Source organism: Hoeflea prorocentri (genome assembly GCF_027944115.1).
GTDB lineage: Bacteria > Pseudomonadota > Alphaproteobacteria > Rhizobiales > Rhizobiaceae > Hoeflea_A > Hoeflea_A prorocentri.
On record NZ_JAPJZI010000001.1, the window covers coordinates 2002850 to 2059001 of the forward strand.

Genomic DNA, 56152 nt, shown 5'->3' on the forward strand with positions numbered 1-56152 from the left:
CGGTGTTGCTGATAACCACATTCTGTGCGGTGCTGGAGATCCCGTTTTCTATGACCGTGATCTTTCCCTGGTTCTTAACAGTCTGATTGTCTCCGCTGGCATCGACGCCGTCGCCACTGCTGCCGGACGTATCGATCGCGCCGCCGTCTTCGACGGTCAGGGTGTCTTCCGGATTCGCGATTGTCTGCGTCGTAAAGACGGTGGTTCCAGACGGTATCACCACGTCCTGGGCCTTTGCGATCGGTAGGCCGGCAATGCCGGTTTGCATCAAAAACGCGGCGACAACGGAACGTACCGTTCTTCCTTTACGCAACAACACGTCTGCTCCTTTGACCGTGGATCTTTCAGCGCGGTCCGGACGCTGGTTCGACAATAGTTATAGCGAAGCGGATCTACTTGAAAATCACAATGCGCTGGAACACGTAACCGCCTGCCCTTCCCCGGCCTGCTGGCCCATCGAAGCGACACGAGATAATGTGCCTTTACCCCAGCTTAAACGGCCTGACATATGGTAAGAGGATTGACATCCAAAACGGGTCCGGAGGGCGCGTGTGAGAAGGTTCTTCCGCTTCATCATAACACTGCTGGGCATTCTCGTTCTTGCCCTGTTGGCCTATGGCGTGACGGGATATGTCTACAGCCGCCATGTGGCCGAATACGAGGATACGCTCCAGGCCTGGCCGGAGCGGGCCGATTTTGAGGCGCCCGTACCGATCAAGACTGACGATCCGCGCAGGGTCCGGATTCTGGCAATTGAAGGCGGCGCACTCTTCGGTTTGGCCGATCTTGAAGTGCTCAAGGCGATCGAGGAAAAATCAGGAAAGCCGATCTACGAGTTGTTCGATTTCGTCGCCGGCTCTTCGACAGGCGCCATGATCTCCACGCTTCTTCTCTATCCCGAGGCCAAAAGCGGTCGGCCGATGAGCGCGGCGGAGGCGATCGATGCCTATAACCGTTTATCCGGACGGATTCTCGATGGTCCGCTATACCACAAGATCCTGACCGGTTTCGGCGTCTTTGGACCGGCGCTGACCAATGACGGGCGGATTGCCATTGCAAGAGATATGACGGGCGAGGCGCGTTTTCGCGATCTGCTGCGTCCCGTCATGTTTCCTGCCTATTCCCAAAAGACGAGCGGCCTGAAGGTCTTCCGCAACTGGGACGAGACTGAGGCCAATCTCTTCCTGTGGTCGCTGATCACCGCCGTTACCAGTGTACCGAGCGTCTTCCCCGCCGTGTTTCTGGCCGGCGATGGCCCCAAACCCTATTTCTACGGCGACCCGGCACTGATTTCCAATGAGCCGGCTGATCTTGCCTATCTCCATGCGCGTACGCATCTGCCCAAGGCCGAGGAGTTCGTCGTCGTTGCCCTCGGGACGGTCCGGGATTTCTCCATTTCAGAGGACACGGGTATCAGGGGCGGCCTACTGCAGTGGTTCAGGCCTGCCTTTTCGCTTCTTTACCGCGGCGAGACGAACATAAGCCGGGGCGCGCTCGAACGTCATGCGGCTTTCGAATCCGAGGTCGATATATCGCTGACAGTCCTCTCGCCAGTCGTGCCCGCCGGTACCAGCAGTTTTGATTTCTCGCCGGACAACAGGCAACGGATCCGTCAGGCCGGCCTTGATTTTGTCAATGGAAACCAAGCTCTGATTGATGACCTCATCAATATACTAACCGGAGAAACAGCAAAGCCCGGCAGAACCGGAAATTAATAATAGATATTTTGAGAGGAAAAGGAATTTCAACTTGGAAACCTTGTTGTATTTCTGCCCGCCTGTTAACTATTCAATTCAAAAGCTTCATTCTTCCCATGCATAAAAATTGACTCATAGAACAATAATTCGTAGTCGATTATTTAACAATTAGTGAACGTTGGGCGAGCGCCATGAAGAAGATCTGCGAGAAGCCCAGTGTCGGCAAGCAGGTCAGACTGGAACTGGCGGCAACTGGCCTGGAAAAACTGAACGTGGTTTCAGGTATCAAGGCCAACAAAAAGCCGGGCTGAGTTCGGGTGTCAGTCAGCAGAGTTGCGTAAGGGGAGCAATGACATGAAGAAAACATATGAAAAACCAGCCGTTGTAACACGGGAAAAGCTGGAGAAAATTTCCAGCCAGAAAGCTGTTATAGAGCGCCCGCTTGTGGTCTCCGGCGTTAAAGTATTCCGTGACGGAAGATAAAAACCCTCAGTTTGTTGGTGTGACTTATCCGAGCTGGGGACGTTAGGGGTACTAAGAAAACTCCTGAAAATCCTGTGACAGATGCGCGCGCCTGTCTTTTACAGCGGTCGCGCCATGAGAAGCGCCCGAACACAGTATCGGGCGTACAGGCCGGCGATCTTCTCAAGAGGGATCTCTGGGAAAACTGTCCATCAATATCTGGGGTGAAATTGGCGCGGCAGGACAAACCGGTACGCGTGGATGAATGCCTTTGACAATAGGCGGGAGCCAATATGAAAAAGTCTTACACAAAACCCGAAGTGACCAAACGAGCCAGTCTTGAGATGATTTCGGCGGCATCTCCTGCGATGTTGCCCAGACCTTATCCTATGGTCGTTTCCGGCGTGCCATACAAAAGAGATTTGCCCTGAAGGTTGATCGGACGCATTACGCTGGAAGCAATAAGACAAGGTCGCCTTTCGGGCGGCCTTTTTTTATGTCGGTCATCGGCGGCTTGATCGGGATATGCTGGCACACCCTCAGCAGCCATTCACAGCTATCCCATCCAATTCACTATAAAATGACAGGCCTACCTCGATAGGCATCTGCAAAAGCCTCTTGGTAGGCGGCATCGGTCAACGACGCCCGAACCAGCAATCAGGCAAAGCCCAGTCCTCGTTTGACGGGAAACAGGATCGGTCCAATGAATGGGGTAAGGAGCGGACCGGGCTACTGCGCGCGATCCGGTCTTTTCTCAGGAAAGTGAATTCCAGCAGTGGGGGAACAGTGAAACCGCGATATTCAACAAAGGGGATCGTGTTGTTCGGATGAATATGGACAACGGAAAAATACCTGAGGAGCTTGTCAAATACTGCTTTGACGTAGCGGAATCCTGTTTCTTTCAGCAGCATCTGGACGTCGTGAAATTCAATCGCCAGGATACGGAACCGAGCGAGCAGATCTTCCGGCATGTCGAGAATAACATCATATTCCGCGCCCTCTATGTCCATCTGCAGCAACAAATCATCGGTTTCTTTCAACCCTTGTTGCGCCACCCAGTCATTCATCCTGAACGTAGACTTATCGTTCTTTGTTCCGACAAACCTCTTCTCGAAATTGAACATGGGATTGCCTTCCGGCGGGCCATTCACAGAGAAATCGGCCATGAATGATGGGATGCCCCGATCGGCCATGTCCGCTTCAAAATCGGCTATTCCACCAACTCCCGGTGAAAAACACGCGGCAATGCCGGCAAGATCATTTGGCACGAGATAACCGCCATCACCGTCCGCGCCGACACGGATCAGGTCATGCTGGGTGGTAACGGGTTGGACCGCTTCGAGAAAATCATTCAATCGCTCCTTTCCCGTCCAGCGCTCAACCAGAAAGCCCTTCCTGCGTCCATACCACCCGATTACTCTGGTTGATCCCACGTCACAGTTTCCCACATTAAAAAAAGGTTGAGCCGACGTTCCGGCAAGATATGTGCAAGCATCTCAAAGTAGTTGTTTGAAGGCAATACTGCCAGCAATAAGTGTTCTTAACGGAAGCGATGATTCCGGCGGTTTTGTTTCGTTCGCTGCCAAACGGGCTAACAGTGCCATCAAGCCTGGCATCCATTGCAGTCGCTTGGCGTAGTCCTCACCGGCCCGTCTCAATTGCGATCACAATGCGGCGTGCGAGGCCAATGCAGTCCTTGGGCTCGTGGAAAATCAGTATTTAAAGAAACATTCAGGGCTACGGATCGACACACCTGTGCATCATACCGAGGTCTACCGATCGATTGTGAGTTGTTTTGGTCCCGTATCAAGGTGGGTGGTCGGGTAATCCATTCTGGGCATGCGAAGCCATTTGCGCAGGTTGTCTGCGTTATTAAGGTGCTGTTGGCCGCCGTCACCTCTCGGGTTGTAAGCGAAATCGCCCGGCGAGCGATTCGGCGCATTGAGCCTCTTGTCGATATTGCGCTCAATCTGTTCCTTGCCGATCTTGAAATATGTGACAAGAAGCGCATCCTTCTGGTCCGGCGAAAGTTTATCCCAAGCATGACGGGACTTTTGTTTGAGCAGTTTCTGACCTTCCGCAAGGAAGAGACCAGCAATGGCGTAGCTTGCCTTCGGATTTTCGAAGTTCAGTAGATCGTTGACCAAGCTGTCATAGTCATTTCTATATTTGAGCAGACCGAGGGGGTCCTTCTTCGTTTTCTTGTGGCGCTCCACGTAATCCTGAACCATCGAGATGGCCGCATCCACGCGTATGTTTCCCGGACCGATATCGATTGTAAACGGGTTCACGATCTTTCGTAAGACCCCAGGTTTTCCAGAGCTCGGCTCGATCCGCTGCTTCGGAATCCGTGGATAGGGACCAAACGAACTCATGCGGGCCCAAACATCGGCACCAGCTTGGACACCCCACCCCCACTGTTTGCGCGTATCGTACTCATTTGCAACCGCACCAATAATGGCCGTCGGTGAAACACCCAGTTCCCGTGCGATCGGCATTGCGAGCTTGCCGGTCTTTTCGACAAATTTTCTGGTTGTCTCCATATACGGCGTTGTGGGCTGGGTCATAGCTTCTCCTTGGAAATTGCTCAAAAAAAACACGGTGTTGAAGCCAGTCCAGTCATCACCGATTTCACGGAGACGGTGGAACCGCAATCAACTGAGCTGGTTTGACGTCTTTGCGCCTGTTCATCGACAACGGCAGATAGAGATTCTCTGATGCTTCCGCTGTGCAGACCTAAAACGGCGTGTCCAGCCACAAGAGCGCAATCATGGTGGTGGCGACGGGGATGAAAGCCACCCACATGAGCGGGTGGTAGTGGCGGATCGCAGCGAACGAAAGGACCACCATCAGTCCGAAGGGTGGGAAAAACATGACCGGCAAGAGAATCAGACTGATCGGTGTCCAGTATTCACCAAAAAACGCGAGTGCAACCGAGGGCGTGACGCATGTCAAAACTGCAAGGACGATGAACGCCATCTTATGATTGCCCAGAACCCTGCGCCTCCAACTGCGGCTTGTAGACATCTGGGTCATGGAGCGAACACCGAGAAGTAGAGTGTCAATGGCGAATAGGTCACAAAAGGCGTGAAGGCCAACCACATCCTGCGGTCATATCTGAAAACCGAAATCAGGCAGAGTATGAAGAGCGGAATGGTCATCGGAAAAACGTACAAGATGCCCACCGCAAAGATGTTCATGGACTGAGATACCAAAGCGCTGAAGACCAGAGGAACAAACCATCCTGCAGTGGCCATGATCGTATAGGCGTTCTTTTCCCGTAACCGCGCCTCTGGCAGCACACGGGCATCACTAACGCTCATTGAAATCCCTCAACCCTCGGCTCAACAACCAAAAGGTCATTCTACCTCGAATTGTGTTCCTATTTTGTTCTTTCATCAATGCCCATTGCCTCGCCAGTCAGCCTCACAGCGACCTGCCCTCCTCCCGCGTGGCGAGCGTTTCGGCAACAGCGGCCCGGTAAAGCGCCGACAGATCGCCCTCCGCACCGAGACCAAGGCGGATGATGCGGGCGAGCACCCGCCGCATGGCGTTTGCCTCACGCAGTGCCTCTCCCGTTGCCTCCGCATCCTGCGAAAAGAAATAACCGGTATAGGCCGACAGGTCCGCAAGCACCGTCGACTGATCCTGCTGTGTCGCTCCCAGACCGAAAAAGACGCGATGATAGGCGCCCTGGAGTTCCGACATCGCCGTCGCGTCGCGCCGCCGAGCGCCCTCTTTCCCGGTCGATAAAGAATGCAATGGCTGGTTCATGGGATCTGCTCCATCTGGTCTTCCGCTTCACCTGCTCCCACGGCTCCTTGCAGCATCAAGGCAAATTTTTCAGGATCGAGAGCGCCGTCGGGGCCGGTTGCGCCGAGCGCCTTGCCGCCCTCCGCGGCAGCTTTAGCGGCCTCCCCGCCGGCCCGTATCATGTCCATCGAGCCGAGCATTTGCTGTAAATTGGTAGCCTTTGCTCGGTCCTGTTCGACTTCGGCGGCAGGCCGGAAAATAGACCGAGGCGCACCATGCACATCCTGGGCGATATCAAGCATCTCGTTCATGTCGAACCGTTCGAGCGCCTCCGGATGGCCCATTTGCGCCATCATGCCGGCGAGTTCCAGGACACGTTGCATGCCGACAATCTCGCCAGCGCGGCGCATCTTGTCGAGCGGCCCGGTGAAGGCAACGCCGATCTCGCGGCCCTCAAGGCTTTGCGGTGCGCCGAGCGCCGCGCCCGGCCGGAACACGCCCTTGCTTTCCAGAATGGCGAACTCGCGGTCGACCATGCGCGCCAACCCCTCCTGAAGAGACAGCCCGGACGGTCCCAGAAGATCGCCCTTTTCCTGCGCACGGATCGCGGCTTCCGTCGCGGTCATCTGCGGGTTCTGGATCAGGATCTGCCACAGATTGACATAGAGGCTTTCACGCAGCTGGTTCTGCTTGGCCTCAATGACGGCGCGGGCAAAGTCCGGCCGCTGCTGGGTGATGATCGGCCGGATCAGAAGCTCGCCAGTCTCGCTCAGCAGGCCAGGATTGGGCGCACCGGGGTTGAGGTTCGGCGCATTCGGCGCGTCGTCGCGCTGGGCGGTCGGCGGGTTCACCCATTGCTGCGTGGCGATATATTCCTGTTTCGACAGCATATTGACCGATTTGATCTCGGCCAGCGCCAGCGACACCGGACCTTCGCAATAGGGCCCCTGATGCTCGCGGTTCCAGTGGAAGACGATATAGGGGAAGCTGCGATAGCCGCCCTGCCCGATCAGGTGTTTCTCGTCCCGCTCGAAATAGTAGGACACGTAGCGCATGGTTGCGCGCTCGCCGTCCGGATGCGGCATGACGGCGTGGACGATGGTCACCGGCGTTTCCTGCCGTTTGGCGTCCTCCGCGGCGCGCCTGACTTTCTCTGAGCACTTCTCGCCCCAGCGCTCCACACACTGGCGCGCGGTGCGGCGGAAGACACGGAAATTGGTGTCCACTACCCCTTCGAAATTCGTCGCCAGATGGTTCTCCAGCAGCGGCACATGCCGATAGGAGATCGGTGATGAGAGCCCCTGCCCGAAGCGTTCCTCGACATACATCACGCTGGTGCCGAAAGCCGCCCTGCCCTTCACGGCTGCCTTGCTGGCGAGCGTGAAGCCGGAGACCGGGTTGTATCGCATGCGGAACGCATAGCGCGTCAGATCATCAAACCAGCGCTTTTCCTCGTCATCCGGATCCCCCGCAAAGGGATCACTGCTTTTGAGCGTGTGCCAGGTGGCGCTTGCCGGCATGACAAGCGAGATCTCGCCGGCGGCCAGACGGTCGATCGCCATCAGCGAGGTGTGGTCGTAAATGTTGGGCGCCTCAAGCGCGCCATAAGGCCGTGCGGCGGTGCCGCCGACAGCTTCCAGCATGTCATGATAGGCCATGCCCGGCGCGACGTAGCGCGCGACTTCGCGCCAGTGGCTTTCCCAGGGGCGGCGCGTGTTCTCGAGCTGCGAGAGCCGGTCGAGCAGTTTGTCGATCACCCCGTTCATGTGTTCGACTGCCCGAGCCGCGTCGCGCCGGAGACGACATGCGCGCCAAAGCCGCTGTCGCCGAGTGCGGATGTGAAGATATTAGCGCGCGCGCCGCGCGAGCGCCTGCGCCGCAGTCGGGCCTCGACACGCAAATTGGCGTCACGGTCGCGGGTTACGGGGCGCGGAACCACGGGTTCCGGCGTGTCGACCTTGGTGCGAAAGCACATGATGTTGCCTTTCCTGTCATGACAAAAGCCGATATCGCTCACGCGTGCAGCGTGTCGATTGCTTGCGTCGTGTGTGTTGTGTTCCAACCTAAAATTGCGGCATTTGCGCTGCGGCTGGCTGCTCTTATCATTAGGTGATTGCGCCGTTGCCAACCATGCCAATAGCCGGACTGTACAGGCGCCGCGCAGTCGGGAAGTGGGCTAGTGCCCTGTTTTTATGAAATAAATTATGGTCACGTCAGTCTGAAGCCGCAACATGCCTCAAAAACGGCTTGTTTTCGGCCCTGTACTGTCATGAAGTCTGTTGGCCCCTTCTACGTCTGGGACTTTACCGCGCATCATCCAGCGGAGTGTGTTTTCGGACATTCTCACTCCCCGCAGCTCACCAGGATTCGCTTCACCTGAGAGAAGAAGCTTCACCGCTGACGGTGATCTCGGTGGGGCGTTCTGATGCCTGTTACTATCTAAGCGTGCAGATTCAGCTGGGCGCGGACGACTGGTCTTAATTTGTTTCAGACGCCCGGTTTTTTCGAACAGCTTCTTTCCGTCGTATCCACGCCAAAAGGCGCTTCTTGCCAAACCAGCAATTCGCTCCTCTTCTTCTGGCTGAAGTGGTTCGTCCCGACTGTCGAGTATTTCCGCAATTTTATCGAGTTTGTTTTTCACCTCGAATTCCCGTTTCCAGCTCCGAAGCGCCGTATCCGTTGCGGTGTAATCAATTATCCCGCCAAGGCCATTCGAGGGCAGGCCGGGGTCAGTTAAGGCGCGCAGCCGGTCCAACCATTCCGAGCCTGTACTGAAGTCACCGTCGCGATGCTTTCTTGCAATCTGCCCATGCCTGTAGAGCGTTTGAAGAAGCTCGTCTGTTCGCTCTTGCAGGATTGTCTCACGTGTTTTCGGTCGTTGGCGATCACGTTGCCTTCTTGTCATCTATGCTTTCTCCTAGTTGAATTTGATGCGAAACGCCTTGAAGGAGCGATAAACACACTCGGGGATGGTTATACCGGCCTCCGCCCTGTACACTTGGGCCTCGATATAAGGAGCCCGTGACATGTCCGGCCTTATGTCCGGCAAATTGCTCCTTTCCAACCGGCTGAGAAAGTCCTCATATGTGGTTCGACTTTCGTTGTCGTAGCGGCAGTACTGCGAGATTATGATGTCGTAGGCCTTGAACTCCTCGTTGAACGGATCGTCTACTCTGGAGCCATTGTTGAGCAGGATCTCGCCAATTCGAAAATGATCCGCTTCGCTTGCAACGGGCAAACCCGGAAACACATCCTCGTCAAAGGAGGACAACAAGGATTTAATAATCGTAGAACTCTCTCCCGCGTTCACCGATGCGCCCCGTCTGAGCAACTCCTCAACGATTTCGACGCGGCCGAAATAGGCGGCCTCATCCAGTGCCGTGTCTCCGTGTGCAATGATCGCGTCAATTTCATAGCCGGCGTCCAGAATGCAGTTCACAGCCACGAGTTCCTTTTCACGAATCGCCTGCAGCATACTTTCCGGCGTCGATACCGTTGCATAGGGTGGGCAATCGGCTTTCGGACCGGCCATATGCTGTCTGAAGGGGCCAACACTGAGCGCCAATGCTGTGACCGCAATTAAGACCAAAACTACAATTGTGATTTTATTTGCAGTCGACATTCGTTTTCCCCGTAACTGAAACTTCGATCCATTTAGGTCCGGATATTCTACGCCGGCGAGCAATACTACCTTACATTGTGTTCTTATTTTGTTCCAGTCCATGCCCTATTGATTTCCTTGTTGCGTCCAGCGCGACAGCGCGTAATCCATCAAAACTCTCCTTATCGGGGATCGAATATCAAGTAATGAGTTGGATCTTCCGCGGCGCCCAAAATGCCTATCTCGAATTGCTGATTAAGATCGCGGCACTCCCATTCATATTCATCCATGACGCGTGCAGGAATGTTGCGGTCCGAGTATGCGTTGCACTGTCCGTCGCGAAACAGAGCGATAGCCGCTAGATTGAATTTGCCGCATCCATTATCCGTAAATTCCGAGCTTTTCGGGCCAAACAGACAAATACGTTCATAGCCGGCAAAGAGAGGATCGTTGTTTGTGATGGTTCCGCCATTACTGAGTATTTCGATATGTTCCTCAGCAAAAAGGGAAGGACGATCGTCGGCGACTTCGAAATAAAGCCAAACGGCAAATGCGGCAAAGAACGTTCCGAAAAACCCTAAAAACAGCCACAGTTCCAGATGCTTCATTTCAATTCCCCTTTGGGTGCGCGTATCGCGAAACATGGAGCGTCACTTCAATCATAGATTATGTTCTTATTTTGTTCTAATTTATGCCGAATTGGCTCTTTGTGCCGAGTCCGTCGTCTGCCATCGCGTAAAAATATCTTCGGGAACTGTTCTGCAAATCCAGGCATAGAGCCGGAAGCACTCACCATTGCGCCCCCAGTCCTCAAGCGCGCAGCACCGCTCCGCCCCGGCTGCCTCCAGCCAGCGATGGGCGCTGGTGTGTGTCTCGATCGTGCGCACCTCGATGCGCCTTATGCCCTGTTCCAGCCAACCAGGCACAACCTCGCTGAATACGAAACGCGTGACCGCCGGGATGCAACGCTCGAAGCCCGGCCTGCCGAAGGCCCAGCCATTGAGCACGCCGTCACTGATCTCGCTGAAGCCGAAAGCGCCGCGCGGCTGGCCCCTGTCGAAGGCCGCCCAGCTCCGCCCTCCTCCAATGCAGAAGGCGGCGATCTCCGCCGGCTTCGTGCCGGGCGGCAGCTGGCAGTAAATTTCCTCGCGGTCGCACGGCCGCATATTGGCGGCAATGTAGGACACATCTCGCAGTGTTGCGGGCACGATATCGACCATCACCAGCCCTCCAGCGGGTTGTAGGCGCTGCCTGCACCCTCCAGCTTCGCGGAGACCGCGTTCATCCGCTCATGATGGACGGCTTCGGCAAAGGTCAATGCAAGCGCGTCAGCGCAGTCCGGAGAGATCAGGCCGCGCTTTTTCATCTCTTCTTTCTTCTCGATCTGGATGCGGTTTTGTGCGTCGAAGCCGTAATTCGGGGCCTGCAGGTCGATCGCCAGTTCGTCGTCATCGGGAATGGAGCCGACATCGCGCAGCCAGTCGCGCATGCGCGCCCACATCTCCGCACGCTTGTTACGGTAGCGCGCGGCGTTCCCTGCCCGCGCTCCGCCATTGACGTCGATGACCCGCAAGCCGAGTTGGCGCAACCGGTCGACCACCCCGCCGCCAACGCCGACACCGTCGACAAAAAGCGCATGCGGCTTTTCCCGTGCCGCGATCTCGCTGACCCGGCCCGCGGTCTGCATCAGGTCAAGCGCCGACCAGCGCCATATACGGTTCAGCCGGTGCCCCTCGCGCAGCACCAGAACCGTCCGGTCATCGCCGAAGCGGGCGACATCCAGCCCCATGATGCGCGGCCCGCCGGAAGTCTCAGCGGAGCGCTCCTGCGCGGCGCGGATCGTCTCGCGCGTGATGAACTGCATGTCGGAGACGTTCTGATAGCCGCCGAGCCACACGTGGTCGTATTTTACCGGGTCCGTCAGCCGATCGCGTTCCATGTCGGCGCGGAGCACGGCGGGAAAGAACGGGTTGTCGGAGTAATTCGCCCGGATCACGATCGCCCCGCTGGGCTTTTCTTTACGCAGCAGCCGGTCGATCGGATCGGTCGGACGCTCCGGGTTCCAGGAAAACCAGAGTTCACTGTCCGGCATGCGGATCGTTGGAATCAGAAGATCGAGGCTCTTTTGCGAAACGGTCTGCGCCTCCTCCACCCAGGCGATATCGAAGCCTTCCAGCGATTTGATGCTCGCTGCATTGTGGTTCTTCAGCCCCCTGAAAGTGAACAGGCTGTCGTTCGGCCCACGGATCTGCGTGTCGGTGATGTCGAAATGGGATGTCAGCCCGTAGGCGGAAATCTTGTCTTCCAGAAGCTGTTTGACGGAATCCTTGATCGAATTCTGCACCTCGCGCAGACACACCGCACGCGTGCGTTGTCTGAGCGCACGCAGGCACAAAAGCCCGCCGAAGAAATGCGATTTGCCGCTGCCGCGTCCGCCCCACGCGCCCTTGAAGCGCGCCGGTGCGACCAGCGGCCGGAACACGTCCGGGAACTGGATATCCATAAGGTCTCTTACTGTCGTTTAGGTGCGGCGGTTTTCGCCGCTAATTTCCTGTTCGGCGGCAATGAAGCGTACCGAAAACTCAAGATTGACCGGCTCGCCCTTGCCGCCGGTCAGTTGCATGGGCAGCACTTTGCCGAGCAGGGTCAGAAAGGCGCTCGGATGGGTCTCGGCCTGTTTCTTCAGATAGGCGACCATATCGCCACCGCCCGCCTCGACCGCCGCCTGGATGATCGCGTCGCGGATGATAGGGGATTCGGCTGAAGCCGGTTGCTCCCCAGGCCTCTTAGCAATGTTTATAGGTCTCCTTGACGCGAGTCCGCTCTTAGCAAGTTTTGATCTTGTCATGCTCCGACTGCAAAGAAGCGGATGAGAACCAGGGGCGCCGCATCTTGCCTTTCAACTAATTCTGCCAATTTACGTCACCTTTCTCGTAGGCCCGAGGCGGGCAATAGATTTCGATCGGTGTGTAGGCATCGATCGCGTCGGAATAGTTGTTTCTAGAATAGATGCCGGGGTGATCGCGCTCGAGGGCGCGAATTTGCCTTATGGCGGGCTCGTGTCCAAGCTCGGCCGAAAGATACAAATAAGGTGCGGCATCCCTCAGCGGCCGTTCATTGTCGAACATAGCCAGTGCGTTGGGATAGCGGTCTGTCGTCAGCAAACGGTAGCCCTTGAAAAACAACGCAATCCTGCTGCCTTCCAGCGCTGCGATCGAAATCCACTCGCCCTCGTAAAGGCCCCTCAGCAGACCGTAGGCTGGCATCATATTGCCGCGTTCGGCCGCCCTTTCAGCATTGAGGATTGCGGCACAACGGTCAAAACCACCGCTTAACTGGCCGGATGCGATGATGAAGGCCCGGAGCGTATAGAGTTCCGTGTAAGGTGTATCGCCGAGCGTCTCCAGAAGGTCCCATGCCGTCTTAGCCTGATTATCAATCCAGAACAGGTCACTGGCCCTTGCGACGGTCTCGACGATTTCCGGTGAAATGTCTTCCGACTTGGCCGCAGCACCGGAAAGTGTCAGCGATGCGGCAATCATGCACATCTTCACGAACCGCTTCATACCGCTCTCCTCCGGCCGAGAACGGCATGTTGTCTTTGATCATGGAACCAGGAAAGAGAAGCGCGTTTGCTCATCTCAATTCACCATCCAGGTAAGTTCGCGGCGGACAATAGAGCTGGATCGGCTCGTGTGCGGCCATAGCATCCATGAACCGTTCCCGCTCGAAAATTTCTGGATGCTCGGTTTCCAATTGCCGTATTCGATCAATTGCGGGCTCGTATCCAAGTTCGGCGGAAAGATACAGATAAGGCGCGGCGTCCTTGAGCGACCGTTCATCATCGAAGAGGTCCAGCGCGTAGGGATAAATGTCCGTTTTCATCAACCGGTAGCCCTTGTAATAGAGCGCCAATCTGCTTCCCTCCAACGCGGCAATGGATATCCACTCGCCTTCATAGAGGCCTCTGAGCAGGTCGTGCGCCGGGGTTACATTGCCCCTTTCCGCCGCCTTTTCCGCATTGATAATTGCGCCGCAACGGTCAAAGCCCGAAGTCAGCCGTCCCGAGGCCTGCATCAGCGCCTTGTTGACATAGAGAAACGGGTCATCAGAATCCTCCAGGTCCTTGATCTTCTCCCAGGCTACATCCGGGTAATGTTCCTCGAAAAAGATGTAATAGGCCTCATTGTAGATATCGGAGAGATCCGCCTGAGCTGGTCCGGCCGCTATGAAGAAAGTGGTCAGGGCTGTGATCGGCGACAATATCCGTATCCACTTTAACCTGCCCGGCATCCCATCACTCTCCCTTGTAGGTTATGCCTGCGCGCATCGTCAGCTATCTGCAATAATCACGTGTTCCATCGGCTGAAAACAACCCTATCGCAAGACCGCATCAGCCACCATGCCATTAGGCGCTGCGAGCTCATCGCACAGTCCAGTTTTCATTTAACTCGTTGAGATCTATCAAGAAAGCAAGACACCAACATCCCGAATTCGCGCCTTACCGTCGCCCCGCCTCCATGAAACGCCGGGCCTCGGCGTCGGTCAGCGCCTCGACCGCATAGGTGAATGTGCCTCGCTCGCGGACCTCGTTTGCGGCGCGGATCAGGCCGCCAAGCGCGGCGCGGGCGAAAGAGCCGCCAACGCTGACGCGTTTGACGCCGGCCTCGGCCAGCTGATTGAGCGACCAGTTCGCGCCGGTCAGGCCCATGACAACATTGACCGGTTTCGATACCGAAGAGCAGACAAGGCGGACAGCTTCAAGATCCGGCAGCCCCGGCGCAAAAAGCACATCAGCACCCGCCTCGTCGAAAGCCTGAAGGCGGCGGATCGTGTCATCCAGATCGGGACGGCCGTAGAGGAAATTCTCTGCCCGCGCCGTCAGAAGGAACGGTTGCCCCCTTGCCGCCTCGGCACTTGCCGCAACGCGCTCCACCGCCTGCCCGAACTCATAGATCGGGGCCTCCGGCCTGCCCGTAGCATCTTCGATGGAGCCGCCAACCAGCCCGGTCTCCATCGCAAGGCTTATGGTCTCGGCGCAGTCTTCCGGCAGGTCCCCGAAGCCACCCTCAAGGTCGGCTGATACCGGCAACGACGTTGCCGAAGCGATATCCCTGGCATTGCTCAACGCGTCTTCACGCGTGACTTGCGAGCGCCCGTCGCATCGCCCGGTGGCGAAGGCCAGTCCGGCGGATGTTGTTGCCAGCGCCTCGAAACCAAGCTGCTCCAGGATGATCGCCGATCCGGCGTTCCATGGATTCGCAATGATGAAAGCGCCCTCGCCCTGATGCAGTGTCTTGAAACGCTCAAATTTTTCTTCGGTGTTCATCCGCACTCTCCCAGGCCAAACGCCAAGCTGGAACAAATAGTGAACGATTGCAAGATGAAATTTCGCAATCCCGGCTCAATAGACAGCAGGCCGCATTGTGTTTTGTGCCGAAATGGGCAAGCCTCCTGCCGGGTCGTCAATGTGCTGGAAGGTCGAATGGACTGGTTTGATATCATCACGCAACTTCGCGATATGATCGGCCGGGCCCTATGGTTCGATCCGGCGGTCTACGACACGGCCTATATGGATGACCGCACACGCTTTATTTCGACACTGGTCGTCTTTCTGGCCGGAGCGTCACTCCTGCTGGGACAGTGTTTCGCCCTTTTCCTCGTCGCCGCCTCGCCGCTTGGCTTCCTGCTCGGTCTTATCTTCAGCGGTTTGTCGCTGGCCGTGCGTCTCGGGCTTTGGGTGACCTGTTCGGTTTTCTTCGCCGCCATTGTTTTCGGCGTGGTCAACGCACCCTGGAACTTCATATCGGTCATCTTTGTGGCCACGGCGCCGCTGGTCTTCGGTTTTCTTGCCGTGCTTCCCAGCATCGGCATCATCATCCTCTACATGCTCTATGGCTGGACCTGCCTGACCATGATGTACGGGCTTTTCTACGGCGCACAGGTGCCGTTCCTGCCGGGCGCGGTCTGCATGCTACTCGGCTGGATTGCCGTCTCATTGCTTGAGCGGTTGTTCTTTACGCGCAGCCACACCGCACAAAGCGGCGGTTTCCTGTTTGCAAGCCGGCAACTTTCGCGCTTCACCTCCGATCAGATCCTGGAGTTCGTCAAACAGAAGGTGCGCAGCCGATGACGGATATCCAGCAATTGCTCTTCGGCGCGCTGCTCGTTGCCGGCGTCACGCTGTTTGTGGCGCTCATCACCGCCCCGTTCGAGGCCATGACATGGTGGTCGCGGTGGACAAGCGATCCGGACGGGGAACCGGTAGAGGAAGACACAGAAACGGTCAGCGGCTTATCTAAGGAAAAGGAAGCCGTGCTTTTCTACGTGACAGGAATCGGCACCATCACCGGCGAACGGCACCCGCAGCTTGAGCAGGGTTTCATCGACGCGTTGAAACGGGCAATGCCGAATGTCACGGTCATCGATGATTTCTTTCCCTATTCGCCTGCCGGCATTCCGCTCACCGGCCAGCGGATCTTCGCGCGGTTCTGGCGCTTTTCCGGACGCCACCGGGCCTTTGTCACGCAGAACCTCATCCGCCTGCGCAATATGTTCCAGGTGCTTGTCGCGGCAGACGGGCGTTACGGTCCGATCTACAGCGCCGGCACCTATCGCATTATGCGCGAAAAACTCCTGGCGCGGGGCCATGGTCCCCATTCAGGCCGCCCGGTCATCATGCTTGGTTATAGCGGCGGAGCAGAGATCTCGCTCGGCGCCGCACCTTTCCTGCACGGTGAGTTCGAAAGCCGGTTGACCCTGTTGTCGCTGGGCGGTGTGCTGTCATCGCATCCAGGCATCGCCGCGCTCGACCGTATCGTGCACCTGCAAGGCTCCGCCGACCGGGTCGCGCGCATCGGAGGAACCTTCTTCGTTCACCGCTGGGCAATCTTTGGCCGCTCCCACTGGAACCAGGCCCGCAAGCAGGGCCTTATCTCACAGGTTGCGATGGCCGATATGTCTCACAACGGACCGGGCGGTTACCTTGATCCCGATACGCATAGATCGCCGGAGGGGCCAAGCAATCTTGAGCGTACGATCGCCGAGATCAAATCGGTTGTCGAGGAGGAGATCACCCTTAGCCGGAATGGGACCGCTGAAGCCTAGGACTACTTTGCCGGCAATTCGCCCGGTTGCGTGTTTCGATCGAAATCGCCGTTTTGCGAAAGCAGGATGGCGATTGGCCGCGTCGGACGGAACTCGGCCAGTACGATCACCACAACCGATGTCATCGGCACGGCGAGGATCGCCCCGCCGATCCCCCAAAGAGCGTACCATACCGTCAGGGATATCAGCACCACGAACGGGCTCAGATTCATCGAGCGGCCGAGCAGCCGCGGCTCGACAAAACCGCCAATGAAGACCTGCGACGCCGTCAGGCTGATAAGCACAATCACAATGGCCTCGATCGAGCCGAATTGAGCCGCGGTCAAAAGCACGGGAAATGCAACCCCGACAATAGAGCCGACATAGGGAATATAGTTGAGAACGCCGATGAGCACGGCGAAGAAACCCGCGAAATCAACACCGATGAGCCGCATACAGGCATAGCTGATCAGCCCGAGCATGACATTGATCAGCGTTTTCACCGTCAGGTAATTGCCGATCCGTTCGTTGACGCTGCCAACAATTTCCATGATCCGCGCCGCGTCGCCCTTCGTGGTTGCGGCCTTCACGATCTTCTCGCTGAAATGCAGCCGTTCAGCCATCAGGAAACTGGCGTAGAGAAAGACGACGAAGACCTGTCCGCCGAGCGCCGAAACCGATGTGACGGTCGTGCTGATAACGCGCTGCAGATCGAGCTGACCAAGCACGGCGCTGCGGATCGTTCCCCAGGACGGCTCGTCGTCAATGCCGAGCATTCTGGCAATCTCGCCGACGAATCCCAGCAGCGTTGCCTGATATTGCGGCGCAAGCGCAATCACCTGCTGAATGTTCTCGGCGAAAAGCACCACCAGCAGGAACCCGAGGAAGATAAAGGCGAGAAGTGCCACGATGTGGCGCAGCCACAGCGGAATCACCGACCCCACAATCGGCACCTTTCCCAGACTGGTCGCCATGGTGCTCAGGACATAGACCGAGATGATGCCGGAAATGATCGGAATAAAGATCGGTTTGCCGATCCGCAGGATGAAGCCCACCATGATCGCAAATGCGAGGCCGTAGACAAGATTGCGAAAGCGGTTGTTCATAGCCGGCTCCTGATCCGCCGCGGCCCTGCGCGTGCGGCGGGCGAATAGTCGAGCGATTCCGGTCGATTGGCAAGCCCGGGGGCGCAAACACCTTTCAACAAAGGGGATTCGACATCATCCGAAAGTTCAACTTGTACCGTTGCGGCTCCATCACGATATGCGATTCAAGCTTACGAAACAAAACAGCGAGATCACTGGAACAATGCTGAAACGACTCCTGACAGGGCTTGTTGCCCTTGTGGGCGCGTCGGCGTTTGCCGGTGCGGTACAGGCGGCGACGCCGAGCTACACCACGGCAAATGTGAATTTGCGCGCCGGGCCGGGTACGGTCTATCCCGTCCTCCTCACCGTTCCCAACGGAACCGCCATCACCACGCATGGATGCTTAGACGGATATAATTGGTGCGACGTGTCCTGGGGCACCGAACGCGGATGGATGTCCGCCTCCTATATCCATATCACCTATCAGGGCCAGCGCCGTATCCTGACCCCGGCCCTTGCGCCTATCCTCGGCATCTCGGTCGTCGTCTACGACCGCAGATATTGGGATCGCTACTATTACGGTCGCCCCTGGTATCGCAATTGGGACCGTTACTACCGCCCGCCGCCGCAGGTCGCCAAGCCGCCGCGTGCCGTCCAGCCCATATTGCCGGACCGGCCAAGGGCACAGCCGCCAAGGCCTGACAGGCCCCGGGCCGTACAGCCATTGCCTCGCGCCAATCCGCCACGGGCGGTTCAGCCCCTGCCCCGCGCCGACAGGCCCCGCGCCGTCCAACCCCTGCCGAGGGCCACTCCGCCCCGCGCCAATCAGCCCAGAGCGGCGCAACCCTTGCCCCGTGCCAACCAGCCAAGGGCAACGCAGCCCCGGGCAGGCCAACCCAAGGCCGTACAGCCGCGCATGGGGCGGGCATCCGGTCAACGCCGCAGCGGCTGATCAACAGACAAAGCCCTCAAGAGACGCGAAACGCCATCGCGTCTCTTCATTTAACCATCTGATCCGAGTGAATAATCCGTCATCCTGGCATGCAAGGCGATCACGAAACCTTGCGTGCGTCACGCTTTAAATCACATCGCTCCGATATCATATAAAATAGCAGGAAAGCCCGTTGATTCGGGTCGGCGGGCGACAGGTGGATTGCGGCGGCAAGAACAGGCCGCGGGAGAATTCAGATGGAGCTTGCATCCTCGACGTCCAGGCGGGACGAAACGACCGCCTTCGATCATCCGGAATTTGATGGTCACGAGAAGATTGTCTTCGGGCATGACGCGCAAACCGGGCTTTATACGGTCATCGCCATCCATGACACACGGCTCGGCCCGGCCATGGGCGGCTGCCGCATGTGGCCTTACGCCAATATGCAGGAAGCGCTGACCGACGCGCTGCGGCTGTCACGCGGCATGACCTACAAGAATGCGATGGCCGGACTCGATTATGGCGGCGGCAAGGCCGTGATCATCGGCGATCCGAAGCTGCACAAGACACCGGAACTCATGCACGCCTTCGGCCAGAAGGTCGATGCGCTCGGCGGCCTTTACATAACAGGCGAGGATGTTGGACTGACGCCTGCCGACATGGAATCCATCGGCGGCGCGACGGAACATGTGCGCGGCACATCGAAAACCCACCGTGGCGATCCCTCACCCTATACGGCGCTCGGCGTCTATAACGGCATCCAGGCCGCCCTGCGCCATAAATTCGGCTCCGACGACCTGCATGGCCGCACGGTTTCGCTCCAGGGCCTCGGCAATGTCGGCTTCACCCTTGCCCGCTTTTTGCATCATGCGGGCGCGGACCTTGTTGTCTCAGACATCAATGAAAAAGCGGTCCAAAAGGCCATCGATGCTTTCTCCGCCAAATCGGTGAACCCCGAGGACGCGCATAAGGTCGAGGCGGATGTTTTTGCGCCCTGCGCCCTCGGCGCCGGCCTTAACGCTGTGACAATCCCCGAGCTTGGCGCGCCCATCGTCGCCGGCGCCGCCAACAACCAGCTTGCCGAGCCCGGGGACGGTGCGGCGCTTGCCGAACGCGGCATCCTTTATGCGCCCGACTATGTGATCAATGCCGGCGGCGTCATCGCGCTCGCCCTGCACGATGTTGAGGATGAAGTCCTCGAAACCACCGTGCGCAATATCGGCGAAACGCTGACGATCATTTTCCGCCGGGCCGAGGCCGAGTCCGCGCCGACCGACGTGATCGCCGATCGCATGGCGGAGGAGCGCCTGTCGTCACGCGACGTCTGAGCCGTCCAGCACCGCCGAAAGTCCCATTTCTTCATGCCGCATCGCTGCGAATGAGTGGAGGTATTTGCAATTTTGTTCCCTTTATGTTCACTTTTGCTTGAGAGTGACAAAAGAATTCCCCATACTACGTCTCTGCAATGCAGGATTGAATTGATCGGCGCCGGCTTCGAGCCGCGCGAACCGTCGCCTGCTGAAAGGATCACGACATGACTGACGAAGACCAAACCCCGTGGCGGGAGCGATACTGGTGGGAAGATGAGCTTGAACGGACGCTTCAGGACCGCATCGACCGCGCTCTCCGCGAGGGCAAGCACAGGCGCTATTATCTCGAAACCGATCCCGACAGGAAGATCACGCTGGAAGACTGTTTCCGCTTCATCCGCACCTGCCAGTCCATGCCTGAGGTATGGGACTCTCTGGCAAATATCCACATACCATCACCAGAGGAGGAAGCCGCTGGTTACGAATGGTCGGAAGAGGATGACAAGAGGAACGACGTGTCAAACTACTTTCTTAGATGGTACGCCATGAAGCACCACCCTGGCATCCGCGACTCCGCTCTGCTTGGTCCCGCCGCCGTCATCGAGTTGTACGGCAACGGCATGATCGATGATCTCTTCGGTCAAGAAGCCATCGACTATATGCTGGATACCAGGCGGGTTGAGGGGGGGGATCAATGAATTTTCTTCTCGATAAGAACCCGCTTGAGGAACTCTACAAGCTGGCGCCGAGCCAGTGCGGTGTGGACCAACCTCGATCGAAATCCCGGAGTTAACTCATGAACACACAGCAGAGCACCCCGCTTTGGAAGATACCGCCATGGCTTCTCGAACCGCCCGCACGCGAGCGTTTCCATTGGGAGATCGAGTTTGATCAGCTTGAGGCCGATGAGGTTGTCCGGGCGCAAATCCGCCGGGGCGAAGACCCCGAGACTTCGACGAACGACACCATCCAATGGGGCGAATCCACCGACCCGAAAGGCTGGATCACGCTCGAGGAGGCTCTTGGCTACATTCGCGCCATAAAGGATCATCCCGAAGTGTGGGAAAGCTACAAGCCGCAATACTACCACCGCGACCCGGATGCGGAGATCGACCTAATCAATTTTGAGATTTCCGATGAGGAGCGCGCCCATACAAATTGGAGGAACAAGTTTGAACATTGGTACCGGTTGAAGTTTCTGCCCGAGGCCCATCCCGCTGCCTTTGTGGATCCAAGAATAATTGTTAGAGACCATCTGCGTGGAAAGATCGATGATCCATTCGGTGCCACGGCGCGTTCAATTATGCTCGAAGATGGCAGTATGATTGTGGAGAAGCGCTCATGACTAACAGCACAACATATCTCGTCATTGGAATGCAGGGGGGCGGGTCGTAATCGGAGCGATGTGACCAGTCCTATTTGGAGTGCAGGAGTTAACTCATGAACACACAGCAGAACACTCCGCCCTGGGAGACGCCGCCATGGCTTATCGAACCGTCCGAACGCGAGCGCTTCCATTGGGAGATCGAGCTGGAAAAGCTCGAGGCCGATGAGGTTGTCCGGGCGCAAATCCGCCGGGGCGAAGACCCCGAGACTTCGACGAACGACACCATCCAATGGGGCGAATCCACCGACCCGAAAGGCTGGATCACGCTCGAGGAGGCTCTTGGCTACATTCGCGCCATAAAGGATCATCCCGAAGTGTGGGAAAGCTACAAGCCGCAATACTACCACCGTGAGCGTGGCGACGATATCGATCTTGTCAATTTCGAGATCTCAGACGAAGAGCGGGCTCACACAAAATGGCAGGGGAAGTTTGAAGATTGGTACCGTTTGAAGTTCGTGCCCGATGCGCACCCCTGGGCATTTACGGACCCGGAGGTAATTGTCGAGGACTATCTGCGCGGAAAGATCGATGACCCGTTCGGTACAAAGGCGCGTTCGATCATGCTTGAGGAGCGTACGATGATTGTGGAGAAGCGTTCATGACCGACAGCATTACTTATCTTGTCATTGATATGAAGCCGCTTCTCAATCTCTATCATCTGTCCACGAAGCATGGTGTCAATGGCGCTCAGGCGCTGACCGGACGAAATTACCAAATTGTCATTCTTGATGAGGTTCTGAAGGAACTGGTCGAATCGAAGCGACAAGTGCGAATGTGGCTTGAGAAACGTCCTGGCGTCATATTTGACAGGGCAAAGGTCAATCACACAAACCTTGAAGAAACCAAGCGGCGCTTCCTTCCGCCGCCCGATGGCGGGATATACAAAAAGGGTCAATTGGCCGATACCGCCATTGTAAAATATATCAGCAAGAACAAATCAAGAACATTTACGATAATAAGCCACGATTCCGACCTGATAGAGTGGCCGGAACGGATCAGGCAAGCGCTGAGACAACCGGGCACTGGGGAAACGCGTAAAGGCAAGAGGCCGCGGGTGGATTTTCTTGCCCAGACTGACCTCGATCGTGCGGAGTTGAAACGCCTCTCTAAAACACACGCCCATGCTGGACTGCCGGGTTTCTTTCTGAACGAGGCAGTCAATGGACGTCTGACTGGCGATCAATATCAGCAGCTCATGAAGCATACCGAGATCAGAAACCTGTCGCCGGATTATCAAAGGGTGTTCACGCCGCACGACATTGAAGCGCTTAGACGTCACTACGGGGCTGGCGGAAAGGAGGTCTTTATCGGCGCACGCCATTTCGCCAGATTAGACAAAACTGATCCCGCTTTCCGCTCCGGTGGCAAGACGGCTCGTGATCTCGGCATTGTCGGCCTCGGCAGCGTCGGGTTGGAAGAGACCGTACGAAGACTCGGAGGTGCCGCCAATGTGGCGGAGATCGGCCTTGTCGCGAACGAGGTCCAGGACCATCTGAAGGCCGGCAATGAAGACGAGGCGTTCAAAACCATTGTGCGTTTTGCGGCCGAGACGGTCGGCGGGAGCGCGGCCGGCGCGGCGGCGGCTGGCGCTGCTACCGTGCTCGCCGGCGCTGTCGGTATCACCCTCGCTCCCTGGGCCCTCCTTGCAACAGGCGTTGTCGCTGCCATGGCAGGCAGCCTTGCCGTCGGCGAACCGGCAGAGAATCTGGCGGCGGATTTTGCCCGCCACATGGCCGGGCGCCATGGCAAGGACGATTTCACCTTGGACTTGCTGATAGAAGAAGCGCGCCGCTTCGCGACCGGGCGCGGTGTTGATCCGGACCGTTTCGACGAGATGCTCACTCCACAAAAGGCCGGTCGCCTGCGCGCGCTAACCGAGAATGTTGAAAAAGGGGATCGCCTGCCCCACCGAAGTCCCTCGGAGATCACCTTGCGCGGCTTCACCGTCGATCCTTCGGACCCCTCTTATCTGGTCGATGATGAGGCGCACTACTTCAACATCCGTGACGGAAGGGGCGGCGAATGGCAACTCACCGTGGACCACAAGGCAATCGACAACGCTCCGATCATGCGTGAGGACGGACATGCCTTCAAGCGCATCGAGATGGATGACGGTACGTTCTTCTATTCGCCTAAATCGAGGTCGATTTATGCCTATGTGCCGCGGCTCTATCCGGCACTGCAAAGAGGTGAACGCGCCATTGATCCGCCGTCGGCGCCCTCCCCGACCGGCTTCCTCGAGCCTGCCTCGCCGCATTACGACCCGGAGATGAAGATCGACTTCTTCGGCAGGCCGATGCGGGCCGGCGATCTGGTCGACGGCGATCCGGATGTCGGCGATGTCAGCTACTACCCGGGGGATAGTGACGGGAACCTCACCTCAGGCCCGCGCCGGCCCCGCTTCCGCAAAGTGCCTATCATGGACCTGCTGCTAAAAGACGGCGTGTTGCGCAACGAGCATGGCGAGGTGATCCGCGCCTCGACGGGAAGACCCGCCGGCGGTGTCTATGACCGCTTCGTCAACATGCAGTTGATGAGCGATGACGGCAGCCCGGTGGAGGGACGAACGGGTAGGTCTCGGGTGGGCGCCCGCTTCATTCATTCAAGCGGGACGGATGTCGGTCTTGGTGAGCTTTTCAGGCATCTTCAGCTCCTTCCGGATGTTGACGGCGATTTGCGCAGCCCGGCGCTCGGCAAGAGACGTCAACGCCAGCCGCTCTACTGGATCCTGCATCGCGAACTGCCGTCTCCGGAAGATTATGTGCTTCAGCGCAGCGGTTTCGAGCCCGGACATGTGCGCCGTCAGCTCAAGGCGGCAAACCGGTTCGTCAAAACGGATGGCCATCTGTTTGGGCAACGCCCGCCCTTTGCTCCCGTTCCGACACCAAGGCCTGACCGGCCAACGCCGCAAACAGGCCCCTTTCCCTTCAGGAGGCAGATACTCTGAATCAAAACGGGCGCTGACGCGCCCGTTTGTTCCTTGCCATGCCTATTCATGCTTGCCAGTTGTCAAAATCCGGCAACGGTCGGGCATCTGGCGCCGTTTGTCGTTGTGCGTGCGACCTATTCGCCCCGCTTGTGGCCGAGCTTCATGTCCTTTGCCAGCCTGGAGCGCTTTTCCGCATAGGCGGGTGCGACCATGGGGTAACTGGCCGGCAGGTTCCACTTTGCTCGATAAGCTTCCGGTGTCAGGCCGTGATAGGTCATCAGGTGGCGTTTGAGAGATTTGAACTTCAACCCGCATTCAAGACATGTGATCTGGTTGTCCTGCAGCGACTTGCGGATATTGACCGCAGGCTTTTGCTGCTCCTCCACCTTCGGCTCCTCGCCCAATGTGGTGGACCCAAGAGCCGAATGCACTTCGGCAATCAGGTTGGGAAGATCACTCGTCTGCACGACATTGTTGCTGACATAGGCAGCGACAACATCTGCCGTAAGCTCCACGAGCCGCTCGTCGCGGCCCTCTTCAACTGTTTCATTCATTTTGCGCCTCAAAATTCAGTTCATGCATTATACGTAATTCACCGAAACCATCGATGCATTGGATGCAGTCAACGATGTGAACTATGTATCTACAGTTATAAGATAGGAAGTAATTTATCAATATAGCATTTCAATACTGAAAGCAGGCAATACTCAATATTTGCAATATTTAACTTTTAGTTGACATTGAGATATATTTCAGAGGCCCATTTGAATACGACTTGTGTACATTTTATTCAAGAACCGGCTAAACACCCGAAAACATGGTGATTTTACGTCTTGACTGTATAGTCAAAAATATATGTCAACACTTATTTACATAAACCATGCAGATTTAAGCGTTGGGTAAAAATGCTTATGTAAACCAGTGTTTCAGACAAAAAACGCTGACCGCCGCCCAAAAAATATTTTTCTCCAAATAAAAATGTGAAAACAAAAAGCTCGAATCACCAGGTGCATTCAATTTCTTGTTGTAGTCCACGGAAACTACAAGCTTTCATACCAATCTTGCGTCGTTCGCAAGCTTCTTTGTCTTGCTGGGCAACTCTCCAAACTCTCTTTCATAATAGCGGGAAAATCGCCCGAAATGCGTCATGCCCCAATTGGATGCAATGTGGGCAACCGTCATCTCACAATGGCCTGACGCCAGTTCCTGACGGATGCGCATCAGCCTTTCACGGCGCAACACCTCAACCGGCGTACGCGTCAGATTTCTGGTGAACGCATATTGCAGAGTGCGTATGGACACTCCGGCGGCTTCGGCAATGTCGCTCATGCCGATTGGTTTTGCGGCATTTTCGACAATGAAGCTCCGCGCGCGTTTAACATATCCGGCGTTCAGGGCCGTTACGGGCTCGTTCATGAACTGGCTGATATTGCTCGGCTGCATTGCCAAAAATTCGGACAAGAGCGCTTCTTCAAGCAGCCTTTGGTCAAGCGCACTGTCGGAGACAAAAAGACGTCCCTCCTCTGCCGCGCCATAAAGCGCACAAACCTTCCGGCGCCAAAGTTCGGCGTCCGGCCTTGCAAAGCTGATCTGTGGTTCGAAAACGATAGGCGTTGAAAGGCTTCGGCTAATTACCGCTTCTGCAAAGCGCGACAATACTTTACGGCTGACATAAACCAGGAACTGTTCGCAGCCGGCGAGCCAGATCATACGGGTGCGCCGGTCCGGATTGAGGATCGTGCCCGTGTTGCGGTCGGACAGGAATGTGCTACTGCCATTCGTGATGCGGGCAGCACCGCTGACCGGTATCTGGATGAGATAAAAATCCTGTAATTCCTGCGGATCGATCAGGACCGTCGCGCCGTAATGCAGGTAGTTGATGGCAATCATTGCACCCCGGGCAAGGTGATGACGGGCATCGAATGCATCATGCTCGGCAAGCGGCTCAAGCCTGTGCGCGCAGAAGCTCCGAGCGACCAGCTCACGGGCGTGATCGGGATCGCGTGTGTGAAACAGTGCAAACTGCGACAGCGGCGTCATGGCATCGCACCCGGCCGTTTTTTGCGCAAATCGGATAGACAGCGCGCCAGACCGGCTCCATCCTTCAAGCTTAAAATAGTTTTGGATACTGTCAACCTGGGAGGAACCGATGACACAGGATCTGGAAAAGGGCATTACCCGCAACGGAACCGGCTACGCCGATACGACCCTCAATATTCTCGGCCAGACTTATTACCCCAAGGCCTGCTGCGACTCGACCTTTGCCTTTGAGACGAATTCGGAGCCCGGCCAGTTCGTGCCGGTCCATGTGCACCCGACGCAGGATGAGTTCATCCTCGTCCAGGAAGGTGTCTTGGACCTGAAGCTCGACGGCAAGTGGGTCAAGGCCGAAGCCGGCGACCTGGTACGCATGCCGCGCGGCATTCCGCATGGCTATTTCAACAAGTCGGACAAGCCGGCTCGCGCCCTCTTCTGGGTCTCGCCTGCCGGTAAGCTGGAAGAACTTTTCAACAATCTGCACAATCTGGAAGACCCGGAAGAGGTCGTGAAGATTTCGGCGCAGCATGAGGTCGATTTCCTGCCGCCCGAGGCAAACGACTGATCTGAGCGCATCGGCCGGGCATGCCCGGCCCAATCAAAAACGGAACATTTTTGGACCTGCCGGATATCCGGCAGGCCATGAGGGAGATATTGCCATGGTCAAGCGCAAGCATGTTGCTGTCATCGGCGCAGGCGTCAGCGGATTGGCGGCTGCCAAGGTTTTCAAGGAAAAGGGACATACGGTTTCGGTCTTTGAACGCAGCCACGATCTCGGCGGCGTCTGGGAGCCGTCACGCTCCTATCCGGATGTTCAGACCCAAAGCCCCAAGGATCTTTACCGCTACACCGACAAGGCCATGCCCGACCAATATCCGGAATGGCCAAAGGGGCCGCAGGTCCATGCCTATCTCGATGATTATGCCGCCGACCACGGCCTGCGCGATCTCATTCGTTTCGGCACTGCTGTCCAGTATATGGACCGGCGCCCGGACGGCGCGCCTGGCTGGCAACTAGAGCTTGAAGACGAAAGCGGAAAACGCTCGGAGGCTTTCGATTTCGTCGCTGTCTGCACCGGCCAGTTCAGCGAAAAGAACGTGCTCACCCATCCGGGCCAAGATGAATTCGAGGCAGCCGGCGGGACCGTCATGCACTCATCCGAATACACCGACCCGAATATGGTCGAGGGTAAGGATGTGGTCGTCCTGGGTTTTTCAAAATCGGCAACGGACATTGCCGTCAACGCCGCCAACAGCGGCGCGAAATCCGTCACCATCGTCTATCTGGAATCGGTCTGGCGCATTCCCTATTTCATCGGCGGGCTGATCAACTTCAAACGCATCCTCTATATCCGCAAGCAGGAAAACATGTTCCAGGGCTGGGATCTGTCGGCGCTCGACCGGTTCAAATATGCCATTGCCGCCCCGTTCATCTGGGCCAATTGGCGGGCACTGGAATCCCTGCTCACACTTCAGCTCAAGCTGAACAAGACCGGCCTGCGCCCCAAGACCCGCATCGAGGACGGCGTCAACTGTTCCGTCCCCATCGTTACCCCCGGCTTCTTCGATCTCGTCGCCAGCGGCCGGATCAAGGCAATCCAGGGCACATTCGAGGCTTATGAGCCGGGCAAAATCAGGCTGAGCGGCGGCGAGACCGTATCTGCGGATGTTGCAATTCTTGCCGTCGGCTGGAAGTTGGGCGTGCCTTTCCTACCGGAAGCATATCGGGAGAAGCTCGTCGAACCGGACGGGCAGTACAGGCTCTACCGCATCATCGCGAATCCCGACCTGCCGGATATGGGCTTTGTCGGTTTCAATTCGTCCTTCTGTACGGTGCTGAGCGCCGAGATGGCGGCGAACTGGCTGGTGCGCTATGCAGACGGCATGCTCGCCAGGCAGCCGAGCGATGCGGAGATGCGGAGCAATATCGACATGATGCTGGACTGGCGGCGCAATGGCCGGCCCGCCGCACAGGTCTATGGCGGTCTGTGCTCGGCGCCGTTCCATTTCATGCATTTTGATGAGTTGCTTGACGATATGGGCGCTTCGGTGCGCCGGCGTAACCCATTGGCCGAAAACCTGTCGCCGCCGGATGCCGATGCCTATGGCCGCTTTCTGGCTTCAACGCCTGACTATACGGTCGCCTGAGATCGCCCGCACCGGCCGCCGAACATCGGAAGGCCGCAAAGAAAATCCGCGCTGGTCGAACCGGGCGCGGATTTTGAAACCTTACATCATGGCCTGCTGCATATTGCCTTTAAAGTCGGCAAATGCGCCGGCGAAGGGCAGCATCGGCCAATTGCGCACCAGCGTCTGGCCGTAGCGGTCAGTGAATTCGACATGCATGTCCAGTTCGCCCGTTCCCTGGTCCGAGAACGCGCGCACCAGTGCATCGGCTGCGGGACCGGTAAAGCTGCATACGCCGCTTTCAAGGCATGCGCCGTCGTCCAGCCGCCAAACGGCCATGCCATCGCGGACAAGATAGAACCCGTCCGTTTGAAAGCTCAGGCCGTTTTCGAGGTCAAACTCGACCCGCAGGCCATTCTTGGCCGGGCTGACATAGGCGGCGATCGTTCCGAAGCGATCCTGCGCATCGCTGTTCGCACCGGTGCTGAACCGGTCGAGCAGACGCAGATAACAGCGTTCCGCATTGCCGTCGTTCATGGGTTCGCCGACTTCACAGATCGATTCCCACGGTCCGAACCGGTTGTAGCGCGTCGTTGACCATTCGCCTGCCGTTGCTGATGTCAGGCGCGGTTCGGCATCGCCGGTGATTGCCGGCGTGAAAAAGCCAAAGCCAAGCCCTGCGACCGCCAGTGCAGCGGCGGCCACGGTGATGTTTCGCATTGTCCTGCTCCGTTTGCTCGCGCGAAAAAGCTGCGACGGTTCAGGCAGTTAGCCCTCCGATCCCGTGGCGCTCTTTCCAGCGACGATGTACTTCCCGATATGGTGGTTCGTTCAATCCGCGCAAGCCCTGTTAAACAAAATGTGAGAGTTTTCTCACATTGGGCCGAATTTCCTGTAGCCGGGATACTCCGCCCTGCCCGGCTCTGTTCGGTCAGGCTTGGGCGTTGGCACGGGAGCAAAAGGTGGACGTCGCCCGAACAGATCGCCATCCGTTTTCACAAACCGGTTTGCCGCCTTTAGCTGACGGCGCACATGCCCCGGCTCGAAGCCGCTGCGCTGAAGCACATAATCTTCCGGAGACGGCAGATCGCGATGCAGGATCCAGTAGAGCGGCTGGCGTTGGCGTCTCTTGCCGAGCGCCGGGCTGCGCAAATCGCCGTCAACATCCGGAAAGAGCTGAAGATGCCTGAAAAGCTCGCCAAGGCCGACATCCGTCCCGCTCGAATGGATGAAACGGGCGCCGACCCGGGACCGGCCCGTGCGTCCTTCCACCAGGCTGCCATCATCGCTCAACAACTGCATGTTGACAAAACGGTCATAGACACCGCCGGCGGGCCTTCCCGTCGAGGCGCGGATCACCTCGCCATTCTCGTTGCGTAAAACGCCGTCTTTTAGCAGCAGGTCCATGATAGGCACTTTGCGGAAGCGAGGCTGGCGCGGGCCTGAGGTGAGGTTGCCGTCATTGTCCCCCGGGTAGTAGCTGACATCGCCGACATCCGGATCGCCGTCGACCAGATCGCCCGCTCGCATCGGCCTGCCGAAGAAGTCGATCTTCATCTCCGGGTCGTAATGCGGCGAGGCTGGCTCGAGGGCATCGAACCGCAAACGCCTTGCGCCCATTTTCTTCAGAAATTCCTCGCGCAAATTTTCCGGCGATATCAACCGCGAAAACGCACCGGTCTCCTCCTCATAGAGCGCCGTCCCCGCATCCGTCGGGACAGCCTTGTAGGTGCCGCCCTCGTCCCGGTAGATCTGCTTCGTATTGTCAATCGTTTCCCGTGGCACCACAATTTCGCGAAGGCCACCCTTGCTGTCGGGCGTCAGGAACACGTCGCCCTCATCCGTCGCAATATAGCCGGTGATCGGGCGTCCGGCCTCGTCCAGCATGTATTGCCCGTACAACTCAAGAAAGTCCTGGCCGAAGATCTCCCGGAACCGCTCCGGTCCTTCGCGCTTGAAGAACTGATATTCCTGGCTGAGTGCAAAGCGCCGGACGAACTCCAGTTCTTCAGGCGTCAGGATACCGTGACGGTTGTTGTAGTCGCGTGCGAAGCGGGCAATCAGCCCGGCGGTCAGTGCCTGACCGTCATTGTTGGCGACGATGTAATCATGCAAGGCCCCAGCAAAATCCTTGCCTTTCTCGCCGCCCGCATAGCCGCCGATCAGCGCGCCGGCAGCGATTGCAAGCACCTTTGTCACCGGGTTTGGAACCACGCCCAGAACGCGCAAACCGGCCGCCACGGCCCAGCCGCCTGCCGCCGCCCCCGCCGTTCCGCCGGACAGATCGCCGGCGAGCTTGGCCCAGGCCTTCTCGGCCTTGACGGCATCGCCACGCTCGGCGTGCCATGCCGACTCCTCCGCCGCCTGCGCCACACTGACAACATCACCGAGGATACCCGCGGCCTTGAGCGTGCCGAGGAAGAGGCCGAGTTTAGCGAAACGGCGTGCGCCAAAGAATATCTCACCCTTTTCGTCCGCGAATTTTGTCTTGAACTTCTCGATCTCCTCCGCCGTAAAAACTCTTCGATATTTCTCGCTGAGGTTTCCCGTTTGGACATGCTGCATAATCGCCACATAATCCTCGGCGCTGATGCGACCGTTGATGGCCTCGTTGAAGTAAAAACCGGGCAGACCGCCGTGGGAGCGGACCTTGATGTTCCAACCCTTGTTCTTCTTGACATGATCCGGCCATTCATTGAGCCCGCTGTCGTGGCTGAGGATCGTGAATGTTTCTGTTTTGTTCTCTAGAATATATTTTACGATGGCCACGTCGGCCCGCTGGCCTGCCTTCACAGAAGGGAAATATTGGCGCTTGAGGGTTTCGAGTTCGGCCGCTTTGACTTTAAGTTGAGGTTTGATGACACCTGGACGTGAGCCCAGCCAATCGTTTACTTCACCTCTTCGTCCACGCGGCAACTCTTCTGAAACGTTATGAAGGATGATCAATCGGTTTCCATTCGAGATCAGCGGACGCAAGCCATCAATGCCATGTTTTTCATGCATGGTGTAAAGGTTCGACAGCTGCGGCATGTCGATGAGAATAAGGGCTTTTTGCTCGCTCATGAGCGTTTCTCCCTTATGATGCTGATATCCAGCAATTTGCTTTTCGCTGCCTCGCCGAAGAGGTCATCGAATTCACCGATCAGATAGCCTTCCATGACATACTCGGCCTGATCAAAGAAGAGTGTATGCGCCTCAGGGTGGTATTTCAGTCGGTACCATCGTTGAAAGTCGTGTATCCAGGACCGTCTCCAGAACTCCTCATCCGATACGCGTTCCGCATCTTCGTCGAGATCCAGCGGCATCATATGATCCCAGATTTCCGGATGTTTCTGACAGGTTCGAATATATTTGTAGACTTCATCCAAACTTACCCAGGCGTCCGGGCTAGTCGGGTCGGGACCTAAATCGAGCGGGGATCCGTTTCTTTTGATCAGTTCTCTTCTTCGCGCTTCCTCCAGCGCAGCTGCCTCAATCTCCCAATAGAAGGCCTCCCTTTCAGGCGGCTCGATCTCCCAGGGTCTTGCTTGAATGTCAGTTTTTCCTTCATGCTTGCTCATGGATTGGTCCTGTCGTTTGTGTGCTGACATTAGGCTGGCGGCTCGTATTGCGGAACTCCTCGAGCATGGTCTTGGGGTAGCCCAGCCAGCCGTGGTCATGGGCTACCAGCCGGTATTCCTGACCGTCGCCCTTCACCGTCTCAAGGTACCGGTATGCGGCAATATCGGCCCGGTTCTTGCCGCTCGCGGCCTCGCTCTCCTGCATATCAGGAAAGTAGCGCCTTTTGAGTTGCCTCAGGGCATCCGGTTCATCCGGAATCTGGGGTTCAAGAATTTCGGCACCGTTGGCCAGCAGCCATTTCTCAATAGGTTTCTTGAAGCGTCCATCGCGAATTTCATCCAACACCTCTCGAAGCACGATTACTCTGCCGCCATCCCGATAGAAGGGCGACAGAGTGCCGTATTTGGCATCGACCTTGATGCCGTCTGTCTGAGACATCACATAGAGATTTAGAAGCGGACCGATATCGAGCAGATGGTTCACTGAACGATCCCCCGGTCTTCTCCGATTTCAAGGATCGCGGAACGCGCTTCGTCTCCGAAGGGATCGTCCAGCCTCCCGTCAATGACATCAACAACAACGATATCGCCGACGATCAGATCATACGGGTTGTAGCCCGGTAGATGTTTGAATGCGTACCAGCGCTGGAACCTCAGCGTCAGATAATGGTTCCAGGTCTCCTCCTCCGTGCTCTCCAGGATACCTTCGGAGTACTCCTGTTCGCGATGGCGCTTGAGCATGACATTGGCATTCCAGATTTCCGGATGCGCCTTGCAGGCGCGGACATAGGCAAACACATCCGCCACAGTGAGTTTCTTGTCCGGGTCGATCTCCGGATAGGTGTTCTCAGGCTTGCCCTCGCGCTCGGCCCGCTCGCGGAACGCGCGGGCTATATCCCAAAACTCCAACTCCCACGGGAACGGCTCCGGCGGCACAAAATCCTCGTCTTCACTCATTCCTTGATCCTTTCGTCCAAAGACCTATCAACGCGCCCGGACATCCGGTGCGGACGGCAAAATTCAATCCTGCATTGCATGAAACCACTATGGGAATTTGTTATGTCATGCTCAAGCGAAATCAGAACAAAATAAGAACAAAACTAAAGCTGTTGCCGCACGGCAACCCTTATCGGGCAGTCAGGTTCAAGGCCAATTCTGCACTATGCGCTTCAACGCTTTGGGCGAACTGCTGCTGATGTTGAGCGGGCGGTAGCCATCAATGCGGTGCTTTTCATGCATCGTAAAAAGGTTCGAAAGCTGCGGCATGTCGATGACAATAAGGGCTTTTCGCTCGCTCACGCGTCTTTCTCCCGTATGGCGCCGACATCAAGCAGTTCTTTTTTTGCCGCATCGCCAAACAGATCATCAAACTCGCCGATCAGATAGCCCTCCATGACATATTCGGCACTATCAAAGGCGGATGTATGCGTCCCCGGGTGGTACTTTAACCAGTACCATCGCTGAAAGCTGCCAATCCAGGACCGTCGCCAGAACTCCTCATCCGATACGCGTTCCACGTCTTCGTCCAGATCCAGAGGCATCATGTGATCCCAGATTTCCGGGTGCTTCTGGCAGGCTCGAATGTAAGTGTAGACTTCATCCAACGTTAGCCAGTAGTCCGGGTCAATCGGCTGCGGAGTTAAATCGACAGGAGATCCAGTTCTTTTGATGAGCTCTCTTCTTCGCACCTCCTCCAGCTTATCTGCCTCAATCTCCCAGTAGAAGGCCTCCCTTTCAGGCGGTTCGATCGCCCAGGGCCTTGCTTGAATTTCAGTTTTTCCTTCAGGCTTGCTCATGGATTGGCCCTGTCGTTTGTGTGCTAGCTGGAGATCGGCGGCCCGTATTGCGGAACTCCTCGAGCATGGTTTTGGGGTAGTCCAGCCAGCCGCTGTCATGGGCCACCAGCCGGTATTCCTGACCGTCGCCCTTCACCGTCTCAAGGAACCGGTATGCGGCAATATCGGCCCGGTTCTTGCAGCTCGCGGCCTCGCTCTCCTGCATATCAGGAAAGTAGCGCTTCTTGAGTTGCCTCAGGGCATCCGGTTCATCCGGAATCTGGGGTTCAAGAATTTCGGCACCATTGGCCTTCAGCCAATCTGCAATCTTGTTCCTATACGGTTCATACTCAATCTCACCCAACACCTCATGCAGCACGATCACCCGGCCACCATCACGATGGAAAGGCGACAGGGTACCGTATTTGGGATCGATTTTTATGCCGTCACTTTGCGACATGCGATAAAGGTTGAGCAGCGGCCCGATATCCAGGACGTGGTTCATTCCGTGATCCCCTTGTCTTTACCCAACTTTAGGATCTCCGCTCGAGCGGCGTCGCCGTAAAGACCGTCCAGTTCACCGTCGATGACCCAAGTCACAATGATACCGCCGACTATCAAATCTTCCGCGTTGTATCCGGGATGATGCTTGATCCCATACCAGCGTCGGAATCTGAGAGTAAGGTGATTGTTCCAGCTCTCTTCTTCAGTAGGCCTGACATAATCCTCGTCGGTATGATAAAGCTGCCGACGCTCTTTGAGGAACACATAGGCATTCCAGACTTCCGGATGCGCCTCGCAAGCCCGTATATAGGCAAACACATCCGCCACAGTGAGTTTCTTGTCCGGGTCGATCTCCGGATAGGTGTTTTCCGGCTTGCCCTCCCGCTCGGCCCGCTCACGGAACGCGCGGGCCATATCCCAAAACTCCAACTCCCACGGGAACGGCTCCGGCGGCACAAAATCCTCGTCTTCACTCATTGCTTGATCCTTTCTTGCACCGGCTTGTCCGCAGGCACAGGGGTTCGATGCGACAGCAAACGGCGGGACGGCTCGTCGGGGTCAATCTTCGGGCGGGCGCCGGGTGCGCGCCAATGCGGTGGAGAACGATGTTCTGTCGGCCGGATGCCCTCGCCTTCAGCGCGATCGGCATCGCCGGGCGTTAACCCGCCGCAGGTGCGAAGGACATGGGCGCCATTCAGATGATGCGCGATGGCTGCACAGACGCGTGCGATATCCCGCCGCAGCGTGCGCTCGCTGACGCCCTCTTTTCGTGCGAGCGATTTGACGGTGCCGCCACAGCCGGCTCGCGCACGCGCCCAGTCATAAAGGCGCTGCCGGTCGCGTCCGTCCGGGTGCCGGTTGATCCAGGTCCAGCATTCCTCCATGCGCGCGATGGCTGCGGCGGATGGGCGGCGGCGATAGCGCGGCGCATTGGAAGCATAGGCGTCGGTCTGACGCCGCAACGGCTCGGGCATCGCATTGCCGAAAGCCTTGGGGCCGAGCGCACGCGGGCAGATCGCCAGCGTGCGGGCCGCTTCGACGACACGCTCGCGAACAGCGTCAGCCGTCCATTCCTGAAAATGTGGACTTGCTTTCATATCCATGCCTGTTCCGTTGGAAAGGACGGAACATAGCATGAACAACTAGGGATGGAAATCCCATTTAGCGTGTTAGTTCAGATGACGCAGCGAAATGCCCGCATCGTTGAACAGGTGCAGCTTGTCGGCATCGGCATCGAGCGAGAGCGTATCGCCCCGCTTGATCTCATGGCTGCCGGGCAGTTTGACGATCATCGGCTCGTCCGAGCCGGTGCCGTCCATATAGGCAAGGGTCACCTCGCCAAGGGATTCGACGATCGAGACCGTGCCGTGCAGGATGCCGCCGCCGGCATCCGCCAGGCGCAGATCCTCCGGCCGCACGCCGAAATGCACCGCCGCGCCCTTCATCGCGCCGGGCGATGCGACGGGAACACTCACATGATCACCCGATTGCAGCGCGACTTTGGTCGATGCACCCGTCTCCTCGACAGTCGCCGGCAGGATGTTCATGGCGGGCGAGCCGATGAACCGCGCGACAAACAAATTGTGCGGGTTCTCGTAAAGCTCCATCGGCGCGCCGACCTGCTCGATATAGCCACCCGAAAGCACGACGATACGGTCCGCCAGGGTCATTGCCTCGACCTGATCGTGGGTCACGTAGATCATGGTCGCATCCGGCATGCTTTCTTTCAGCCTTGCGATCTCGATACGGGTGGCAACGCGCAGCGCCGCGTCGAGATTGGAAAGCGGCTCGTCGAACAGGAACACTTTCGGGTCGCGCACGATGGCCCGGCCGATGGCGACGCGCTGGCGCTGACCACCGGACAACGCCTTGGGAAGCCGGTCGAGATATTCGGTCAGCTGAAGCTTGTCCGCCGCGGCGCGCACGCGCTGATCGATCTCTTCCTTCGAGGCTTTGGCGATCTTCATGCCGAAGGCCATATTGTCGTAGACCGTCATGTGCGGGTAAAGCGCGTAGGACTGGAACACCATGGCGATGCCGCGCTTTGACGGCGGCATGTCGTTGACGACGGTGCCCTCGATTTCCATCGTACCGCCGCTGATCTCCTCCAGCCCCGCGATCATGCGCAGCAGCGTGGACTTGCCGCAGCCGGACGGTCCGACAAAGACGATGAACTCGCCGCGCTTGATATCGAGATTGATATCGTGCAGCACTTCAACATCGCCATAGGCTTTCTTGGCACTGTCTATTTTCAGGCCGGACATCTTCGTTTCCCTCCTCGGTTTCCGTTCCTACCCTACGAGGCCGAAATAGGCGTCGATGGGCGGAATGGTGATGGTTTGACCGTCGGCATGGCCGTTGAAGCCGCTGCCTTCGAGCGTTTCGACGCTCTCATCTGCAATACGAACGGTCTGCGTTTCGTCGGACATGTTGAACGCGCAGATGATGGTCTCGTTGCCGAAACGGCGGCGGAAGCAGAAGACCTGATCATTCTGAGAAACGAGCTCGAAATTTCCCTTGATCAGCGGCAGGTTCTCTTTGCGGAATGCAATGAACCCGCGATAGTGATTGAGGACCGAGTCCGGGTCCGCATGCTGCCTGTCAACGGCCTGACTGCGATGCTCATCCGATACGGGCAGCCATGGCTTAGCCTGCGAAAATCCGGCGTGCTTTTCTTCCACGCCCCAGACCATCGGCGTGCGGCATCCATCGCGCCCCTTGAAGCTCGGCCAGAACTCGATGCCGTAAGGATCCTGAAGGTCCTCGAACTGAAGGTCCGCCTCGGTAAGCCCGAGTTCCTCGCCCTGATAGATGCACACCGATCCACGCAGGGAAAGGAGCACAGCGGCAAGCAGTTTGAGGTGCTGCGGCGTGCCCCCGAACCCTAGCGCCCATCGGCTCGCATGACGCTGAACGTCATGGTTGGAGAAGGCCCAGCAGGCCCATCCGTCCTTAACGGTTTCCTCGAAACTGCGCACGACGGTGCTCAGGTGATCCACAGTCGGCGGCGTCTCCGACAAGAGGTCGAAGCTGTAACACATATGCACCTTGTCGCCGCCGGATGTGTAGTCGGCAACGATCTGCAGGCCGCGCTGTGCATCGCCCACCTCACCGACAGCTGCAGAGCCCGGGAACGTCTCGAGCAGGCGGCGTAGGCGCTTGAGGAATTCCAGGTTCTCCGGCTGGTTCTTGTCGAACAGGTGATCCTGAAAATTGTACGGGTTCACATCGGGTGCGATCGACGCGTTGCGCTGTTCGGGATGAAGCGGCGGATTGTTGCGCAGCTCGCGGTCGTGGAAATAGAAGTTGATCGTGTCGAGCCGGAAACCGTCCACACCAAGGTCGAGCCAGAACCGCACCGCCTCGAGCAGCGCGTCCTGAACCTCTGCATTGTGCAGGTTGAGATCGGGCTGTGTCGCAAGGAAATTATGCAGATAATACTGCCTGCGGCCAGTGTCCCATTGCCATGCCGGGCCGCCGAAGATGGACAGCCAGTTGTTGGGCGGCGTGCCGTCCGGTTTGGCATCGGCCCAGACATACCAGTCAGCCTTGTCATTGTCGCGGGAGCTGCGGCTTTCGATAAACCAGGGGTGTTCGCTCGAAGAATGCGACAGCACCTGGTCGATCATTACCTTCAGGCCAAGCTCATGCGCCCGCTCGACCAGCGCCTTGAAGTCACCGAGGGTTCCGAACATCGGATCGACATCGCAATAGTCCGAGACGTCATAGCCGAAGTCGCGCATGGGCGAGGTAAAGAACGGCGATATCCAGAGCGCATCGACCCCAAGTGACGCAATATGCGGCAATCGCTCAGTTATACCCTTAAGATCGCCGGTGCCGTCGCCGGTCGTGTCCTGGTAGGAACGCGGATAAACTTGGTAGATGACCGCGCCACGCCACCAGTCCGCGTCCACGGCGGAAGAGGATACGATACCTTCAGACATCAGGTTCCTGTCCACTATTGTCATTGTTAGCCACCCTTGACCGAACCGGCCAGAAGGCCGCGAACGAGATAACGCTGCAACCCGAAGAACACGAGCAGCGGCACGATAATGCTGATGAAGGCTGAAGCCGTGAGGATTTCCCAATTGCCCCCGCGTGAGCCAAGCAGTTCGCGCAGACGCCCCGTCAGGACAAGCTGATCATCGCCATTACCAAGGAAGACCATGGCGACCAGGAGGTCATTCCAGACCCAGAGAAACTGGAAGATCGCAAAGGATGCGAGCGCCGGGAACGAGAGCGGCAGGACAATCTTGAGGAAAATCTCGAAGTCGCTGGCGCCATCGACCTTGGCCGATTCCATGATCTCGCGCGGCAAGCCGGCAATGTAGTTGCGCAGCAGATAGATTGCCAACGGCAGCCCGAACCCGGTATGCGCCAGCCAGATACCCACATAGGTCTTTGCCGGAACGCCGAGGATAAGGCCTGCCTCGTTGTAGAGGCGCAAAAGCGGTATCAACGACATCTGCAGGGGCACGACCAGCAGGCCGACCACGGCGGCAATCAAAAGCGCCCTGCCCGGAAACTTCATCCAGGCCAGTGCGTAGGCCGCAAAAGCCGCGATCAGGATCGGAATGACCGTCGACGGAATTGTCACGGTCAGCGAGTTGATAAAGGACTGTCCGAGCCCATTGGCGCGGAGCACATTGGCATAGTTTTCCAGTGTGAAGCGGGGCGGCGCGGTCACCGTGTAGAAGATGCGCTTGCCGCGGTTTCCGGTCCATTTTTCATCGGAGACCAGCCGATAGTCGCCATTGGACTCAACGGTCATCATGCCTCCGCTGCGCATCTCGGCCGTGGTTCCGGCTTCAAAAGCTGAAGGGTCCCGCGAACTGACGCCGAACATGGTGATCGTACCGCTTTCGCCATCCAGGACATTGCCCTGCAAAACGAATTTCCCATCTTCCTCGATCTGGGTGTCAGGAGCACCCGAGCGTCCGATCTTGCGTTGCTCGGAAGCCGTCAGTGACGTCCACCAGCCCGAAACAGCGAGTTGATCCTTGTCCCTCAGGGACGAGACGAAAAGCCCGAATGTGGGCAGAGTCCAAATCACAACAAGAAACAGAACGCCGATATGGACAGCCCATGTGAGCGGTGATTTTGCAGAAGCTGCGGCTGCCATATCAACGGCCCTCCATTTCGGCGTTTGCCCGGCGGATGTTCCAGACCATGATGGGGATCACCAGCACCATGATGACGATGGCGATGGTCGCGCCGCGGCCGAAATCACCGCCGCCGCGGAACATCCAGTCGAACATGAGATTGGCGAGGACCTGGGTGTTCCACTGACCATTGGTCATCGCCAGAACGATATCGAAGACCTTGAGGACAAGGATGGTGATTGTTGTCCACACAACGGCAATCGTACCCCAGATTTGCGGGATCATGATCTTGAAGAAGATCTGTACGCCGTTTGCTCCGTCGATGACCGCAGCCTCGATGGTTTCTTCGGGAATACCGCGCAGCGCAGCGGACAGGATCACCATCGCAAAGCCGGTCTGGATCCAGACCAGGATGATCATCAGGAAAAAGTTGTTGTAGAATGGCAGCGTGATCCACGCCTGCGGTTCGCCGCCCAAGAACGTGACCATCGCATTCAGCAGTCCGATCTGTTCTGACCCCTGCTCGCGGTAGTCATAGATGAATTTCCAGATAACGGCAGCGCCAATGAATGAGATTGCCATCGGCATGAAGATCAGGCTTTTGGCGATGTTGCCCCACCATACCCGGTCGGTCATCGCTGCTATGATCAGGCCGAAGAAGGTTGCTGCTGCCGGAACAAAGATCAGCCAGAGCATGTTGTTGAGCATCGATTCGTGAAACTCGCGGTCGGCGAGCATCCACGCATAGTTGGACAGGCCGACAAATTCCTCGCCGGAGCGACCGAAAAAGGAAAGGCGGACCGACGAGACGACCGGGTAGAAGAGATAGACGCCAAGCGCCAGGAGCGCGGGTGCGAGAAACAACCAAGGCCGTATGGTGTTGGCAAGCCGCAGGTTGCGGATCGCTCTTTCGCCGTCACCTTCTTTTGAAGGCAAAATGGCGTCGAGCACCCAGTTGGAGAGCAGGAAGTAAGCGGCACAGCCGGCGACCCCCAGGACCATAGTCAGTGTGGCGAAGATAAGCTGATTCATCGCTCTGCCCCTTCAAGCTTCCGTTTGGAAAAAGGCGATCGTCAAAACTCGATGATGAACGGGTCCCCCGATCGGGCTGCCGGCAGGAGCCGGGCTGACGATCCGGGCCGGGAGGTCGGCCCGGATCGCTGGAGGTCAGGCAGGCGCGGACGTTACTTCAGCGCGTCCCAGTTCTCCTGGATTTCTGCCGTGACGTCGGCGGCAGATTTGCCGCCGGCATAGTCAACCATGCCGGTCCAGAAGGCGCCGGCTCCGATTTTGCCGGGCATCAGGTCGGAACCGTCGAAACGGAACGTTGTCGCATCCGTCAGGATTTGTCCCTGCTTCTTCAGCGTCTCATTGGCATAGGCATCCGGATTGACGCCTTTGTGCGGCGTCAGGAAACCGGCGCGTGCCATCCAGACCTCATGCGCGATCGGTGACTTCAGGAAGTCGATAAAGGCACGTGCGCCTTTTGAGTCCCTGGTGATCGCAAACAGTGTTCCGGCGCCGAGCACCGGCTTACCCAGATCCTTTCCGGCATAGGCCGGGAAATAGAAGAAGTCGGCATCTTCACCAAGTTCCGTGCCTTCCGGAAAGAAAGACGGAATGAAGGATGCCTGGCGGTGCATGTAGCATTTGGGCGGCGAGGTAAAGAGGCCCTTCGGGCTGTCACGGAAGTCAGTTGTGGCCACGGCTTCCGCGCCGCCATCCACATAATCGTTGTTGCGGGCAAAGGCGCCGAACTCCTCGATCGCGCCGATAACTGCCGGGTCGTTGAACGGAATTTCGTTGCGAACCCATTTGTCGTAGACATCCGGGCTTTGCGTGCGCAGCATGAACTCCTCGACCCAGTCCGTCGCAGGCCAGCCGGTTGCACCGCCGGAGCCAAGCCCGATGCACCAGGGCGTTTCACCGTCGGCGACGATCTGCTCGCTCAGTTCCTTGAGTTCTTCCATGGTTTCCGGCACTTCGTAGCCGGCATCCTCAAAGTTCTCCGGTGAATACCAGACAAGCGACTTCACGTCCGCCTTGAACGGAAAGGCAAAGTAACCTGAGTTACCGTCCTGATCAGGATAGGTGCCAAGGTCCACCCAGGACTGGCCCGCCGCATAGTTTTCGGCAACCCAATCGCGCGTTTCGTCGCCCAGCGGCGTCAGAAGACCCTTCGCCGCCAAGTCGGCAGCAAGTCCCGGCTGCGGGAATACTGCGACATTGGCCGGGCTGCCCGCCTGCGTATCGATGACGATCTGCTGCTCGAAGGAATCGGAGCCGGTATATTCCACGTTTGCGCCGGTCGCCGCCTCGAAATAGGCGATCATGCCTTCAACGAGCTCGAGGTCGGCGCCCGTCCACGGACCGAAAACCGTGATCGTTTCCCCGGACAAGTCCATACCCTTGAGCGCTTCGTAACTCGCCCAGTTGAAGCGGTCATCCTCGCCCGGCTTGAAGACAAGCTCCTGCGCCTGGGTCGCACCGGACAGTGCCGTTCCCATCGTGAGTGCACAGACAAACGCCGCGATTGCGGTTTTACGTTTCATGAATTTTCCTCCCGATTCACGGAATGCGGTTACCCGCATCGGTGATGCAATCTATCTTCAAACAATATCCAAAGCGGTTTGAATTGAGTTCAAAATGCCGCCATCCATTTACCTTGTCAACGCAATTGTAAACAAAATCCAGCCCCTAAACTCAACCTTCCTATCTAGTTGTTGTTTTTGTTAATCTTTTTGTTTGATACGAATTTAAAACGATTAAATCGCCGGACGGCGCAACTTGGAAAAACGTGAACACGGTTGCCATATCAGCAGAATTATGGCTAGGCTTCGGACTGTTTTTCAAAACGCTTTGGGAATCGAATGAGTGTAAATCTGAAACAGCTTGCGGAGGCCCTGGGCATTTCGCAGACCACCGTCAGCCGGGCGCTGAATGGGTTTCCGGAAGTCAGCGAGAAGACCCGCCGCAAGGTTCTCGATATGGCTCAGCAGCTGAATTACTCGCCGAGCCCGCATGCAAAAAAGCTCGCCACCGGAAAATCCAAGACCATCGGCCACGTGGTCCCGCAATCGGATCACATGATGATCAATCCGCTTTTTTCTGATTTCATCGCCGGCGCCGGAGAGACCTATTCGCAAGCCGGTTACGACATGCTCATGTCTGTCGTTACGCCCGAGCAGGAGGAAAAGACCTACTATAAGCTGATCGCCAGCAAACGTGTCGACGGCATGATGGTTCATGCGCCCCTCATAGGTGATACCCGTATTGCTCTCCTGCAGAAGCTTGCCATGCCGTTTGTCGTTCATGGCAGGAGCGCGGACGAGGATGACTCCTATTCTTGGCTTGACGTCAACAACCGCCGCTCCTTCCAACGCGCGACCCGTTTTCTTCTTGATCTTGGGCACAGGCGTATCGCGCTGCTTAACGGGCTGGAGAGTATGACCTTCGCCCAACGAAGGCGGATCGGCTATCAAGAAGCACTGCAGGAATACGGTGTGGAACCGGATGAGAGCATTATGTTCGCCGAGGACATGATGGAGCCTTACGGCTATCGCCGCACAAAGGAAATGCTTGCGCTTGTGCGCCGTCCGACGGCGATCCTGTGCTCAAGCATCCTGCCTGCCATGGGCGCATTGCGCGCCATTCAGGAGGCCGGACTTGAAGTCGGTCGTGATATCTCAATCGTGACCCATGACGACATGCTGACATTTCTGTCCAACAGCGGCGAAATTCCGATGTTCACGGCACTGCGATCTTCAATCAAAGCCGCCGGCCGGCGCTGTGCGGAAATGCTGATCGCAGCAATTGAAAATCCCAACCACGAACCTGTCCATGAGCTTTGGGAGACGGAGCTGGTCATCGGCAATTCAACAGGTCCAGCGCGAGAACAGCCTTAGCGTCCGCTCCACGGGCATTCACCAGTGACCAATTCGCAACCCATAGTGGATGCACGCATGCCGCCAACCATTGCCCCAGATGTTTTCGGCATATGCGCGCCGCCTTTGCCACCGATCGGGATTTCGATCTTTTGTTGTGCACTTTTTTCTAAAACTTGCCGATGCGGCTCGCCCGGATATCGCCACCAACATACACGGAATTAAAGGCGCGATTGTAAAACACCCCGACAATACACCGTCCGGTGATAGAGCAATCCTGTCAGAAATCTGTCTGAGCTCTTGCGGAATCAGGCTTGGCCGCCAATGCTGCACGGGTTGTCACGGCGCATCTGCGAGTTAAACCTTTTCGTTTCTACTTGCGTCGCGATGAATAATCCGAAAACCTTCATGCAGCTACTTTGACCGCATTCAGTATCAGGGTAATAATCCTGTGAATATGTAGCTCAAACTCATGAATTCGCGGCTCACCGCAACAAACAACGCAAAAGCAAGAGGATATCAATTGACGCTTTTGCGAGGAGCGGATCGTTCGGATCGCCTGCGCAGATCAAAATTCCGCAGCTCTGATCGGCTTTCAATGCAAATCATCTATCACCAACCCGACATCCTTGGAAAATAAATCGCAGGAAACACACATTTGAGTTGAGTTCGCGCTTGATAAAAAGTTATGCAGAATGCATAACTAAACATGATGATGCCATCGCGATTACACAAATCGCTTGAGGAAAAGCCTTTAAGGTGCAACATTTTGCTGCCGAATTACACATAGGAGATTGAAAGCCAGGATTGCATAATATGCATAGAGGACATGCTGGCTTTCGAGGCCCCGCAATGATCTGTGATCCGCCCATCACAACCATTGCGGGGCCAACTCTTTTTATTGGTGAGCAAATGAGAATCTGAGCGCACTCTGCTGCGGCACTTGTGCTACGAAACGCCCTCTCCTACTGCTTGCTGACAAGGCGACGGCAAGCGCCGGTTCGTGAAGTATAGTTCACCGGGGGCAGCTTCATCATGGATATAGGCAAGCTTCAGGATTTCAATTCCAACTATGTTGGGGACTACCCGTTATTGCGGAAGCTCGCAGAGGACTGGGCCGAAAGGAAACCGCTGCGCGGCCTGCGTCTCCTTCACAATATTCCGATAACCCGGGAAACGATGCTCAAGCTCGAGCCGCTCTACCTTTCAGGCGCCGACGTGACGGTCACCCATCTGCGGCTTCCCGGCCTTGAACCCAAACAGGAATGTGTCGACCTCCTGAAAGCAGCCGGTGCCCATATGGAACTCGACCACGCGAAGTTATATGGAGATTACGACATTGCGCTGGATTGTTGTGCGCAAATACCGGCGATGGAACGTGTTACGGTCCGGCGCGGATTTGTCGAACTGACGCAATCGGGCTCACCGGTCTACAGCAAACTTGATACCGACCTGCCGATCTATAGCCTCGACCTGTCCAGACTGAAATGCCTTGAGGCCATGTTCGGCACCGGTGAGGCTTTCGTCAGAGCGTTCAGGCAATTTGTTGAACCAAGGATCGAAGGCCGCAAATTTGTTCTGTTCGGATATGGCAAGGTCGGCCGCGGCGTGTCGCGCTATCTGGCGCAGGAAGGCGCTATGCTGACGGTCGTCGACACCAACGGGGCCAACCTTGAACAAGCTCGAAAGGCAGGCTTTGACACCGAGCTCAGTCGTCCGGGCCCATCGCTTCTCAACGCCGTAAACGACTCTTTTGTCGTCGTCATGGCGACCGGTTGCGAAGGCCTCCTTCAGGAACTGATTAAGCCCAAGCAGCTGGCCGACAAAGTGCTGTTGATAAATATGGGCGCGGACGATGAATTCGGGGATCGTTATGCCGCCTCGCGGATTGTCGCCAACAAAGCTCCGTTGAACTTTCTTCTCGACGCACCGACAACCATGTTCTTTATCGATCCGATATTTGCCGTGCACAATCAGTGCTGCGAACACGTACTCGACGGAAATGCTCACGGCTTCTCGCCACTGCCGCCGGAACTGGATCTGCCTGTCATTGAGGAATGGAGCACGCTCTACGGAATAGATATCAGCGATATCTACTATTGAAATTGCGGTCCTTCGGCTGAGTCTCCACATCCCAGGCCGCTGCTTGCGGTCTCTGCAAAATTCGGAAACTATGAACTCCTACTCGACTCACGTTTGCCCTTGTCTGTTTTCTCACCACGATAAATTTGTATCGAGCCATGACCGTAACAGCCGGAAAATCAAGACGCAGACTTACCGCTGCAAGCGCACTTGTTGCACTTTTCATGGTGTTGCTTGTCAGTCAGGCCAGCGCCCATTCAGATGATCCAGGATTTGTCGGCGGGTTCGTCTCCGGTTTCACACACCCGTTCTATGGCTGGGACCATGTGCTGGCGATGGTTGCTGTGGGCCTGTGGGGCGCATTTCTTGGAAGTCCGGCTATCTGGCTTTTACCCGTCGTTTTCCCGCTGATCATGGCTCTTGGCGGCGTACTTGGTATTTTTGGAGTTCCTCTGCCCGGCGTTGAAACGGGTATCGCTGCATCCTCTGTTGTTCTGGGTCTTCTGATTGCTCTGGCGCAGCGTTCCCCATTGTGGATCGCAGTCGTTATTGTAGGAAGTTTCGCTATCTTTCACGGGTATGCGCACGGAGCCGAATTGCCCTCGGCGAACAGCCCGCTGACCTATTCCGTTGGTTTTGTCCTCGCGACCGGCCTGCTGCATCTTTTCGGTATCGGCTTCGGCCTCGTTGCCGGCCTGCCCGGCGGGACATTTGCCTTGCGCACGGCGGGTTTTGCGATCGCCCTTGCGGGCTTATCCATCCTGTTCGGATTCTGGTAAGCTGGTGCGCGCGCCGTTGATCGTGGTGGTATTGGCCTTGCTCACGGTCAAAGCCAGTGCTCATGAATCAATAACTTTCGGCGGCGCTCTTAACGCTGGTCTTCTTCATCCCTGGCTGCCGGCCGAACAAACATTGGTTCTGTTCGCAGCCGGACTTTTATTAGGGCGGTACGGCGGCAAACGTTTGGTACCGGCCCTTTGCGTCTTCGCCATCGCATTATGCGTTGGTTTTGCTGTCCCGCCGGCTACTGTGCCATTGGCCATTTTGACACTTGTGGCCTTGAGTTTCGTTCTTGCCGCGAGCGCGCTTGTCGGCCTGGACACCGTTATGCCTTACTACGCGGTCATGGGGTTTGCGGCGATCGCGGGCCTGATCGAAGGCAGCGCCTCCGCACCGGATCCAGATCATTGGAGCGTCATGACGGGCCTCATTCTCGGCAGTATTCTACGCGCCGTTGTTTGCCTGGGTATTCCACTGCTCCTCACGGACTGGCTGGTTCATGACAAGGGCTGGTTCTGGGCAAGGACTGGGGTCCGCATTCTCGCTGCGTGGCTTGCCGCCGTCAGTCTGCTCATGCTGGCGCTTTCCTTTGCTCAACCCTGATTTCTTCCCCGTTCAACGGGATTACGCGCAATGACGTGACGCCGGCCAATGGACGGTTTCAATGCGTTAGAATTTGTTAACATCGAATCGCCTTGCGGCTTGCTATGAACCGATGGAGACCGCATGAGGTCCCACCGTTTTGCAGTGGGAATGCCTATGAAGATTGACAAGAATTACGAATTGCCCTTTTCACCAGAACGCGTTTTTGCAGCCTGGACGAGTTCCGAAACGGTTATCCCGCCAGCGACCAGGATGGACATCAACCCCACAGTAGGTGGGCACTTCCGGCTGATCATTGAAGGCACGGAACACAATAGCGTCGCGGAAGGTCTGTTTTTCGCCGTCGAACCGGACAGACATGTTCGTTACACGTGGGAATGGGATCGCAGTGGCGAGATAACCCAAATCGATGTCCGGTTCGAACCTGCTGATGCCGGCACGGATCTTCGTATTGTCCACACCGGTTTTCAGAAACAGGAAAGCCTCGATATGCATGACAGCGGCTGGGACAGCTATGTGGAAGCGCTGTCGGTGTTTTTGAAGGAAGACGGCAGCGTCGAACCGCATTGACCGGGCTAGATGCTGTTGACTGCCTTGGAGAGCTTGGACACCAGTTCGTCTATCTGATTGTCGTCAATAATAAACGGAGGGGCTAACAGCACGTGGTCCCCTGATTGGCCGTCGATCGTTCCACCCGTCGGGTAACAGATCAGACCGGCTTCGAACGCTGCGGCCTTGACTGTGGCATGAACCCGGCGTTCCGGCGCGAAAGGTTTCTTGCTTTCGCGATCCTCGACCAGTTCGATGCCGCGAAACAGTCCCCTACCCCTTATGTCTCCAACATGCGGATGCTGCCCGAGCGCCGCATGAAGCGCGGTGGACAACCGCTCCCCCTTTTCACCGACACCATCCACAAGCTTGCGGCCCAGCAGCGCTTCAAGCACGGCGTTGCTTGCAGCGCACGCAACGGGGTGCCCCATATATGTATGTCCGTGCTGGAAAAACCCGGAACCGTTCTCGACCGCCTCATAAATCTGACCGGAGCAAAGCATGGCTCCGATAGGCTGGTAGCCGGCGCCCAGTCCCTTTGCGATTGTCACGATGTCCGGCCGGACATCGTCGTGCTCACACGCAAACAATGTCCCCGTGCGCCCCATCCCGCACATCACCTCGTCGAGAATGAGCAGTATACCGTATTGGTCGCAGATCTCTCGGATGCGCTTGAAATAACCGTCGACGGCGGGTACCGCGCCGGCCGTGGCGCCGACGACCGGTTCGGCAATAAAGGCCATTACAGTCTGCGGACCAAGACTCAGAATTTCCTTTTCGAGATCGTTCGCGGCGCGCTGGCCGTATTCAAAAGCCGTTTCTTCTTCACCTTTGAACCGGTACTCATAGCAGGGCGCAATATGTGAGGTTTCGATCAGCATCGGTAGAAAATGCCGGCGCCGCTCCGGACTGCCACCGGCCGCAAGAGCGCCGAGTGTGTTGCCATGATAGCTCTGTCGGCGTGCAATTAGCCGCTTGCGTTCCGGCTGGTCGATCTCCAGAAAATATTGACGTGCCAGTTTAACCGCCGACTCCACAGCCTCGGAGCCGCCGGAGACCAGGTAGACACGCTCAATTCCTTGCGGCGCATTTTCAGTCAGCGTATCGGCCAGTTGCTCGGCTGGGTCACTGGTGAAAAAGCCGGTATGGGCAAATGCGACCTTGTCCAGCTGCGCCTTGACTGCGGCCGTCACATCGGCATCGCTATGTCCAAGGCATGAGACCGCCGCACCGCCGGAGCCGTCGAGATAGCGCTTGCCTGTGCTGTCGATCAGATAACACCCCTCACCAGCCACCGCGACGGGGAGATCGGCTTTAGTGTGCCTTGGAAAAACATGGGACATAGCAAATCCAGCCTGCTTGATTTGGCTTGCCTTTGACCGCGAAACCTCGCCGAAACATATGTAACATGATCTGCGCCATGTAAATACGTTTGTTTCATGCGCGGACAAACGAAGTGCTGGCAACCTGACGGTAGCCCGCAGTCTGTTGTTCAGCTTTGGCTGTCATTTTTCGAAAATCGCTTCAACCGCCTCCCTATAGGCAGGCTGATTGATGATTTCAGATGCATAGGCTGCACCGAGCTTCTGCCCCGCGGACACATCAAGCGGATAGTGCACGCCAGCGACAACACGGCCATAGCCGACCTGCCGAGCGAGTTGGGTGATTTCAGCGCTATGCTCGGGAAACATGTCTGCAAGCAAAGTCCCATAGACCGTCGCGCGAATGGCGTGACCGCTGGGGTAGGATGCAACGGGCCGCGCATCTCCGACCGGCTTGACGCGGGAATCCACCTGGAATGGCCGTGGCTCATCAAACACCGCTTTTACTGCATCATAGTCCATGCGAACTTCGTCAATGACACCGTCCAGTGTCTCGTTGAGCAGTTGGCCATCAACACCGAGTAATGACGTACTGATCAGCGGAGCGAAGCGCGCAAGGTTCAGCGGCTGCTCCACAAACGTGACCTGATCGGGCGTGCGGGTTTGCTGCAGCCAAAGGACGATTTCCATTTGAGTTTCGAATTCCGGTGATCCACGCTCAGGTGGATGCCCGATCAACCCGACTGCATCCACGGCGCCTGCCGGCAGGAAAGCGCGCTGCTTCCCGGATTCGGCCATGACCGGAACAGCCAGCGAGATGGCAATGAGTATCACAATGATGGGAAAGGCAATCCTTTTCAGCATACGGAATTCCTCCGGTTTTCAATCATGTCGCCCCGGATGGTTGGAACCATGTGTCGGCGGGTGTTCCGCCGGCAACCTGCTCCGGGGTTTTGAGCCCCGTCTCTTTGAACTGGGTATGCGGCAGAGCACTTGCAAAGCGACTTTAGTCTGAGATTTTCGTTGGCCTTTGATCCGTCTCTCCTGACAAATTTGTCAGCAGACACCCCCCTTTGGCCCTCAATGATGCGTTCTTGACTTCACATCGGATCGGCATTGCCTAAAGTGGCGGTCTCCTCTGCAGGCGTAAAGCACCATAATGAACCGATCCGAATTCGACAGTTTCTGCCGATCATTGAAAGCCACGACGCATATTGTGCAATGGGGCGGCGCATCGGTGTGGAAGGTCGGCGGTAAAATCTTTGCAATCTGCTCGCAATGGACCGACGGCCCGGGCGAAAGGTTCAGCTTCAAATGTTCTGATCTTACCTACACCATTTTGACTGAGCAGGAGGGCATCGTTCCAGCGCCCTATCTGGCAAGGGCCAAGTGGGTCCAGGTGGAGGATCTGACGGCAATGGCGGATGTGGATTTGCGCGGCTACATAGAAGCCGCGCACACCATTGTAGCGAGTAAGCTGACGAAGAAGCAGCAGCGTGATCTCGGACTGGTGGTCTAGGCCGCCGGCCTCTGACCGGCAGATCACTTATCAAGCAGATTGATCGCTTCACGCAATTTGTGGATATGGTAGGGCACGGCCCAGTTGTCATTCGGTCCGGTCCGCACATCCATGTTCCAGTATTTGGTGTGCGTAAAGAACGGCACGGACCCTTTCGGTTTGCCCTCAATATCCTGCTCGGGCAGAACCGGAATATCCAGAATTCCCTGCAAACGGGCGACCGGGGTCGAAAGATCAAAGTGATCGGCCAGCGGTCCCGATATGATATCGCCCCAGAGAATTCTTTCGCTCTTTGAGTAGATGTTGGTCCAGCGCGTGAACGCAAAATGTGCAGCATGATGCGGATAGCGGAAATATGCGCCGTTGGAAAAGTTCGCACCCACCTGATACGTAAAATGCTGGTGTTTTGTTTTCGGGTCCCACTCCAGCGCTGGCGGGCATGTCGGCAAAATGCGCTTTTCCTGCTGGCTGCGCATGTCGTCATTGTCATGAGCCAGAAGAAACTCGGCATGAGTGAGCGGTGACCCCAGTGTTATGAAATCGCTGACCAGCCAGGGGCTGCCATTTTCCTTCAGTTCTTTCCAGGCGAGGTTCTGCAGCCTGCGATACTCTTCCAGGTCCAGACTGCCCGAATTCTCGATAGCGTCCTGTATGAGCTTCTCGAGTTCGTCGCGCGCCGGCTGTTTCTTACGGGCCTGGCCGCTCCGGTTAAGATACCGGTTCACCCTTGCAAAGCTGGCCTTCAGAATATCGTAAGCGACAATCGTGCCGAGCGAATGGGATACCACGATGATACGGTCATATTCGGTATCCCAGTTCGGATAAGGCGCGCCCTTCTTTTGTGTCGACGGATCGAAATCACGTACACCCATGAGGGTTTCGAGCAATTCAACGCCCTTTTCGCGTATCTCCTGGCGCCGGGCAACGTTGAGCGGATTGGCCTTCACATAACGGGCGACATCACCGAAATATTTAAGAAGGAAAACATTGACGAAGGTCCCTGCGACCAGGGAAACGATCACACCCAGGACCGGGCCGATCCAGGTCCAGCAGAGGCTGGAGGCGCTGCAACCTGCGTCATCACATTCACCGGCAAGGCATTGACGCAGATCGTCAACCGGCAGCAGAGAGACTGCCATAACGATACCAATCAGCACCGTGATAATCCAAAGCGCGATCCAGGCCTTGAAAACATCTTTCGGCACCCGCTTTGGCGAGCGCCACAGCAGGTCAACAAACCAGATCTTGAAGTGCTCCCACGTCGTGCCCTGCATCAGATGAGCCCAATAGAACTCATAAAAATCCGTGCGGACGCCGTTCTTGGCTTCCTCGGTGGTAATCCTGTGCAGTTCGAAGCTGCGATTGCGTCTGTCGGGTTTGCTCCAGACCGGATTTTCAACACGCTGTTGACCATTGTTGGAATCGACACGCGAGCGTGGAATGAGATTTTCGTCAGTTACCCATGTGGTGTCCACAAAGCTGCGAAGCGTGTCCATGGGAACCTGCTCACCCATGCCGTGTATGACAACAACGGCCTGCTTCTTTTTGGCCGTAGCCTTCGTCGACGATTTCGCTGTTTCTTTTTCCTGCGCCACAACCAAGGCCCACTTCAACTCCGTACTCGACCGGAGTTTGCAACAAAACCTATTGAAATGCAAAGAGAATTTGGCATTGCACGACCGGATCTCAGCTCCTTGAGGGAGCCGTCATCACGACCTTGGGCAATAATGACAGCAATTCAAAATTGAAATTCGCAGGGATAAACCGGAGTTCTATCAGCCTGTCAGCGCCCGGTCCGGTTTCACCGCCATGGATTCATTTTGCGGGCACGTCCCCTTGTAGCGATGACCAGACACGCCGCCACATTTGGGACCTTTAAGAACCTTTCCACAGCCTCATCGCCAGTAATCCGGAATGACGTCTGGAGTAATCCACAGACAGAAAAGATGCTGTTGTAAGAGAGCGCTTTGCGTGCATAAATTTTCCATGACGCCAAGCAGGGAGTAAGTGGATTGCCGGGCCGTTTCAGTTGGTTGTTTGTCTGTCTGCTTTCCACCGCTGCTGCCGCCAATCCTGTCACTCCTTTACCGGTTGGCGATGTCAATAGTTTCGCGCCGGATGTTCATAACCGACTACAGGCCTGCGCCGGATGTCTCTCCAATACTGCCAATATCATCGCAATCTCCGCGGCGGGCTCCGAACAGCCGCTTGATGACGGACGAATTTCCGACGGCGAAACGTTTCCCCTCCATCCGACGAGTGCGTCTGATTTCAATATGCGCGGCAACTATCACCTCAATCAGGATGATTTTGATTCCGCCATTGTGGAATACACCCGCGCCATCAAGGCAGACCCGTCCTTTGCCTATGCCTATTTCAATCGCGGCACTGCATATGGCAACAAGAGGCATTTTGAACATGCTATCGCCGATCTCGACAAAGCGGTCGATTTGCTTCCCAATGATTTCGAGACATTCCGACGGCGCGGGGAAACCTACTATGACTGGGGCAAGCATCGGCGCGCGCTTGCCGATTTGAATGAAGCCATAAGGCTCAACCCCCGGGATTTTGTCGCGTTCAATATGCGCGGCCTGACACTAGGGCGTCTTGGTTCAAATGCGCAGGCTCTCAGGGATTTCCAAAGAGCGATCATGCTCGAGCCTCTGCATCACCCGGCCTATGTCAATCGTGCGAACATCCACAAACGACTGGGCGCCTTTGACCTGGCATTCGCGGACTACAACAAAGCCGTCGAAATCGATAGCGAAGACGCTCTGAATTTCTTTTTCCGGGCTGAAGCCTTCTATGAAGCAGGCAGGACCAAAGAGGCGATTTCGGATCTCAGCGCAGCAATCGAACTCGACCCATGGGATCCGGATCTTTTCTTCAAGCGCGGGCTTTACCAGCAGGAACTGCGGCAGTTCGAAGAAGCCGCGCAGGACTATCGAACCGCCATACGGCTCAGCCCCGACTTTGCCTCAGCGCACAATAATCTCGGCAACACGCTTCATGCACTGGATCGTACAGCGGAGGCGCTCATCTTCTACAGTGAAGCCATTCGGCTCGATCGCAATGACAGCATTGCCCTGGAGAACCGCGGGCTGGCCTATCAGGCACTCGGCTTGGAACTGCTTGCGCATGCAGATTTCTCCACGGCCATCACGGCCTCACCCAAGGCAGCAGGCGGCTATATCAAACGCGGATACAATCTGCAGGAAATGGGCCGCTATAGCGAAGCATTATCTGATTTTGACCGCGCAGCGCAGATCGATGACACAAACCCCGACATCTTTCACTACCGTGGACTTGTGCACGAAGCGATGCAGAGATATGAACGCGCCGCGGCGGATTTCGGCAAGGTCATCGCTCTCAATCCGGATGATGCGTTCGCCTACTACAATCGCGGCACGATGCTCAGGCAAAGCAAGGCGCATGGAGCGGCGGTGATCGACTTTCGGACAGCCATCTCGATGATGCCTGACGACGCCGACAGCCATCTCAGCCTTGGCCTTTGCCTGGAACAGCTTGATCGTTGGGACGAGGCTTCGGCAGCCTATTCCGATACGTTGCGACTGCGCCCGCAAAACGTCACCGCTTATGTGGGCCGCGGGAATGCCCGCCTCAATACGGGCGACTACAGTGGTGCGATCGATGATTTCGAACGCGCGGTCGAACTTCAACCGGAGCATTCGCTTGCCCACTACAACCGAGGAGTCGCCCATGCCAGCCTCGGCAACGACATGCTTGCCATTGAAAGCTATCGGGCTGCCGTCAAGCATGATCCGGACTATCGGGACGCCTATCTCAATATCGGTCTGATCTTCCAGTCACGCGGCGATTTTGCCAAGGCGGCCGAGCAGTTCAAACGGTCCATTGGCATCGACGTGCTCGATCCGGAACCACACTATTACCTGGGCCGGCTTTATCTGGAAATGCGGCGCTATGACGAGGCCATAGCGCAGTTCGATTCTGTCATCGTCAACGCCCCGAAGCGGGCTGACGCCTATTTTCAACGAGCGGTGGCGAAACGAAGAAGCGGATTTGCGGTCAGCGCCATTGCGGACATCGACGAGGCGATCGGCCTCAACATCGATTTAGCAGAGGCTGTTTATGAGCGCGGAAACGCACTTATGGATCTCAACGACTACGAAAGCGCACTGGAAGAGTTCTCCCGGGCCATCAAGATGAACCCGGAACGGGCCGAGTATTACATCAGCCGCGCCCACGCTTACCGGAAGCTCGGCCTGCCTCATATGGCCGACCGGGACATGCTGAAGGCCGGCGCCCTGAACTAAGGTCAGGAAGAGGTTTGTCTCCTCTTTGGTCGCCCCTTGGAACCGGCCGTTCGATTGTGTCCTGCTATTGATTGCCGCAATAGTTCTTCACCGCCCAGTCGATGTTCTTTTGAAGTGTTGCGATGCGCTGCTCATAAAGCTTCGTCAGGCAGGCAGTATCGGCACCGCAGGCCGTTCTCGACTTAAGGAACGCCTGCGCTTCGTCCTGACGGTTGCCGCTTGCGCCCATGAGCAACGGCATTGCCTTGTAGCCATACCAAAGACCGGCCATCTGCGAATCCATGGCCGACAGCTGAGCATCGGAACAAATGGCTTTTTCATCCGCTGCCTTGGCTTGTGAACAGTCGAAGCTGGCTGCGCCGGCCGCTGTCACCCAGGCGATGCTTGCCGCGCATAGTACCACAATCGCAAAGGTGTTTGAGAGCTTGTTGAAATGACGCATAGGCTGACTTCCTTCAATCCTTGACGTGACCAGGTGATGCCAATTTGACGCAATCCGGAAAAACAATGCGTCTTGCCCACACCTGAACATTTTGCTGCTGAGCATGCATGCAGTACACTTTATCAGAATGTTGCCCGCTGCCTTTCTTCATTGAAACAAAGAGACCGACAGCATGGAGAACCCACTCGTTTCCGACAAAGCCTATTTGCCGAGCGCTTCGCGAACAGACGCAGACTGCCCCCACGATATTCATATAAAAACCAAATACTTCAGTATGCTTTCTCGCAGGTTCCCTTTGGTTTTAACTGGTTTGTTTGCAGCGCTGGCGCTTTCGGCCTGCGGGAGCGGACAGCAGATAAAACTGTCGGAGGCGCCGGTTCCAACACCCCGGTCTGTTGCGACTCAACCAGCTTTTGAAAACCAACCGGCCCTTTCAAACAACACCTCGTCCGCGACAGCGGGCCTCGCGTCAAAGGCCGCCCCGCTCCCTGAAACCCGGCCAGATCAAAATGCACAGGCTGAGCCGGTAGAGCAGAACAATACGCAGGCACCGGTTCCCCGGAACGCGCCAAGGAAGACCGCTGAACCGGTTATAGAAATCGTTCGTGTAACCGAGAAACCGACGGGCACCACGGAAACAACGGAAATTGTGGAAACGTCGGATCGGCTGATCGAACGTAAGGAACAGGTAGAAACATCCGAGCGGATCATCGATCGCGTGGAAATCGATGAACAAAAGGCCCGTATCGAAGAAACGATTGAAGTTGTCGAAAGCACAAGAAAGACGGTCGACGTCGTAGAGATTGACAAGCGAACAGGAGCGACTGTCGAGACTGTTGTCGAAAAGGCACCCGTCGAGACACGCAAAAAACGCGTCACAATCGTAGTAAAAGATGACCGCAACGATGTCGTTGCCGGTCCAATGGACCAGGCGAGACGATTTGCCGGACCTGACGGCATCGATACGGGCAAACTTGCCGGCTTCGGGATCCTGGCTGTACAGGCCGGAATGCCGGCAAATGAACGTGAGCGCCTGTTAACGATCTGCGAAGCCTTCACATCACCGACGCCGGATATGACGGCATCCGCGGACGGCGCCATGACCACGATATGGCCGATATCGTCAGCCGCGCACGCCGAGGAGCTCAACAAGAGACCCGGCATGCCGGACTGTGCGCAAGCGGTTGAACGCTATGGCCTTGCCGATGCGAAGCGGGCGATTTCCGACGCGGAACGAACCGGCTGGATTTTGGATAATCGTGGACCTTACCTACTGGCCTGGTCGCCCCCGGAGGCAAGAGGTGCTTCAAACGCTCTCGTACTCCTGG

59 protein-coding genes (2 of these 59 cut by a window edge) are annotated in these 56152 nt (G+C 56.8%); 20 read left to right on the plus strand and 39 right to left on the minus strand.

All coding sequences use genetic code 11. The annotated features are described in order from the left end of the window. On the minus strand, positions 1-313 hold the start of the coding sequence (locus OQ273_RS09395; protein WP_267990185.1) for an autotransporter outer membrane beta-barrel domain-containing protein. It extends 1661 nt beyond the left edge of the window; the window shows 313 of its 1974 coding nt (coding positions 1-313); its start codon is at positions 311-313; the stop codon falls past the left edge of the window. A 238-nt stretch (positions 314-551) separates the two neighbouring features. On the opposite strand from OQ273_RS09395, the gene OQ273_RS09400 reads away from it, so the two are divergent. After that, positions 552-1715, plus strand: a complete 1164-nt coding sequence (locus tag OQ273_RS09400) for a patatin-like phospholipase family protein (RefSeq protein WP_267990186.1) — start codon at positions 552-554, stop codon at positions 1713-1715. A 336-nt stretch (positions 1716-2051) separates the two neighbouring features. Continuing rightward, a complete protein-coding gene (locus OQ273_RS09405; protein ID WP_267990187.1) occupies positions 2052-2180 on the plus strand; it encodes a hypothetical protein in 129 nt (42 codons plus the stop codon). A gap of 614 nt (positions 2181-2794) precedes the next feature. On the opposite strand, the gene OQ273_RS09410 is transcribed toward OQ273_RS09405, so the two are convergent. The 16 genes from OQ273_RS09410 to OQ273_RS09485 form a co-directional block, all read right to left on the minus strand. Beyond that, positions 2795-3514 carry an FkbM family methyltransferase gene (locus OQ273_RS09410; RefSeq protein ID WP_267990188.1) on the minus strand — a complete coding sequence of 240 codons (720 nt, stop codon included), beginning with the start codon at positions 3512-3514 and terminating at the stop codon, positions 2795-2797. A 417-nt stretch (positions 3515-3931) separates the two neighbouring features. Next, on the minus strand, positions 3932-4726 hold the full coding sequence (locus OQ273_RS09415) for a hypothetical protein (protein WP_267990189.1): 795 nt from the start codon (positions 4724-4726) through the stop codon (positions 3932-3934). A 169-nt stretch (positions 4727-4895) separates the two neighbouring features. Then, the gene (locus tag OQ273_RS09420; RefSeq protein ID WP_267990190.1) at positions 4896-5195 is read right to left on the minus strand and encodes a hypothetical protein; all 300 of its coding nucleotides are present in this window, start codon (positions 5193-5195) and stop codon (positions 4896-4898) included. Further along, positions 5192-5482 carry a hypothetical protein gene (locus OQ273_RS09425; protein WP_267990191.1) on the minus strand — a complete coding sequence of 97 codons (291 nt, stop codon included), beginning with the start codon at positions 5480-5482 and terminating at the stop codon, positions 5192-5194. The genes OQ273_RS09420 and OQ273_RS09425 overlap by 4 nt, the downstream gene beginning before the upstream one ends. A 103-nt stretch (positions 5483-5585) precedes the next feature. Further along, positions 5586-5933, minus strand: a complete 348-nt coding sequence (locus tag OQ273_RS09430) for a hypothetical protein (RefSeq protein ID WP_267990192.1) — start codon at positions 5931-5933, stop codon at positions 5586-5588. After that, complete coding sequence (locus OQ273_RS09435) at positions 5930-7678, minus strand: portal protein (protein WP_267990193.1); 1749 nt, start codon at positions 7676-7678, stop codon at positions 5930-5932. Before OQ273_RS09435 ends, OQ273_RS09430 begins: the two co-directional genes overlap by 4 nt. After that, entirely contained in the window at positions 7675-7887 is a 213-nt protein-coding gene (locus OQ273_RS09440; protein WP_267990194.1) for a hypothetical protein, read from the minus strand. The genes OQ273_RS09435 and OQ273_RS09440 overlap by 4 nt, the downstream gene beginning before the upstream one ends. Before the next feature lie 261 nt (positions 7888-8148). Continuing rightward, positions 8149-8817, minus strand: a complete 669-nt coding sequence (locus OQ273_RS09445) for a hypothetical protein (protein WP_267990195.1) — start codon at positions 8815-8817, stop codon at positions 8149-8151. 12 nt (positions 8818-8829) lie between these two features. Further along, complete coding sequence (locus OQ273_RS09450; RefSeq protein WP_267990196.1) at positions 8830-9636, minus strand: ankyrin repeat domain-containing protein; 807 nt, start codon at positions 9634-9636, stop codon at positions 8830-8832. Positions 9637-9695: 59 nt separating this feature from the next. Continuing rightward, positions 9696-10121 (minus strand): hypothetical protein, encoded by a 426-nt coding sequence (locus tag OQ273_RS09455; protein WP_267990197.1) that lies wholly within the window; start codon positions 10119-10121, stop codon positions 9696-9698. 81 nt (positions 10122-10202) lie between these two features. Beyond that, complete coding sequence (locus OQ273_RS09460; RefSeq protein WP_267990198.1) at positions 10203-10733, minus strand: hypothetical protein; 531 nt, start codon at positions 10731-10733, stop codon at positions 10203-10205. After that, complete coding sequence (locus OQ273_RS09465) at positions 10733-12016, minus strand: PBSX family phage terminase large subunit (RefSeq protein ID WP_267990199.1); 1284 nt, start codon at positions 12014-12016, stop codon at positions 10733-10735. The genes OQ273_RS09460 and OQ273_RS09465 overlap by 1 nt, the downstream gene beginning before the upstream one ends. Positions 12017-12034: 18 nt before the next feature. Next, positions 12035-12361 (minus strand): hypothetical protein, encoded by a 327-nt coding sequence (locus OQ273_RS09470; RefSeq protein ID WP_267990200.1) that lies wholly within the window; start codon positions 12359-12361, stop codon positions 12035-12037. A gap of 55 nt (positions 12362-12416) precedes the next feature. Next, positions 12417-13079, minus strand: coding sequence for a hypothetical protein (locus OQ273_RS09475; RefSeq protein ID WP_267990201.1), 663 nt, complete (start codon positions 13077-13079; stop codon positions 12417-12419). Positions 13080-13149: 70 nt separating this feature from the next. Then, the gene (locus OQ273_RS09480; RefSeq protein ID WP_267990202.1) at positions 13150-13776 is read right to left on the minus strand and encodes a hypothetical protein; all 627 of its coding nucleotides are present in this window, start codon (positions 13774-13776) and stop codon (positions 13150-13152) included. A gap of 238 nt (positions 13777-14014) precedes the next feature. After that, entirely contained in the window at positions 14015-14842 is an 828-nt protein-coding gene (locus tag OQ273_RS09485) for an isocitrate lyase/PEP mutase family protein (protein ID WP_267990203.1), read from the minus strand. A gap of 156 nt (positions 14843-14998) precedes the next feature. Here OQ273_RS09485 and OQ273_RS09490 point away from each other — a divergent pair, with 156 nt between their 5' ends. Both OQ273_RS09490 and OQ273_RS09495 read left to right on the plus strand, forming a co-directional pair. Continuing rightward, positions 14999-15646, plus strand: coding sequence for a hypothetical protein (locus OQ273_RS09490; RefSeq protein ID WP_267990204.1), 648 nt, complete (start codon positions 14999-15001; stop codon positions 15644-15646). Further along, positions 15643-16620, plus strand: coding sequence for a hypothetical protein (locus OQ273_RS09495; RefSeq protein WP_267990205.1), 978 nt, complete (start codon positions 15643-15645; stop codon positions 16618-16620). The genes OQ273_RS09490 and OQ273_RS09495 overlap by 4 nt, the downstream gene beginning before the upstream one ends. Positions 16621-16622: 2 nt before the next feature. On the opposite strand, the gene OQ273_RS09500 is transcribed toward OQ273_RS09495, so the two are convergent. Further along, positions 16623-17705, minus strand: coding sequence for an AI-2E family transporter (locus tag OQ273_RS09500; RefSeq protein WP_267990206.1), 1083 nt, complete (start codon positions 17703-17705; stop codon positions 16623-16625). Positions 17706-17907: 202 nt separating this feature from the next. On the opposite strand from OQ273_RS09500, the gene OQ273_RS09505 reads away from it, so the two are divergent. From OQ273_RS09505 to OQ273_RS09530, 6 genes are all read left to right on the plus strand, one after another. Then, positions 17908-18639: an SH3 domain-containing protein gene (locus tag OQ273_RS09505; protein WP_267990207.1), complete on the plus strand. Its 732-nt coding sequence runs from the start codon at positions 17908-17910 to the stop codon at positions 18637-18639. Positions 18640-18875: 236 nt separating this feature from the next. Next, positions 18876-19946: a Glu/Leu/Phe/Val dehydrogenase dimerization domain-containing protein gene (locus tag OQ273_RS09510; protein ID WP_267990208.1), complete on the plus strand. Its 1071-nt coding sequence runs from the start codon at positions 18876-18878 to the stop codon at positions 19944-19946. A gap of 206 nt (positions 19947-20152) precedes the next feature. Next, positions 20153-20626, plus strand: coding sequence for a hypothetical protein (locus tag OQ273_RS09515; protein ID WP_267990209.1), 474 nt, complete (start codon positions 20153-20155; stop codon positions 20624-20626). Between the two features lie 98 nt (positions 20627-20724). After that, positions 20725-21273, plus strand: a complete 549-nt coding sequence (locus tag OQ273_RS09520; RefSeq protein ID WP_267990210.1) for a hypothetical protein — start codon at positions 20725-20727, stop codon at positions 21271-21273. Between the two features lie 95 nt (positions 21274-21368). Continuing rightward, on the plus strand, positions 21369-21917 hold the full coding sequence (locus OQ273_RS09525; RefSeq protein WP_267990211.1) for a hypothetical protein: 549 nt from the start codon (positions 21369-21371) through the stop codon (positions 21915-21917). Continuing rightward, complete coding sequence (locus OQ273_RS09530; RefSeq protein ID WP_267990212.1) at positions 21914-24262, plus strand: hypothetical protein; 2349 nt, start codon at positions 21914-21916, stop codon at positions 24260-24262. The genes OQ273_RS09525 and OQ273_RS09530 overlap by 4 nt, the downstream gene beginning before the upstream one ends. 116 nt (positions 24263-24378) lie before the next feature. Here the strand turns inward: OQ273_RS09530 and OQ273_RS09535 are convergent, their stop codons facing one another. Further along, positions 24379-24798, minus strand: coding sequence for a Ros/MucR family transcriptional regulator (locus OQ273_RS09535; RefSeq protein ID WP_267990213.1), 420 nt, complete (start codon positions 24796-24798; stop codon positions 24379-24381). Between the two features lie 496 nt (positions 24799-25294). Continuing rightward, positions 25295-26284, minus strand: coding sequence for an AraC family transcriptional regulator (locus OQ273_RS09540; protein WP_267990214.1), 990 nt, complete (start codon positions 26282-26284; stop codon positions 25295-25297). Positions 26285-26393: 109 nt separating this feature from the next. On the opposite strand from OQ273_RS09540, the gene OQ273_RS09545 reads away from it, so the two are divergent. Then, on the plus strand, positions 26394-26846 hold the full coding sequence (locus tag OQ273_RS09545; protein ID WP_267990215.1) for a cupin domain-containing protein: 453 nt from the start codon (positions 26394-26396) through the stop codon (positions 26844-26846). 94 nt (positions 26847-26940) lie between these two features. Beyond that, positions 26941-28428 (plus strand): flavin-containing monooxygenase, encoded by a 1488-nt coding sequence (locus OQ273_RS09550; RefSeq protein WP_267990216.1) that lies wholly within the window; start codon positions 26941-26943, stop codon positions 28426-28428. A gap of 81 nt (positions 28429-28509) precedes the next feature. On the opposite strand, the gene OQ273_RS09555 is transcribed toward OQ273_RS09550, so the two are convergent. The 15 genes from OQ273_RS09555 to OQ273_RS09625 form a co-directional block, all read right to left on the minus strand. Further along, positions 28510-29127: a hypothetical protein gene (locus OQ273_RS09555; protein ID WP_267990217.1), complete on the minus strand. Its 618-nt coding sequence runs from the start codon at positions 29125-29127 to the stop codon at positions 28510-28512. A gap of 153 nt (positions 29128-29280) precedes the next feature. Further along, positions 29281-31470, minus strand: a complete 2190-nt coding sequence (locus tag OQ273_RS09560; RefSeq protein WP_267990218.1) for a hypothetical protein — start codon at positions 31468-31470, stop codon at positions 29281-29283. After that, complete coding sequence (locus OQ273_RS09565) at positions 31467-31967, minus strand: hypothetical protein (RefSeq protein ID WP_267990219.1); 501 nt, start codon at positions 31965-31967, stop codon at positions 31467-31469. The genes OQ273_RS09560 and OQ273_RS09565 overlap by 4 nt, the downstream gene beginning before the upstream one ends. Continuing rightward, positions 31954-32451, minus strand: a complete 498-nt coding sequence (locus tag OQ273_RS09570; protein WP_267990220.1) for a hypothetical protein — start codon at positions 32449-32451, stop codon at positions 31954-31956. The genes OQ273_RS09565 and OQ273_RS09570 overlap by 14 nt, the downstream gene beginning before the upstream one ends. Then, complete coding sequence (locus tag OQ273_RS09575; protein WP_267990221.1) at positions 32448-32924, minus strand: hypothetical protein; 477 nt, start codon at positions 32922-32924, stop codon at positions 32448-32450. The genes OQ273_RS09570 and OQ273_RS09575 overlap by 4 nt, the downstream gene beginning before the upstream one ends. 186 nt (positions 32925-33110) lie before the next feature. Next, positions 33111-33266: a hypothetical protein gene (locus tag OQ273_RS09580; RefSeq protein ID WP_267990222.1), complete on the minus strand. Its 156-nt coding sequence runs from the start codon at positions 33264-33266 to the stop codon at positions 33111-33113. Next, positions 33263-33763: a hypothetical protein gene (locus OQ273_RS09585; RefSeq protein WP_267990223.1), complete on the minus strand. Its 501-nt coding sequence runs from the start codon at positions 33761-33763 to the stop codon at positions 33263-33265. Before OQ273_RS09585 ends, OQ273_RS09580 begins: the two co-directional genes overlap by 4 nt. After that, the gene (locus OQ273_RS09590; RefSeq protein WP_267990224.1) at positions 33750-34247 is read right to left on the minus strand and encodes a hypothetical protein; all 498 of its coding nucleotides are present in this window, start codon (positions 34245-34247) and stop codon (positions 33750-33752) included. The genes OQ273_RS09585 and OQ273_RS09590 overlap by 14 nt, the downstream gene beginning before the upstream one ends. Then, a complete protein-coding gene (locus OQ273_RS09595) occupies positions 34244-34723 on the minus strand; it encodes a hypothetical protein (protein WP_267990225.1) in 480 nt (159 codons plus the stop codon). Before OQ273_RS09595 ends, OQ273_RS09590 begins: the two co-directional genes overlap by 4 nt. Further along, a complete protein-coding gene (locus OQ273_RS09600; RefSeq protein WP_267990226.1) occupies positions 34720-35349 on the minus strand; it encodes a DUF6362 family protein in 630 nt (209 codons plus the stop codon). Before OQ273_RS09600 ends, OQ273_RS09595 begins: the two co-directional genes overlap by 4 nt. Positions 35350-35415: 66 nt before the next feature. Next, positions 35416-36510, minus strand: coding sequence for an ABC transporter ATP-binding protein (locus OQ273_RS09605; RefSeq protein ID WP_267990227.1), 1095 nt, complete (start codon positions 36508-36510; stop codon positions 35416-35418). Between the two features lie 27 nt (positions 36511-36537). After that, positions 36538-38190 carry a beta-galactosidase BglA gene (gene bglA, locus OQ273_RS09610; protein ID WP_267990228.1) on the minus strand — a complete coding sequence of 551 codons (1653 nt, stop codon included), beginning with the start codon at positions 38188-38190 and terminating at the stop codon, positions 36538-36540. Between the two features lie 26 nt (positions 38191-38216). Continuing rightward, positions 38217-39368: a carbohydrate ABC transporter permease gene (locus OQ273_RS09615; RefSeq protein ID WP_267990229.1), complete on the minus strand. Its 1152-nt coding sequence runs from the start codon at positions 39366-39368 to the stop codon at positions 38217-38219. A 1-nt stretch (position 39369) separates the two neighbouring features. Beyond that, positions 39370-40380: a carbohydrate ABC transporter permease gene (locus OQ273_RS09620; RefSeq protein ID WP_267990230.1), complete on the minus strand. Its 1011-nt coding sequence runs from the start codon at positions 40378-40380 to the stop codon at positions 39370-39372. Positions 40381-40532: 152 nt separating this feature from the next. Beyond that, on the minus strand, positions 40533-41900 hold the full coding sequence (locus OQ273_RS09625) for an ABC transporter substrate-binding protein (RefSeq protein WP_267990231.1): 1368 nt from the start codon (positions 41898-41900) through the stop codon (positions 40533-40535). Positions 41901-42218: 318 nt separating this feature from the next. On the opposite strand from OQ273_RS09625, the gene OQ273_RS09630 reads away from it, so the two are divergent. From OQ273_RS09630 to OQ273_RS09650, 5 genes are all read left to right on the plus strand, one after another. Further along, complete coding sequence (locus tag OQ273_RS09630) at positions 42219-43253, plus strand: LacI family DNA-binding transcriptional regulator (RefSeq protein WP_267990232.1); 1035 nt, start codon at positions 42219-42221, stop codon at positions 43251-43253. 1014 nt (positions 43254-44267) lie between these two features. Next, positions 44268-45335 carry a Rossmann-fold NAD(P)-binding domain-containing protein gene (locus OQ273_RS09635; protein ID WP_267990233.1) on the plus strand — a complete coding sequence of 356 codons (1068 nt, stop codon included), beginning with the start codon at positions 44268-44270 and terminating at the stop codon, positions 45333-45335. Positions 45336-45472: 137 nt separating this feature from the next. Continuing rightward, the gene (locus OQ273_RS09640) at positions 45473-46093 is read left to right on the plus strand and encodes a HupE/UreJ family protein (RefSeq protein WP_425493369.1); all 621 of its coding nucleotides are present in this window, start codon (positions 45473-45475) and stop codon (positions 46091-46093) included. 22 nt (positions 46094-46115) lie between these two features. Further along, positions 46116-46697 (plus strand): HupE/UreJ family protein, encoded by a 582-nt coding sequence (locus OQ273_RS09645; RefSeq protein ID WP_267993068.1) that lies wholly within the window; start codon positions 46116-46118, stop codon positions 46695-46697. 156 nt (positions 46698-46853) lie between these two features. Further along, positions 46854-47267: an SRPBCC family protein gene (locus tag OQ273_RS09650; protein ID WP_267990234.1), complete on the plus strand. Its 414-nt coding sequence runs from the start codon at positions 46854-46856 to the stop codon at positions 47265-47267. Positions 47268-47272: 5 nt separating this feature from the next. Here the strand turns inward: OQ273_RS09650 and OQ273_RS09655 are convergent, their stop codons facing one another. Both OQ273_RS09655 and OQ273_RS09660 read right to left on the minus strand, forming a co-directional pair. After that, the gene (locus tag OQ273_RS09655) at positions 47273-48589 is read right to left on the minus strand and encodes an aspartate aminotransferase family protein (RefSeq protein WP_267990235.1); all 1317 of its coding nucleotides are present in this window, start codon (positions 48587-48589) and stop codon (positions 47273-47275) included. Positions 48590-48751: 162 nt separating this feature from the next. Continuing rightward, positions 48752-49432 (minus strand): phosphatase PAP2 family protein, encoded by a 681-nt coding sequence (locus tag OQ273_RS09660; RefSeq protein WP_267990236.1) that lies wholly within the window; start codon positions 49430-49432, stop codon positions 48752-48754. Positions 49433-49727: 295 nt separating this feature from the next. Between OQ273_RS09660 and OQ273_RS09665 the strand changes: the two genes are divergently transcribed. Next, entirely contained in the window at positions 49728-50087 is a 360-nt protein-coding gene (locus OQ273_RS09665) for an MmcQ/YjbR family DNA-binding protein (protein WP_267990237.1), read from the plus strand. A gap of 23 nt (positions 50088-50110) precedes the next feature. On the opposite strand, the gene OQ273_RS09670 is transcribed toward OQ273_RS09665, so the two are convergent. Then, on the minus strand, positions 50111-51682 hold the full coding sequence (locus OQ273_RS09670) for a hypothetical protein (protein ID WP_267990238.1): 1572 nt from the start codon (positions 51680-51682) through the stop codon (positions 50111-50113). A 417-nt stretch (positions 51683-52099) separates the two neighbouring features. Between OQ273_RS09670 and OQ273_RS09675 the strand changes: the two genes are divergently transcribed. Next, positions 52100-54382, plus strand: a complete 2283-nt coding sequence (locus OQ273_RS09675) for a tetratricopeptide repeat protein (protein ID WP_267990239.1) — start codon at positions 52100-52102, stop codon at positions 54380-54382. A gap of 64 nt (positions 54383-54446) precedes the next feature. Here OQ273_RS09675 and OQ273_RS09680 read toward each other — a convergent pair whose 3' ends face one another. Further along, a complete protein-coding gene (locus tag OQ273_RS09680; protein ID WP_267990240.1) occupies positions 54447-54824 on the minus strand; it encodes a lysozyme inhibitor LprI family protein in 378 nt (125 codons plus the stop codon). Positions 54825-55473: 649 nt separating this feature from the next. On the opposite strand from OQ273_RS09680, the gene OQ273_RS09685 reads away from it, so the two are divergent. Next, positions 55474-56152, plus strand: the 5' portion of a protein-coding gene (locus OQ273_RS09685) for a hypothetical protein (protein ID WP_267990241.1). It continues 194 nt past the right edge of the window; the window shows 679 of its 873 coding nt (coding positions 1-679); it begins with the start codon at positions 55474-55476; its stop codon lies off the right edge, out of view.

Excerpts from the sequence above, each read along its gene's own strand:
- OQ273_RS09565 (WP_267990219.1), bottom strand. The coding sequence starts at position 31,967 with ATGAGCAAGCATGAAGGAAAAACTGACATTCAAGCAAGACCCTGGGAG.
- OQ273_RS09525 (WP_267990211.1), top strand. The coding sequence starts at position 21,369 with ATGAACACACAGCAGAACACTCCGCCCTGGGAGACGCCGCCATGGCTT.
- OQ273_RS09510 (WP_267990208.1), top strand. The coding sequence starts at position 18,876 with ATGGAGCTTGCATCCTCGACGTCCAGGCGGGACGAAACGACCGCCTTC.
- OQ273_RS09560 (WP_267990218.1), bottom strand. The coding sequence starts at position 31,470 with ATGAGCGAGCAAAAAGCCCTTATTCTCATCGACATGCCGCAGCTGTCG.
- OQ273_RS09430 (WP_267990192.1), bottom strand. The coding sequence starts at position 5,933 with ATGAACCAGCCATTGCATTCTTTATCGACCGGGAAAGAGGGCGCTCGG.
- OQ273_RS09450 (WP_267990196.1), bottom strand. The coding sequence starts at position 9,636 with ATGGACTGGAACAAAATAAGAACACAATGTAAGGTAGTATTGCTCGCC.
- OQ273_RS09635 (WP_267990233.1), top strand. The coding sequence starts at position 44,268 with ATGGATATAGGCAAGCTTCAGGATTTCAATTCCAACTATGTTGGGGAC.
- bglA (WP_267990228.1), bottom strand. The coding sequence starts at position 38,190 with ATGTCTGAAGGTATCGTATCCTCTTCCGCCGTGGACGCGGACTGGTGG.
- OQ273_RS09505 (WP_267990207.1), top strand. The coding sequence starts at position 17,908 with ATGCTGAAACGACTCCTGACAGGGCTTGTTGCCCTTGTGGGCGCGTCG.
- OQ273_RS09665 (WP_267990237.1), top strand. The coding sequence starts at position 49,728 with ATGAACCGATCCGAATTCGACAGTTTCTGCCGATCATTGAAAGCCACG.
- OQ273_RS09405 (WP_267990187.1), top strand. The coding sequence starts at position 2,052 with ATGAAGAAAACATATGAAAAACCAGCCGTTGTAACACGGGAAAAGCTG.
- OQ273_RS09595 (WP_267990225.1), bottom strand. The coding sequence starts at position 34,723 with ATGAGTGAAGACGAGGATTTTGTGCCGCCGGAGCCGTTCCCGTGGGAG.
- OQ273_RS09515 (WP_267990209.1), top strand. The coding sequence starts at position 20,153 with ATGACTGACGAAGACCAAACCCCGTGGCGGGAGCGATACTGGTGGGAA.
- OQ273_RS09585 (WP_267990223.1), bottom strand. The coding sequence starts at position 33,763 with ATGAGCAAGCCTGAAGGAAAAACTGAAATTCAAGCAAGGCCCTGGGCG.
- OQ273_RS09440 (WP_267990194.1), bottom strand. The coding sequence starts at position 7,887 with ATGTGCTTTCGCACCAAGGTCGACACGCCGGAACCCGTGGTTCCGCGC.
- OQ273_RS09475 (WP_267990201.1), bottom strand. The coding sequence starts at position 13,079 with ATGAAGCGGTTCGTGAAGATGTGCATGATTGCCGCATCGCTGACACTT.
- OQ273_RS09640 (WP_425493369.1), top strand. The coding sequence starts at position 45,473 with ATGACCGTAACAGCCGGAAAATCAAGACGCAGACTTACCGCTGCAAGC.
- OQ273_RS09590 (WP_267990224.1), bottom strand. The coding sequence starts at position 34,247 with ATGAACCACGTCCTGGATATCGGGCCGCTGCTCAACCTTTATCGCATG.
- OQ273_RS09455 (WP_267990197.1), bottom strand. The coding sequence starts at position 10,121 with ATGAAGCATCTGGAACTGTGGCTGTTTTTAGGGTTTTTCGGAACGTTC.
- OQ273_RS09520 (WP_267990210.1), top strand. The coding sequence starts at position 20,725 with ATGAACACACAGCAGAGCACCCCGCTTTGGAAGATACCGCCATGGCTT.
- OQ273_RS09625 (WP_267990231.1), bottom strand. The coding sequence starts at position 41,900 with ATGAAACGTAAAACCGCAATCGCGGCGTTTGTCTGTGCACTCACGATG.
- OQ273_RS09680 (WP_267990240.1), bottom strand. The coding sequence starts at position 54,824 with ATGCGTCATTTCAACAAGCTCTCAAACACCTTTGCGATTGTGGTACTA.
- OQ273_RS09530 (WP_267990212.1), top strand. The coding sequence starts at position 21,914 with ATGACCGACAGCATTACTTATCTTGTCATTGATATGAAGCCGCTTCTC.
- OQ273_RS09630 (WP_267990232.1), top strand. The coding sequence starts at position 42,219 with ATGAGTGTAAATCTGAAACAGCTTGCGGAGGCCCTGGGCATTTCGCAG.
- OQ273_RS09620 (WP_267990230.1), bottom strand. The coding sequence starts at position 40,380 with ATGAATCAGCTTATCTTCGCCACACTGACTATGGTCCTGGGGGTCGCC.
- OQ273_RS09470 (WP_267990200.1), bottom strand. The coding sequence starts at position 12,361 with ATGACAAGATCAAAACTTGCTAAGAGCGGACTCGCGTCAAGGAGACCT.
- OQ273_RS09535 (WP_267990213.1), bottom strand. The coding sequence starts at position 24,798 with ATGAATGAAACAGTTGAAGAGGGCCGCGACGAGCGGCTCGTGGAGCTT.
- OQ273_RS09660 (WP_267990236.1), bottom strand. The coding sequence starts at position 49,432 with ATGCTGAAAAGGATTGCCTTTCCCATCATTGTGATACTCATTGCCATC.
- OQ273_RS09465 (WP_267990199.1), bottom strand. The coding sequence starts at position 12,016 with ATGGATATCCAGTTCCCGGACGTGTTCCGGCCGCTGGTCGCACCGGCG.
- OQ273_RS09575 (WP_267990221.1), bottom strand. The coding sequence starts at position 32,924 with ATGAGTGAAGACGAGGATTTTGTGCCGCCGGAGCCGTTCCCGTGGGAG.
- OQ273_RS09500 (WP_267990206.1), bottom strand. The coding sequence starts at position 17,705 with ATGAACAACCGCTTTCGCAATCTTGTCTACGGCCTCGCATTTGCGATC.
- OQ273_RS09550 (WP_267990216.1), top strand. The coding sequence starts at position 26,941 with ATGGTCAAGCGCAAGCATGTTGCTGTCATCGGCGCAGGCGTCAGCGGA.
- OQ273_RS09555 (WP_267990217.1), bottom strand. The coding sequence starts at position 29,127 with ATGCGAAACATCACCGTGGCCGCCGCTGCACTGGCGGTCGCAGGGCTT.
- OQ273_RS09605 (WP_267990227.1), bottom strand. The coding sequence starts at position 36,510 with ATGTCCGGCCTGAAAATAGACAGTGCCAAGAAAGCCTATGGCGATGTT.
- OQ273_RS09420 (WP_267990190.1), bottom strand. The coding sequence starts at position 5,195 with ATGACCCAGATGTCTACAAGCCGCAGTTGGAGGCGCAGGGTTCTGGGC.
- OQ273_RS09600 (WP_267990226.1), bottom strand. The coding sequence starts at position 35,349 with ATGGATATGAAAGCAAGTCCACATTTTCAGGAATGGACGGCTGACGCT.
- OQ273_RS09540 (WP_267990214.1), bottom strand. The coding sequence starts at position 26,284 with ATGACGCCGCTGTCGCAGTTTGCACTGTTTCACACACGCGATCCCGAT.
- OQ273_RS09485 (WP_267990203.1), bottom strand. The coding sequence starts at position 14,842 with ATGAACACCGAAGAAAAATTTGAGCGTTTCAAGACACTGCATCAGGGC.
- OQ273_RS09445 (WP_267990195.1), bottom strand. The coding sequence starts at position 8,817 with ATGACAAGAAGGCAACGTGATCGCCAACGACCGAAAACACGTGAGACA.
- OQ273_RS09545 (WP_267990215.1), top strand. The coding sequence starts at position 26,394 with ATGACACAGGATCTGGAAAAGGGCATTACCCGCAACGGAACCGGCTAC.
- OQ273_RS09460 (WP_267990198.1), bottom strand. The coding sequence starts at position 10,733 with ATGGTCGATATCGTGCCCGCAACACTGCGAGATGTGTCCTACATTGCC.
- OQ273_RS09415 (WP_267990189.1), bottom strand. The coding sequence starts at position 4,726 with ATGACCCAGCCCACAACGCCGTATATGGAGACAACCAGAAAATTTGTC.
- OQ273_RS09650 (WP_267990234.1), top strand. The coding sequence starts at position 46,854 with ATGAAGATTGACAAGAATTACGAATTGCCCTTTTCACCAGAACGCGTT.
- OQ273_RS09495 (WP_267990205.1), top strand. The coding sequence starts at position 15,643 with ATGACGGATATCCAGCAATTGCTCTTCGGCGCGCTGCTCGTTGCCGGC.
- OQ273_RS09490 (WP_267990204.1), top strand. The coding sequence starts at position 14,999 with ATGGACTGGTTTGATATCATCACGCAACTTCGCGATATGATCGGCCGG.
- OQ273_RS09435 (WP_267990193.1), bottom strand. The coding sequence starts at position 7,678 with ATGAACGGGGTGATCGACAAACTGCTCGACCGGCTCTCGCAGCTCGAG.
- OQ273_RS09615 (WP_267990229.1), bottom strand. The coding sequence starts at position 39,368 with ATGGCAGCCGCAGCTTCTGCAAAATCACCGCTCACATGGGCTGTCCAT.
- OQ273_RS09425 (WP_267990191.1), bottom strand. The coding sequence starts at position 5,482 with ATGAGCGTTAGTGATGCCCGTGTGCTGCCAGAGGCGCGGTTACGGGAA.
- OQ273_RS09655 (WP_267990235.1), bottom strand. The coding sequence starts at position 48,589 with ATGTCCCATGTTTTTCCAAGGCACACTAAAGCCGATCTCCCCGTCGCG.